The organism is Methanothrix sp. (assembly GCF_024518575.1).
In the GTDB taxonomy this organism is placed as follows: Archaea; Halobacteriota; Methanosarcinia; order Methanotrichales; family Methanotrichaceae; genus Methanothrix_B.
Map to the genome: position 1 here is coordinate 1 of NZ_JANIHG010000011.1, position 42,048 is coordinate 42,048.

At 54.5% G+C, this 42,048-nt stretch carries 38 protein-coding genes, 2 tRNA genes and 1 other RNA gene; 28 read left to right on the forward strand and 13 right to left on the reverse strand.

Annotated elements, in window-relative coordinates; translation table 11 throughout:
- Positions 1-593: 593 nt before the first annotated feature.
- Positions 594-1,013: a GIY-YIG nuclease family protein gene (locus tag NQU42_RS03755; RefSeq protein ID WP_296609166.1), complete on the reverse strand. Its 420-nt coding sequence runs from the start codon at positions 1,011-1,013 to the stop codon at positions 594-596.
- A gap of 14 nt (positions 1,014-1,027) precedes the next feature.
- Entirely contained in the window at positions 1,028-2,245 is a 1,218-nt protein-coding gene (gene mmp10 / locus NQU42_RS03760; protein WP_296609168.1) for a methyl coenzyme M reductase-arginine methyltransferase Mmp10, read from the reverse strand.
- A 314-nt stretch (positions 2,246-2,559) separates the two neighbouring features.
- Between mmp10 and NQU42_RS03765 the strand changes: the two genes are divergently transcribed.
- The 4 genes from NQU42_RS03765 to tsaA all read left to right on the forward strand — a co-directional run bounded on the left by NQU42_RS03765 (position 2,560) and on the right by tsaA (position 6,784).
- The gene (locus NQU42_RS03765) at positions 2,560-3,651 is read left to right on the forward strand and encodes an FmdE family protein (RefSeq protein WP_296609170.1); all 1,092 of its coding nucleotides are present in this window, start codon (positions 2,560-2,562) and stop codon (positions 3,649-3,651) included.
- Between the two features lie 300 nt (positions 3,652-3,951).
- A complete protein-coding gene (locus tag NQU42_RS03770) occupies positions 3,952-5,487 on the forward strand; it encodes an ABC transporter substrate-binding protein (RefSeq protein ID WP_296609171.1) in 1,536 nt (511 codons plus the stop codon).
- Positions 5,488-5,503: 16 nt separating this feature from the next.
- Complete coding sequence (locus tag NQU42_RS03775; protein WP_296609173.1) at positions 5,504-6,256, forward strand: P-loop NTPase; 753 nt, start codon at positions 5,504-5,506, stop codon at positions 6,254-6,256.
- Positions 6,257-6,334: 78 nt separating this feature from the next.
- Entirely contained in the window at positions 6,335-6,784 is a 450-nt protein-coding gene (gene tsaA, locus NQU42_RS03780) for a tRNA (N6-threonylcarbamoyladenosine(37)-N6)-methyltransferase TrmO (protein WP_296609174.1), read from the forward strand.
- Positions 6,785-6,804: 20 nt separating this feature from the next.
- On the opposite strand, the gene NQU42_RS03785 is transcribed toward tsaA, so the two are convergent.
- Complete coding sequence (locus tag NQU42_RS03785; protein WP_296609176.1) at positions 6,805-7,971, reverse strand: NAD(P)/FAD-dependent oxidoreductase; 1,167 nt, start codon at positions 7,969-7,971, stop codon at positions 6,805-6,807.
- Between the two features lie 277 nt (positions 7,972-8,248).
- Positions 8,249-8,321, reverse strand: a tRNA-Pro gene (locus tag NQU42_RS03790).
- 431 nt (positions 8,322-8,752) lie between these two features.
- On the opposite strand from NQU42_RS03790, the gene NQU42_RS03795 reads away from it, so the two are divergent.
- Positions 8,753-9,538 carry a hypothetical protein gene (locus tag NQU42_RS03795; protein WP_296609178.1) on the forward strand — a complete coding sequence of 262 codons (786 nt, stop codon included), beginning with the start codon at positions 8,753-8,755 and terminating at the stop codon, positions 9,536-9,538.
- A 364-nt stretch (positions 9,539-9,902) separates the two neighbouring features.
- The gene (locus NQU42_RS03800) at positions 9,903-11,186 is read left to right on the forward strand and encodes an OFA family MFS transporter (protein WP_296609180.1); all 1,284 of its coding nucleotides are present in this window, start codon (positions 9,903-9,905) and stop codon (positions 11,184-11,186) included.
- A gap of 81 nt (positions 11,187-11,267) precedes the next feature.
- Here NQU42_RS03800 and NQU42_RS03805 read toward each other — a convergent pair whose 3' ends face one another.
- On the reverse strand, positions 11,268-12,239 hold the full coding sequence (locus tag NQU42_RS03805; RefSeq protein ID WP_296609183.1) for a hypothetical protein: 972 nt from the start codon (positions 12,237-12,239) through the stop codon (positions 11,268-11,270).
- A gap of 383 nt (positions 12,240-12,622) precedes the next feature.
- Between NQU42_RS03805 and NQU42_RS03810 the strand changes: the two genes are divergently transcribed.
- A complete protein-coding gene (locus tag NQU42_RS03810) occupies positions 12,623-13,420 on the forward strand; it encodes an FAD/NAD(P)-binding protein (RefSeq protein ID WP_296609185.1) in 798 nt (265 codons plus the stop codon).
- 2 nt (positions 13,421-13,422) lie between these two features.
- Here NQU42_RS03810 and NQU42_RS03815 read toward each other — a convergent pair whose 3' ends face one another.
- Positions 13,423-14,997 carry a TrkH family potassium uptake protein gene (locus NQU42_RS03815; RefSeq protein WP_296609187.1) on the reverse strand — a complete coding sequence of 525 codons (1,575 nt, stop codon included), beginning with the start codon at positions 14,995-14,997 and terminating at the stop codon, positions 13,423-13,425.
- A 251-nt stretch (positions 14,998-15,248) separates the two neighbouring features.
- Between NQU42_RS03815 and NQU42_RS03820 the strand changes: the two genes are divergently transcribed.
- The 3 genes from NQU42_RS03820 to rnpB all read left to right on the forward strand — a co-directional run bounded on the left by NQU42_RS03820 (position 15,249) and on the right by rnpB (position 17,563).
- Positions 15,249-15,326: transfer RNA gene (locus tag NQU42_RS03820), tRNA-Glu, on the forward strand.
- Between the two features lie 452 nt (positions 15,327-15,778).
- Positions 15,779-17,059 (forward strand): isopropylmalate synthase, encoded by a 1,281-nt coding sequence (locus NQU42_RS03825; RefSeq protein WP_296609189.1) that lies wholly within the window; start codon positions 15,779-15,781, stop codon positions 17,057-17,059.
- A gap of 203 nt (positions 17,060-17,262) precedes the next feature.
- Positions 17,263-17,563: RNase P RNA component (rnpB, locus tag NQU42_RS03830), an RNA gene on the forward strand.
- Here the strand turns inward: rnpB and NQU42_RS03835 are convergent.
- Positions 17,549-18,151, reverse strand: coding sequence for a DUF99 family protein (locus NQU42_RS03835; RefSeq protein ID WP_296609191.1), 603 nt, complete (start codon positions 18,149-18,151; stop codon positions 17,549-17,551). The genes rnpB and NQU42_RS03835 overlap by 15 nt on opposite strands.
- A gap of 387 nt (positions 18,152-18,538) precedes the next feature.
- Here NQU42_RS03835 and NQU42_RS03840 point away from each other — a divergent pair, with 387 nt between their 5' ends.
- The 13 genes from NQU42_RS03840 (at position 18,539) to NQU42_RS03900 (ending at position 33,177) form a co-directional block, all read left to right on the forward strand.
- Positions 18,539-19,087, forward strand: coding sequence for an XRE family transcriptional regulator (locus NQU42_RS03840; protein ID WP_296609193.1), 549 nt, complete (start codon positions 18,539-18,541; stop codon positions 19,085-19,087).
- Positions 19,088-19,101: 14 nt separating this feature from the next.
- Positions 19,102-20,985, forward strand: coding sequence for an AMP-binding protein (locus NQU42_RS03845; protein WP_296609194.1), 1,884 nt, complete (start codon positions 19,102-19,104; stop codon positions 20,983-20,985).
- A gap of 4 nt (positions 20,986-20,989) precedes the next feature.
- Positions 20,990-22,033 (forward strand): 3-methyl-2-oxobutanoate dehydrogenase subunit VorB, encoded by a 1,044-nt coding sequence (locus NQU42_RS03850; RefSeq protein ID WP_296609197.1) that lies wholly within the window; start codon positions 20,990-20,992, stop codon positions 22,031-22,033.
- Entirely contained in the window at positions 22,030-23,442 is a 1,413-nt protein-coding gene (locus tag NQU42_RS03855; RefSeq protein ID WP_296609199.1) for a 2-oxoacid:acceptor oxidoreductase family protein, read from the forward strand. The genes NQU42_RS03850 and NQU42_RS03855 overlap by 4 nt, the downstream gene beginning before the upstream one ends.
- Positions 23,439-24,182, forward strand: coding sequence for a coenzyme F420-0:L-glutamate ligase (locus NQU42_RS03860; RefSeq protein ID WP_296609201.1), 744 nt, complete (start codon positions 23,439-23,441; stop codon positions 24,180-24,182). Before NQU42_RS03855 ends, NQU42_RS03860 begins: the two co-directional genes overlap by 4 nt.
- A 396-nt stretch (positions 24,183-24,578) precedes the next feature.
- On the forward strand, positions 24,579-25,511 hold the full coding sequence (locus tag NQU42_RS03865; protein WP_296609202.1) for an ABC transporter ATP-binding protein: 933 nt from the start codon (positions 24,579-24,581) through the stop codon (positions 25,509-25,511).
- Positions 25,486-26,280 (forward strand): ABC transporter permease, encoded by a 795-nt coding sequence (locus tag NQU42_RS03870; RefSeq protein WP_296609204.1) that lies wholly within the window; start codon positions 25,486-25,488, stop codon positions 26,278-26,280. The genes NQU42_RS03865 and NQU42_RS03870 overlap by 26 nt, the downstream gene beginning before the upstream one ends.
- Before the next feature lie 129 nt (positions 26,281-26,409).
- Entirely contained in the window at positions 26,410-27,630 is a 1,221-nt protein-coding gene (locus tag NQU42_RS03875) for an ArgE/DapE family deacylase (protein ID WP_296609206.1), read from the forward strand.
- 45 nt (positions 27,631-27,675) lie between these two features.
- Positions 27,676-28,071, forward strand: a complete 396-nt coding sequence (gene mobB / locus NQU42_RS03880) for a molybdopterin-guanine dinucleotide biosynthesis protein B (RefSeq protein ID WP_296609232.1) — start codon at positions 27,676-27,678, stop codon at positions 28,069-28,071.
- A 331-nt stretch (positions 28,072-28,402) separates the two neighbouring features.
- Positions 28,403-29,374 (forward strand): ABC transporter substrate-binding protein, encoded by a 972-nt coding sequence (locus NQU42_RS03885; protein WP_366070098.1) that lies wholly within the window; start codon positions 28,403-28,405, stop codon positions 29,372-29,374.
- A gap of 61 nt (positions 29,375-29,435) precedes the next feature.
- On the forward strand, positions 29,436-30,155 hold the full coding sequence (locus NQU42_RS03890; RefSeq protein ID WP_366070099.1) for an ABC transporter permease: 720 nt from the start codon (positions 29,436-29,438) through the stop codon (positions 30,153-30,155).
- Positions 30,156-30,348: 193 nt separating this feature from the next.
- The gene (ade, locus tag NQU42_RS03895; RefSeq protein WP_296609212.1) at positions 30,349-32,052 is read left to right on the forward strand and encodes an adenine deaminase; all 1,704 of its coding nucleotides are present in this window, start codon (positions 30,349-30,351) and stop codon (positions 32,050-32,052) included.
- 9 nt (positions 32,053-32,061) lie between these two features.
- A complete protein-coding gene (locus NQU42_RS03900; protein WP_296609214.1) occupies positions 32,062-33,177 on the forward strand; it encodes a TIGR04013 family B12-binding domain/radical SAM domain-containing protein in 1,116 nt (371 codons plus the stop codon).
- On the opposite strand, the gene NQU42_RS03905 is transcribed toward NQU42_RS03900, so the two are convergent.
- The 6 genes from NQU42_RS03905 to NQU42_RS03930 form a co-directional block, all read right to left on the reverse strand.
- On the reverse strand, positions 33,174-33,509 hold the full coding sequence (locus NQU42_RS03905) for a hypothetical protein (protein WP_296609215.1): 336 nt from the start codon (positions 33,507-33,509) through the stop codon (positions 33,174-33,176). The genes NQU42_RS03900 and NQU42_RS03905 overlap by 4 nt on opposite strands.
- Before the next feature lie 250 nt (positions 33,510-33,759).
- Positions 33,760-34,644 carry a tributyrin esterase gene (locus tag NQU42_RS03910; RefSeq protein WP_296609217.1) on the reverse strand — a complete coding sequence of 295 codons (885 nt, stop codon included), beginning with the start codon at positions 34,642-34,644 and terminating at the stop codon, positions 33,760-33,762.
- Positions 34,645-34,718: 74 nt separating this feature from the next.
- Positions 34,719-35,813 carry a glycosyltransferase family 4 protein gene (locus NQU42_RS03915; RefSeq protein ID WP_296609219.1) on the reverse strand — a complete coding sequence of 365 codons (1,095 nt, stop codon included), beginning with the start codon at positions 35,811-35,813 and terminating at the stop codon, positions 34,719-34,721.
- Positions 35,814-35,848: 35 nt separating this feature from the next.
- Positions 35,849-36,973, reverse strand: coding sequence for a glycosyltransferase family 2 protein (locus NQU42_RS03920; protein WP_296609221.1), 1,125 nt, complete (start codon positions 36,971-36,973; stop codon positions 35,849-35,851).
- A 256-nt stretch (positions 36,974-37,229) separates the two neighbouring features.
- On the reverse strand, positions 37,230-37,841 hold the full coding sequence (locus tag NQU42_RS03925) for an orotate phosphoribosyltransferase-like protein (RefSeq protein WP_296609223.1): 612 nt from the start codon (positions 37,839-37,841) through the stop codon (positions 37,230-37,232).
- Between the two features lie 2 nt (positions 37,842-37,843).
- Positions 37,844-38,293 (reverse strand): PIN domain-containing protein, encoded by a 450-nt coding sequence (locus NQU42_RS03930; protein ID WP_296609224.1) that lies wholly within the window; start codon positions 38,291-38,293, stop codon positions 37,844-37,846.
- Between the two features lie 287 nt (positions 38,294-38,580).
- On the opposite strand from NQU42_RS03930, the gene NQU42_RS03935 reads away from it, so the two are divergent.
- The 5 genes from NQU42_RS03935 to NQU42_RS03955 all read left to right on the forward strand — a co-directional run.
- On the forward strand, positions 38,581-39,591 hold the full coding sequence (locus tag NQU42_RS03935) for a hypothetical protein (RefSeq protein ID WP_296609226.1): 1,011 nt from the start codon (positions 38,581-38,583) through the stop codon (positions 39,589-39,591).
- Between the two features lies 1 nt (position 39,592).
- The gene (locus NQU42_RS03940) at positions 39,593-40,804 is read left to right on the forward strand and encodes a YcaO-related McrA-glycine thioamidation protein (RefSeq protein ID WP_296609227.1); all 1,212 of its coding nucleotides are present in this window, start codon (positions 39,593-39,595) and stop codon (positions 40,802-40,804) included.
- Positions 40,794-41,435 carry a TfuA-related McrA-glycine thioamidation protein gene (locus tag NQU42_RS03945; protein WP_296609229.1) on the forward strand — a complete coding sequence of 214 codons (642 nt, stop codon included), beginning with the start codon at positions 40,794-40,796 and terminating at the stop codon, positions 41,433-41,435. The genes NQU42_RS03940 and NQU42_RS03945 overlap by 11 nt, the downstream gene beginning before the upstream one ends.
- Before the next feature lie 97 nt (positions 41,436-41,532).
- Positions 41,533-41,943 (forward strand): IS200/IS605 family transposase, encoded by a 411-nt coding sequence (gene tnpA / locus NQU42_RS03950; RefSeq protein ID WP_296609230.1) that lies wholly within the window; start codon positions 41,533-41,535, stop codon positions 41,941-41,943.
- 1 nt (position 41,944) lies between these two features.
- Positions 41,945-42,048, forward strand: a 104-nt coding sequence (locus NQU42_RS03955; protein ID WP_296609235.1) for a helix-turn-helix domain-containing protein, incomplete at its 3' end; no start/stop codon positions are given.

Sequence of the window (42,048 nt, forward strand, 5' to 3'; positions counted from 1 at the left end):
TACATAAAGTGTCAAAAAGAACGTGCCCCGCAAAATTTTCTGTCAGCAGAGCAAATTTATCCATCTAATATGCTAAATATCTCTCCAAAAGCCATTTCAGTATTATGATTAAGAGAGGGGTAAAAGCTATAGAATGCTTCGGCGAGACTATCTCGAGACGCAATCCAAATTTTCCGGACCAATCTAAATCAATCCGGGGAGCGATCTCTGACGCACCGTATTTGTTCGAGAGTACGATGGATGATGCGTCCCAAATATCCGTGGGCCATCCGGTGAACTTGAGTCTGTGCCTCCACAGCAGCTCACCGTGCTGTGTTGAATAATGTTTGAGAATCCGATAGTAGAGGCTGGATTCATACGAATTGCAATTCTAGTAAAAATCGATAGCTTCCGACCTTAGAGCTCTTAATTATTCAACACAGCACGCTGAGATGAAGGTGAGCGTCTACAGGTCAAGCGTCTATGGATGCATTATGTGGCTCCGTCTACCAAATAGCTGCCATCTCAGCAAGGGCCGAATTCGATCAGCCTGTTGTAGCGATGCATAACGCATTGCGCAGGCTACGGTAATCAGACCGGATTCGGCTGACAATTCAGAGATCTTGAAGCAGATCTCTGTGAGCTTTCCTGCACGCAGAGAGCATCTCTGTGTAACTTGGGCTGTAATGCAGGTGGCTTGTGCATTTGCAATCGGTGCATCCGAAACGCGGCACAGGGATGCAATTCATGCTGATTCTCCTGGCGGCCTCACATTCGAGATCCATATCTGTTGATGTGGTGATCACATCCTTCAAAATGACATATGGAAGAAGATAATCGATATGCCAGCGGCGTGTGGCGTTCTCGCCGTTCATCACCGCAATATGGCGAGTTATCCGCCTGAAGCCGCCCGGGCCGCGGGCAGAGCCGGTGTACGCGTAGTATCCCTCAGGGAACAGGATCTCGCCGAGGGATCCCACCTTTATTCTGATCTCATCCTCCAGGCCCAGTATCAGGGTATAGATGCCTCGCATCACTCTTCTCCACATCACACGCCGAGCGCATTGATCTCATCGATCAGCTCAGCAAAGGCCTCTAGCTCGAGCTCTATGACCTCCTCCTCTGTCATCGAGATGCTCATCTCGCCATCGACCGTGAGCCTGTCCGGACCTCTCACTATCAGCCTGTCGATACCATCCCTCGAGAGCTCCTTTTTCACCTCTCTCTCGTGCGCAAGCATCCTCCCCGGAATGACAACAGTCCTTCTTACCCTGGAGAGATCCACGTCTCTGAGATCATCGATCGTCATGAGGCATGCGACGTCCTTCTTTGTGGAGACGACGTTCACATCTCCGCCCAGCGCGGAGAATATCCTCTCCAGCAGCGGAGCAGCTATCGATCCCGTGATGATCGTTGCAGATCTCCTCAGCTCCGGTAGAGCTCTGAGCCTCTCGGTATTGTGAGCCAGAGCGAAGGGAGCCTTCGTCTCCGGATCCCAGAGTGGAGTTCCGGTTATCCTGATCCTGTACCTCTGATTCATCTCAGTGACAATATTCCTGAACTCCTCGACGGTGTGGACCTCCTGCCCGGGGATTATGGGCGCGTTTCCCAGGATCAGTCCCTGCTCAGGATGGTTTGCAAACCTCATCAGGATCAGACCCTTTGCTCCCATATCCTCGAGATCCTGACATGTCTTCTCGAGGACCTCACCGTCGTTCACGCCCTTCAGCAGAACCGCAGCCGCATACACATCACATCTCTCGCAGAATATCCGTAGGTTTGAGAGCGCTGCCTCAGGATGCTTATCATGCATGTAGTTTCGTCTCAGCTCAGGATCTGTGGAGAAGACTGTGAATGAGACCTCTCTGACGCCTGCATTTACAAGCTCATCTGCCTCATCGCCCAGTTTGAATCCCTTGCCGCTGGTGTAGCCCAGATGTATCGGGACGTCCTTCTGGCCGAGAACTCTCACGAGCTTCAGAAGATCCGGGTAGCAGCTCAGGTCTCCACCACCGCTTATGGTCACCTTGTCCGGCTTGGCTCCATAAGATGCCTGGGCGACATCAAATACCACTGCCTCCAGAGGCTTGAATCCCGGATAGCCCTCGATTATGGCTCTTGTACAGTAATCACAGCCCTTCCTGAATGGAAGACAGTGCTTGCAGCCGAAGGGCGGAACTGGCTTCACGCCCCTGAAGTAGCAGTAGGCGCAGAAACCACCGCAATCAATGCCGGGCCTGCCGCCAACATCTGCGAGTATCTCCATGAGAACGAGTCTGTTCAGGAACATAAAAAGCTTTGGCGATCGACGCTGCTTGAAGATCCGGTCCTGCAAACATGTTTCTCCGGATGCAAGGTCTTGCCTCAAATGAATGAGGTGTCCGGAAGGCCATTCACTGGCACAGCACCTCTGATCTCACGTGGCCGCATGACGCTGGTCTCGGCGATACGATGGTACGGCAGATACGCCCCAGATGTGATTCATTTGTTTTAAAAGGCGACACAACGATCATTTATTGTTACAATTGTTAAGGTTAATCTTAAATAATAGTATGATGAATCCTTTAAATCGGTGTAAGTATGATTAGATATGTTTTAAGTGGCATTTGCATCACCCTTGTCCTGATATCGTGTGCGCTTGCAGACGATGCCGCGATTCAGGGGATTGGTGTCAAAGCCGCGGAGAAGGCGATGAGCGAGTTATCCTTTGAGAAAGGCGATGGGAACATACTTGTTCTGACCAATGCTGGTTATGCGATCGTCTCAGGCATGACCACGCAGAAAGCATTGAAGGGCATCAATGAGATGACAGGCTGCTCTCGCGGTGACGGAAACCTCTTTCAGGTTCTGAGGCCGCACTGGAAGCCTCTCTGGTTCTACTTCTTCAACAAAAACAGCAAAGAGGCGCTATATCTGCAGGTGAAGCCCGAGGCTTTCTCCATGAGCGCGGAGGAGCTTAAAGCTGCACCTGATGATGCAGTCTTCTCGAAAATCTCAAAGGCAAAGGTGGACCTTGATTACATGCTGAACAACAGCGATGAGGGCAACAGGACGTTCAACGAGAAGATATTCGACGGAAACGAGTTCTCGCTTGTGGGCATCTCAAACGTTTGGGCCCGGAACGCCAGCTTTGACTTCATTCAGGCTGCTTCATTCCACGATCACCTCTGTCCCGGGGTCACCAGCGGATACATGATCGCGAAGTACGTGGAGAGGGAGCTGCCGATAAACAGCAGCGCTGAGAGCTACAAGGTTATAGCAGTGCCTCCATGGTGCAAGGATGATGCGCTCCAGCTGCTCTGGGATGCGACGGTAGGGAAGAGTGGCATCTTCGTCATGGCTCTGACGGACACAGAGAAGAACGCGCTCAAGGCCAAGTACAATCAGAGCGATGTGGCGGGGATATTCATAAGATGGAACGATACCGCGAAGCAGGGAGATGCTCTGGTTCTCAGCTTCAACTGGACCAGGATGTATGAGCTCACAGAGACGAAGGACTGGAAGGGTCCCTCCTGGGCCCCAAAGCTCGTGATGGATGTCCGCATGATGGACTACTGGGATGAGCCCGAAGTTGCTGTGAGCGTTATAAAGAGATTCCAGGTCGACCAGAACAGGCTGGCTCAGCTCCAGAACGCTGGCATGCATCCGCTCAAGGTTGCGGGAGTGATGTGAGGGGCTAGACCTCACATCTCCATTTAACAACTTTGATGTGGAGGTATGATGATTACACATGTTTCATGCGCCAAAATGCGAATTATCTCTGATATAATTGCTATCGATTATCATCATATCATGCTGATCTGCACAGGATTACAACAAAATCGGAGCACTGCTCTCACTAAATCAAATAGCTGAGCCATACAGTCTATGACCATGCCGTCAAACAGAGGGGAGCCAGAAGGTTTAGGGGGAAAGATTTCATATATGCGGAGAAAATTTCATACCAATTGTGAAAAAAAGGAGATGCATAATATGAGCGAATTCATCAGAATCCTCTGCACTGCCGTGCTGATATCTCTTCTTCTGCCTGCAGTTGCGGATGATGTTCCTGTATATACGATAGCTGACACGACCGGGGACTGGGGGTATCCATCGCCGTATCTCCATTACTCCAGAGGACCCGGCTATGTGCGGATGAGCTTCATCTTCGATACCCTGGTCTGGAAGGACCAGAACGGCTTCGTGCCTGCGCTCGCAGATAGCTGGGAGTATCTGAGTGACGAGAACGCGTATATCTTCAATCTGAATTCGAGTGCGAAATGGCATGATGGCGAGGCGTTCACAGCAGATGATGTTGTCTTCACAATGAACTACATAAAGGAGCACCCGTACCAGTGGGTCGACAGCAGCACTGTGGATAGAGCCGAGAAGATCGATGACCATACAGTGAAGATCTACCTTGCGAAGCCCTACGCCCCGTTCCTTGACCAGGTGGCAGGCACGCTGCCGATACTTCCGGAGCACATCTACAGCGGCGTGACGAAGCCGGAGGATTTCCAGGATGCTATGGCGCTAACAGGCACAGGACCGTTCAAGCTTGTTGATTACAACAAGGCACAGGGCACCTATCTATACGAGGCGAACGAGGATTACTACCAGGGCGCTCCTAGGGTGAAGCAGCTGAAGTTCGTGAAGCTGAGCGCGGAGATGTCCGGTCCGGCTCTGAAGCGCGGTGAGGTGGACGCTGCGAGCGTCCCGCCAGAGGTTGCGGACGAACTTAAGAATAGTGGCTTCGTCGTCCTCGAGGGCGCCCACGACTGGCTCGCCAAGCTCATGATAAACCACAAGAAGGAGCCGTTCTCAGATGTGAGATTCAGACAGGCCCTCGCATACGCCATAGACAGGGAAAAGCTCGTAAAGATATCCCAGCGCGGGTATGGTGTTCCTGCAAGCCCAGGCCTCTTCGCTCCTGACAGCGAGTGGTACAATCCGGATGTGGAGCAGTACACCCATAATCCGGAGAAGGCGGGAGAGCTTCTGAAGGAGATGGGCTATGAGAAGAAGGGAGTCTTCTTCGAGAAGGACGGAAAAACACTGGAGGTAGAGCTTCTTGTGACATCTAGCAACGAGCGCGCTGGTGAGCTCATAAAGAACGACCTCGAGGAGGCGGGCATAAAGGTCAACATGCGCAGCGTCGACTCGAAGACTCTCGATAATGCGGTAAACGAGTGGAACTTCGATCTCGCGCTCAGTGGGCACGGCGGGATGGGCGGAGATCCGGCGATACTGAACAAGGTGATCACAGGGGCTGGCTTCAACAGCGCCAGATACGATAATCCGGAGCTGAGCGATCTTCTCAAGAGAGAGATCTCAGAGATGGATCCAGAGAAGAGAAAAGAGCTGGTGAACGAGATACAGGAGGTCTACGCGAGAGAACTTCCAGCGCTTCCGCTGTACTATCCGACAACATACTGGGCGCACGACGGGAAGGTCGATCTCTTCTACACCAAGAACGGTGTTGGGAGCGGAGTGCCGATCCCGCTGAACAAGATGGCCTTCCTGGCCTGATCTTTTTTGGAGGTGTATGATGAAGATACTGATATGCGGCAAGGGTGGGAGCGGGAAGAGCACGGTTGCGGCTCTTCTCGCCAGGGAGATTGCCAGAAGGGGCACCAACGTTCTTGTGGTCGATGCTGACGAGTCCAACTTCGGCATTTACAAGATGCTAGGCTTCGATCAACCGAGAGACTTCATGGAATCTCTCGGAGGCAAGAGGGCGCTCAGCGAGAGGCTGATGCGTTTCATCAGGTCTGAGAGGAGAGAGGCTTTGAGCATAATTCCAGAGGAGTTTCAGATAAAGGATATACCCCCGGAGGTCGTGGTCGGGGATGAGATGATTAAGCTCGTCGCCATAGGCAAGATCCACGACTTTGGGGAGGGGTGCGCGTGCCCGATGGGCGCTCTTGCACGGGAGTTTCTGGAGAAGCTCAGGACCAATGGAGAGCATGTGATCGTCGATACAGACGCTGGAATAGAGCATTTCGGCAGAGGTGTGGAGGCCGGCTGCGACAAGATCGTGGCGGTCATAGATCCATGCTACGAGTCTGTACAGCTCTCTGAGAAGATAGCTGAGATGGGGAAAAAGATTGGAAAAGATGTGTTTTTCATCGTGAACAGGATCGATGAGGACTCTGTGGATATCCTGGATATGATCGACAGGGAGAGAGTCATCGGCGTGATACCAAAACAGAAGGATCTCTTCAGGGCGAGCCTGACCGGCGGAGCCCTGCCAGAGGTCGGGGTCATGGGAGAGATTGCCGAGAGGCTGATAAAATAAACGCTACTGGTATCGTATTTCCTCAGTCACAATCTCCAGTCTTCAGGTCGCGAGCAGTTGAGATTATGGGATGAAAGAATGAGCGAGATGGTACTTAGACCCATTGGTGTGATTCGCACCCCCTTCACCAGCAGAGCCGAGGCGCCGCACCAGGGCAGGGTCTCCAGAGAGATCTGCGAGATTGAGGTCTTCCCCGAGTTTGAGGATGGGCTGATGGATATTGAGAAATGCACACATCTGATAGTGCTTTACTGGCTGGACAGGGCAGACAGAACGAAGCTCAGAGCTGTACCGCCTCATGACGGTCGTGTCCACGGGGTCTTCGCGACGCGATCCCCGGACCGGCCGAACCCGGTGGCGTTCAGCGTCGCAGAGCTGTTATCCGTGGATGGGAGGAGGCTGCAGGTGAGAGGCCTGGACGCACTCAATGGAACGCCACTGATCGATATAAAGCCGTACTCGCCAGGGATAGATTGCGTTCAGGATGCTAAGATCGGCTGGTGGGAGGAGAAGCAGAGCGGGAAATGAGCGTTTTGCCTTGTGTAGACTCAGAAGCGCAGCATGTTCAGAAGAAAGCGCGGAATAATGGCTGGCATGGCTCTTGTCAGCTGAAAGGCTGCATTTGCGCTCTTTTTCCAGAGGCCTCCAGGTACCAGCAGATTACGGCCAGACAGGGAGAGAAAGAGCCTGTCGATCTCCTCATCGCTCATCGATCTGAGCGTCTCAAGCGATGCTCTCCCGAGAATGTACTCCGGACCTAACTCCAGCCACCACCTTCTGCTGTACTCTGAGAGGCGTTTCCTGGACGCATCCCCGGCGAGCCCAGCTCTGCCCGCAACCTCGCCGCATATCGCGCCTGCGCGCATTGAGTACGCGAGCCCACTCTGGGCTGCAGCCCCGCCTGTGACCATAATGCCCTCATCAACAATCCTCCCAGGGAGCGCTGCGATCGGGTCTCCCCCCCGCCTGGTCTCCAGGATCTTCATTCGCTCCATGCCGTGATATGAGTCAACTCTTCGTTTGATGAACCTCTTCAGGAAGGCATCCAGAAACCCCTGGACATCTCTCCCATGGCGTCTCACAAAGACGCCCAGCGTTGCTGTGTCATCGCCAGCGGGTGAGAATGTTGCCTTCCACCCAGGGGCTATGCTCCCCACACAGTACTCGAAGCGATCCTCCTCCCCGATGCCCGGATGGCGCACATCGACCTCTACAGCCCAGGCAACATCCTCTGGATGACGCATGGGTTTGAATCCCAGTGATGATGCAAGCCGTGAATCCACACCACCAGCGTCTATGACTATCCTGGCACCGATCACATCTCCTCTGGATAGAGAAAGCTCCATGCCATCCGAGGATCTCGATAAAGACCTGACCTCTGATTCGATGATCTCGGCTCCGCAATCGGCTGCGAAATTCAGATGATGAGCGTAAAACCTCTTCCTGTCCAGGAAGTGGCCCCTCGCATCGATCTCGAGGATGTGGCCTGCGGGGGATACGAGCCGCATGCCTCTGACCTGATGAAGGGAGAACTGATCCACATTCAAACATGCAGCAGATGCCATCCCATCGAATACCGTATTGGCATTTGGCAGTGAGGCGAGCTCCCTCTCAATAAGCACGGTCCTGGCGCCGGTGCGAGCAGAGCTCGCAGCAGCTGAGAGGCCTGCGGGCGAGGCGCCAACAACAGCAACGTCGAACTTCATAACTCTCATGGATCCCCCAGGAGCATCTCTTCGAGGCAGATCGTCCCTGAGCATCATCTGATCAGCATGATAGAACAAACATCATGCAGATCGCAGCAGTCAGAAGAGATCCGCGTTACGATATCTCTGGCCACCATGCTTCATACATTCATCGGTTGTTCTGCGGTGCTCTCAGCTCTCGATCATACGATTGTGGAGCCCTTCCAAAAACCGTTATGCTTGGGCGATCGTATCGGTGATCCAAAACCCCATCATGATAAAACCCGTACAGGAGCAGTCCCCCTTATGGGGCCATCGCGATTTGAACGCGAGTCACAGGACCCCCAGTCCTGTAGGATACCAGGCTACCCTATGGCCCCAAGACTCAGGCTGGCTTGAGTTTGCCCAGCTGCAATATAAGGGTTTCCCAAGATCATGCGGCCGGCTTGAAGAACAGTTATGGGGCTTTCAGCCCATCCGTGAAGGGGGCTCACCGCGCTCCGATTGGCTTAGACTTCGTCGGGATCTCGAAGAAAGGTCGATGGATCCTCCCTGTCACTAATGCAAGTTAAATCTAAATAGAGATACCATCATATTTTAATATTGAAGATTGGACTGGGGTGGGAGCATATTCGTATTAAAAATAGGTAATTTAATTCGAGCGCTGATGCCGGCATTGCTGCTGATTTTCATGGCAGCTACGTCCGGCGCAATCACGGGATTGCAGAAGGATCAGCCCGCCTTAACGCCAGTACAGGCCCTTCATACCGGCACGGCAACAGGTACTGCGGCGACAGTTACGGAGCCTGTAATGGATAACAGAACTGTGTACTACGCAGACGCGAGGGAGTCGCCGGGCTCCGTCTACTACGCGGAGCTCGGGGGCGCAGGAGGGATGCCTCACTACACAAGGAGGAGCGGAAACATATACAGCTTCGCGTTCCATCCAGGGGTACCTGAGAAGCTTTACTTCGTCAATGCTAACGAGAACAGGATATACCTGACTGCCCTGACCGGCACTGGCTATTCAGCAGAGCAGACGGTGTACACGCACAGCACCTACGTAAGGGACATAGCTTTCGCACTCGATGACGCAGGTGATCTGCATCTCTACTTCAGCGAGGCCACAGGTGCGGGAGCCAACGGAATGATTTACAGGCTTGAAGGCGATGGAACCGCGACCCCCTTCTACGAGGTCAGGCTCTCAGATGTGGGCGGTTCCTGGGCAGGCGACTTCGCGTTCGATACTGAGGGAAACCTGTACCTGAGTTCTGGAAACCGCATCCCCGCAAGCATATATCGGGTGAGATCAGGAAGCGGTGCTGTTGAGACCGTCTATACCGATAATGCGGAGCCGATAAAAGGGCTGATCGTGCAGGATGGGCAGATCTACTACGCAAATTGGAGAAAAACAATCTATTTGCTCACAAACGGGACGAAAAACGACTTCTACACCGACCCGAACAGGACCTGGCTCTCGGACGTGGGATTCAGGCGCGCTCTGAGTGCTGATGAGGTGCCAAGAGCTGGGACATATAGCAGAGTGCGGCCAGGGGATTTAACGACAAGAAGGACCATGAGTGCTGCCCCAAGCTAGCTGTATCCTGAGCTTTCCCTATATTTTCTTCTTCTGCTGTTTCTGCTCGTGGACTTATTCGCTGAAAATACATCGGATCTTCTGAGGCGGCATACGAATAAAAATTCCAAAGTATATGGCCGCTTTAGCGATGCATGTTGAGCCGCCAAAAGGCACCATTCATTGGAGCACCTTATGCGCTAATTTTAAATAGAGTTACCTACATTATCAATTAAAACAGACCTGATATATCTATCAGGCTTGCGGAAGTGGTAAAGGAGGGTCTTGAAGAGAGTAGTGATTAGCATTTTATAATATTCAATAACTGTATGACAAATCAGTACAACTTGTATAGCATGTAGAGCATCTTGAAGAGGTGTTATTCATGGCTGATGATGTGAAAATTATGGGCATGAAGGCCGAGTCCGGGCGCTGGATCCTCGTGATAGCTGGCCTTCTGATAGAGCTGTGTCTTGGTGCCATTTATGCCTACAGTATCATCAACCCGCCGCTGAAGAAGCTGTTCACAGAGACCTACGGGCTGACCGTCAGCGCGACAGCTATGCAGATTCCGTACATCGTTTTCCTGCTGATCTTCGCCCTGACTATGCCGTTGGTCGGGAAGTACATAGAGAAGCTAGGTCCGAGGAAGGTCGGAATCGGAGGCGGCGTTCTTGTGGGGCTTGGATGGATCCTGGCGTCCTTCTCCACATCTCCAACGACGCTTGCGATATTCTACGGCGTTATCGGCGGTCTCGGTGTGGGAATAGCATACAACTGCCCGATCACGACATCTGCGAGATGGTTCCCGGATAAGAGAGGTCTCGCCGTAGGCCTGACAGTTCTTGGTTTCGGCTTCTCTGCAGCCGTCACCGGCCCGATAGCGGATTATCTAACCGCAAACTTCGGCGTGCTGAACATGTTCCGCTTCCTCGGGATAGCCTTCCTGATAATAACAGTGGCTCTTTCGACAGTGCTGGTATTCCCACCAGCCGGCTGGACTCCAGCGGGCTGGAAGCCGCCTGAGCCGAAGGCCGGAGCAGCTCCGAAAGCAGAATTCATGAGGGGCGAGATGACCAAGACCACGACGTTCTACGGACTCTGGATATGCTACACGATAGGCACACTTGCAGGGCTGATGGCCATAGGAGTCTCCAAGCCAGTTGGCCTTGAGGTTGCAGCCAACGCTGGCATGGACCAGGCGAGGGCCTCTGCACTCATGACCAGCCTTATAATTCCGTTCGCATTCTTTAATGGCGGTGGAAGGCCGCTATTCGGGTGGCTCACGGATAAGCTCACCCCACCAAGGGCTGCGATGCTGTCGTTCATACTGATACTGCTGGCGTCGCTGCTGATATACATGAGCCCGGCGTCCGTCTCTGCTTACACAGTAAGCTTCGCCATCCTGTGGATGTGTCTGGGTGGTTGGCTGGCGATCGCCCCGACAGCAACTGCGAGCTTCTTCGGCACAAAGGACTACGCTCGCAACTACGGGCTGGTCTTCACAGCGTACGGCGCAGGCGCGGTCATCGGCAACATCATGGCAGGCCAGGCCAAGGACATCTTCGGCGCGTACATCCAGGTCTTCCCGTATGTGGCTGTGCTGGCCGTCATCGGCTTCATTGTGGCCATGACAATGCTCAAGCCGCCAAAGCCGAAGACAGCATGATTTAAAAACGTGCGCCCGGAAGATGCTCTGATAGCACCCCCGGGCGCGTTATTTTTATGATCACCTTTTCAGACGTTTGCTTCAGATGTAGAGTGCATATCCAGGCTCGACCCATAGCGTGGTGGTCACGCCCCTCGGATAATACTTGGGCTTCCCGTAGAAGAACTGACCGTCCCAGACCTTTATGAAGTGCTCCATGTTGCCCACGACCTTGAGGGTGAACGAGCCGTCAAGGGGATCTCCTCCCCTCCCGTCTGTTCCAACATATACATCATCCAGGTATACATCATAGCCTCTCATGCCCGTGGATTTAATGATCACAACAGTATCGCCAGCCTGTGATGGCGCTACCGGCACAGACGGCGGGGTGGAGATCTGGACCGCGCTAACAGCGGTGACCTGAGGGGCTGTTTGCTGCGGTGCAGTTTGAACTGCCGGAACGACATCTATGACGACGATATTGCTCGGGATGCTGTTCGCTATGAAGAACACTATGTTTCTACCAACAGAATCTGCCCTGAAGTTCATCTCGTTGAGACCGGGGAAGATCGGGTACTGTCTGCGGTTGATCGTGTTGTTCGGGTATATCTCGTAGATGTCGGCCACACCATCACCTGTGGAATCTGCGATTAGCCTGAGGAGTGTGTTCACTGGGCATACAACGTACTGCGTCCATTTGTCAGGTCCGGCGATCCAGAGCTGGTTTGTTCCCAGAAGGGAGGCGCGCGATACAAACTCCCTGTAGGGTATCGGCTCAGCTCCGAACAGATAGACGAGCTGCGGCTCATGTCCTCTGATCTCAATCCTCCGTGGCTGGCTCAGGCCGGATGTCATGGATACAGAGGAAGATACAGAAGAGCTGCTGAAGTAGAACTGGCTGAAGAAGGACCTGCTGGCGTTGTCGAAGTTATCCATCATCGAGAATGTCATGTTCGAGCTGAATCCGGGGACTGTCACATCCAGATAGCTGTAATTCGCATCACCAAATAGATCCTCCGGCGTTATCGAGGCTGCTGTGCCTGCGATCGCGCCCGCAATCAGCAACAACATCATGAGAGTTCTCAAATCAAACACCTCAGGAGACCATTGATTAACGCATTATATATCACTGAGCATCCTGTGGGACTCACATGAGCCCAACAGGATGCTGATATTTCCACATGTAGATACACGCCTCAAATATCCCTTGGCGCATCTCCACAGGAGGTGTTGAGACAGATCTCTCGTGCGCAGTATGCCCCAATCCCATCACCTATATGCTGAGATCAGCTGATGAGCCATTGAGGATTATGAGCGGCAATTGCTTCTTAGAGGCCATGGAGTATCGAGGGATGTTTGCATAACAGGGTTCTTCATCACAAGGTTCTTCTTCGGGATCTGTAATACTCTGACTCAAACATCAAGCCCCGGGGCTGTGCGTCTCATGAGGGATCAGGTTGAGTGAATACATACCTTTGCAGGCAGAGATCGTGGATATCGATCGCGTAACACATGATTCGTATCTCATATCTCTCCAGATACTGGACAGGGATGTGAGCTTCACATACAGACCGGGACAGTTTGTCATGGTCTCGCTTTTTGGAATGGGCGAGTGCCCCATATCGATAGCATCGAGCCCGACGAGAAATGTCCTGCAGCTATGCATCCGGAGGGCAGGGCGAATAACAAACGGGATAATGGACTCCATGATAGGTGATGTTCTAGGCATCCGCGGGCCGCTGGGAAACGGGTTTCCGGTCGATAAAATGCATAAAAGGATTATCATAGCAGGGGGCGGTTCCGGCTTCGCGACCCTGAGGTCTCTGATAAACTATATCGTGGATAGAAGGGATGAGTTCGATGAGGTCTTTGTGGCATACGGAGCCAGAACCCGTCAGGATCTTTACTTCATGCAGGAGTACAAGTCCTGGAAGATGGATGGCATCGAGATCGAGCTGACTGTGGACGTCGGCGATGAATCCTGGAGGGGTAACGTCGGGATGGTCCCTGAGCTGCTTGATAGAATGGAGATATCGCCACCTGCATCCGCTGCGATCTGCGGCCCGATGCCCATGATCCACGCAGTCACGAAAAAGCTCTTGGAGAATGGCTTCAGTGAATCAGACATATTTGTATCGATGGAGAGGCACATGAAATGCGGGATCGGGAAGTGCGAGCACTGCACCATCGGGCCCTACCGTGTATGCAAAGAGGGGCCGGTCTTCCCGTACAATATGATCAGAGACCTGCTCTGATCTCACTTTTTCCAGAAATCCGGGAGAAGGAGCACAAGAACCGTCATGATCTCGAGCCTGCCCATCCACATGCAGAGAATAAGTATCAACTTGCCCACCGGATGTATGGCGGAATAATTCATGTATGGGCCCACCGGGCCGAAACCAGGCCCGACGTTTCCAAGACATGAGGCAACCGCGGATACGATGGCCTCCAGATTCATCGCCTGATCGGAGTACGAGACCGCGGCGAGCATTACAGATGCCAGGGCGAAGGTCAGCATGTAAATCCCGAAGAAGCTTAGCGTGGAGCGAACGATCTCCTCCCTGATAGCGGTATCATGAAGCTTTACCTGTATCACTGCCTTCGGATGTATTGCAAACATGAGCTCTCTCTGAACGTATTTCAGCATCAGCAGGAGCCTGACGACCTTTATGGCACCACCGGTCGATCCGGCACATGCGCCCACGAACATCAGCAGCAGCAGCACGATCTTCGCTGCTGGAGACCACGTGTCGAAGTTTGTTGTCGAGAAGCCGGTCGTGGTCATGATGGAGACGACCTGAAAGAGCGCGTATCTTATGCGATCTTGAACAGGGATCAACATGCCGGCAGTGGCGGCGATGAAAAGTGTGGAGATTATCACGATAAAAGAGTAGAGCCTGAACTCCGGATCCCTGATCAGGCTCATCCTGTCCTGGTATATTGTCTTGTAATGGAGCGCGAAGTTTGCTCCTGCCAGGAACATGAACAAAACTACTATGTATTCGATCAAAGCGCTCCCGTAAGCCTCTATGCTTATCGACTGGGGAGAGAATCCGCCTGTGGCCATCGTGGTGAATGTGGTGCATATGGCGTCGTAAAGCGGCATTCCGGCCACTTTGAGAAGAACGACCTCGATGATTGAGAGTGAGAGGTAGATCCCCCAGAGCAGCTCTGCGGTCTGTCTTATCCTGGGCGTCAACGACTCCTTATCAGGCCCGGGGACCTCTGCTCTGTAAAGCTGCCTGCCTGCAACCCCAAGCCTAGGGAGTATTGCAACGAACAGGAGGATTATGCCCATTCCGCCCAGCCACTGGGAGAATGACCTCCAGAAGAGGAGGCCGTAGTAAGTGGGCTGTTCGGGTAGCATAGCAGATACAGTTGTATTCGTTGTTGTCCAGAGGAGGTACTCGACAGATCCAGCAACTACGAACGCAATGCTCCGGTTCGCCAGCTCGCCATCTATGATCCAGTATCCATCGCTGTTGCTCTCAGTGAGCACCGATGCGCCGGTTGTGGTGAATCCGGACATCGATTCGAAGAGCGAGTCTGTGGGCCCCATCCCCAGCAGTATGTAGGGCATCGCGCCTATCATCGCAGCTATCAGCCAGCCGAAGGCCACAAGCGCGAACCCATTCTTTATGCTGAGATCCCCCATCTCGCCGTGCCTTCTGAGAAGAGAGCTGAGTCCCAGCGCGATTATCGATGTGAACGCGAAGGCCACGACGCCCTCGGGCTCTCTGTAGTATGCCGCGACCATGCCAGGAAAGAGCATCAGTATGCCGATTATCCTGAGCAGATCACCGAATGAGTACAGGAGGATTTTTACGTTCATGCAGATGCCACTTGGGTCCAGAGCTTACCGGAGCCCTTTCTGAGGCTCCACATCCTATCAGGTCCTGCGACATATCATGTTCATGATCATAAAGCTTAGCATCGCCGGTACCAGGGTGGAAGGGGATCGTGGCTCAAGCACAGCTCCTCAGCTGGAACCTGCGGCCGCCATCCAGCGTGGATGTCGGCGGTATCCTGAAGCAGAGATCCGGCCAAAAAGGTTAAATGATTGAAGGACTACCATTGCTCCGCGCTCCGGTAGTGTAGCTCGGCCAATCATGAAGGACTCTCACTCCTTCGACTAGGGTTCAAATCCCTACCGGAGCACCATTCTTCCGGCAAAACTGCAGTCATGCAGGTTGATTTCGGACTGCAATTATCGCTTTTGTGCTCAGAATTGCATTCTGCGGATCCAGCGATATTGATTGTGTGCTGAGTTGAAGTCCGTTTCTGTGTTCCAGGTAGCGTCTCGAATATCTGAACACGCATTCGGGGTGATGGCTGCTTAAATTCCATGAATTCGATGGATGCTGTGCAACTCGAAGAGTCAAGCACATGCAAGCAGTGCTCCTGAAGCAACCTGGAGTCCAGGCCAATAATATTAATAAAGATCTATATTTGAGATCGAGCAGAATTTATAAATATTATCGTCAACTCCATCATTTGGCTCAGGGCCAGCATCTTCGTGCATGTGCGGATCTCAGCTTTGATGCCTGCTTTTAGAGTCTGTCCTTTCAACCACAGCACGTAGAGCACAGAGCCCTGGATGGAGGTTGATGTGCATGCGGTTCATGTCCTATGAGGATCTCCCGAAGATAAGATTGCCGAATGGAAATGATGTATTCATAAGCGACTCCACTCTTCGCGACGGGGCCCAGATGCCAGGGATCGTCATAACTCTGAGGGACAGGTTGAGGATATACGAGTACCTTCACAGGATAGGCATAGAGAAGCTGGAGGTATTCCTCTTCAGCACTACCGATAAGATGGCCGCAAGGGAGATGCTGGACAGGGGATACAATCCAGAGGTCACCGGCTGGAGCAGGGCGAACAAGAATGACATAGATCTTGTGTTGGAGATGGACGGGATCAGAGAGACAGGCATACTGATGTCGGTCTCGGATCCTCACATACTGATAAAGATGGGGCTTACAGGGCGCGAGGCGGCGCGGGAGATGTACCTGAGCGCGCTTCAGTATGCAGTCGACCACGGTCTCAGAACCAGAGCGCATCTTGAGGACATCACACGCTCGGATCTGGAGGGCTTTGTCTACCCTCTTGTGAGGGATATAATCGACATAGACAGGGATTGCACCATCCGCATCTGCGATACCCTCGGATACGGACTGCCATTCGATGGCCTGAACGATCCGTACTCGGTACCCAGCATGATCCGGAGGCTTCGCGAGCTGGGAGTCAGGAACATAGAGACGCACATACACGACGATTTCGGATTTGGCACAGCGAACTCCATCGTCGGATACTGGTACGGAGCAAACTGGTCGAACCTCACATTTCTGGGAATAGGGGAGAGGGCTGGAAACGCGGAGCTTGAGAAGGTTCTGCTGTTTCTGAAGACCAGGGTCGAGGGGTTCGAGAAGTATGATCTCTCATGTTTAACGGAGTTCGCGCAGTTCATGGAGGAGCGGGTGGGCATAAGGGTGCCGAGGAATAAAGCCGTTGTCGGCAAAAACATATTCTCGCACGAGAGCGGCATACACACAGCTGGCGTGATCAAGAACCCATTCACCTACGAGCCGTACCCGCCGGAGATCGTGGGGGCCACCAGGAGCCTCATGATAGGTCCGACATCCGGCAGAGAGGTCCTGAAGCTCAAGGTAGAGGAGGCGCTGAGAGAGCTCATGGACGTGGATGTCAGCATAAACAAGGACGACTGGCGGCTCAATCTCATGCACTCTGAGATAAAGAGGCTGTATGATGAGGAGAAGAGAAGGTCATGCATATCTGACGAGGAGCTGAAGGCGTACGTTGAGAAGTACTTCCTCTTCGAGTCGATATTCGAGAACGAGAGCCATACAAGTGGAGATCCCATGCCGGACTGAGCGAATGGCCAGGAGCGTTCAGCGTCTTGTAGGGAGTGGAGATCGAAAAACTATATCTAGATTGGAATGGAGTGTGTGTATTCTGGATCTCATGCCCGAAGGGGCATGGAGATCCGCTGTCCTGGAATGAGTGGCAGCCTGCACAGATGCTGGGTTTATCCATGAAGCAGGAGGGCACTCATTCTAGGATGAAAAATGGGCGCGAGAGAGGAAGGGCGGCTGCCGCTGGCCGGCATCGGCCGGTGTGGAAAGTCCCCCCACCTCTGGACACACAGGCATCGCGATGATGCGGGGCGAGAGCTCCGGCTCTGGCACAGAAACGGGACTGCGCCGTGATAATGCGATGATGCCGAAAGGCGGAGGTCTCACGGAATGCAGATGAAACGGCGAAACCCTGTGGGTGCAAGCCAAAATAGGGCAGCTCTGGGGGTGTCCAGCCCCTTGCCCGGGTATGGCGCTAAGCTGAATGCCGCCGGAACAGAAGGGGGCTTACTCTCCTGACTCGCGCCCGATCCTCATTGCAGCTCTTGCGATGAGCCTTGCAACCCTTACAGGCTCGGGTATTCTCCCCTCAAGTGTGAACCTGTTCAGCACAGCCCTGGCCTCTTTCAGAGAGATGCCATGTGCTCTGACAAACAGATCATATCCTGTTTTCAGCCTGAGAGCGCTCCGCTCGCCCAGCGCCCTGTATCTCCTGAGACGCTCAGCATCACCGGGGAAGTACTCCTCTATGTATTTCTCAAGTCCATCCGACTCCTCGTAGGTGACGCTGATCACCGGCAGCCCGGTCTCTCTGTGTACCATCTCCGGATCTATTATGTTGAACCAGCTGATCACATTTCCGCTCAGCATTAAAATATTGATGTCGTCTCTATTGAGCTTTCTGTATATCGACAGCACCCCACCGGTCGCGTCCATCCCTCCCACTGTGATCTCCGCGAGCGCGACGCCGTCGATGCGCAGATCCCCGCGCATCACAATGCCTGCCAGCGTGGAGACAGGGTCAGAGCGCACGAAGCTCTCTGCGATCCCCAGCGCCCTTATCCCGGGCTTGTTGACGCGTATGGCCTTCTCGACATGAAAGCATGACATGGAGGTTTGACCTCCTTTGGCGGATCGTTTTCTGGACGAAGCTGAGAGCAGATCAAAGCTTTCAGCCTTTTTGCACGTCTCTCTGTCGCATGCGGGGTTTTCGTGTGGCTTTCTCACGACCTTGAATGGCGTGCTCCATGCACATCGACTGCACGTCGAATTTCATGCATCGACTTCATCGAGGGCATCCGATGGCATCTTAATTTCGGTTCATGCGATATGCTTCTACTAGCGTAGAAGCAGTGGCTACTATAAGTAGCCACTTGTACCTGGCATCGACCAGCTCAAAGATTATGGGCTTAAATATTGGAGTTTGCGCCCCGAAATTCTCTATCATGCGCTCTCAGGCGACAGGTTCTATATACATGCAGATATTGCTTGAGCACCATGAACGAGAAGCTTGAGGAGATCGGATCGCGGATACGTGAGCTTCGAGAGCTCTCAAAGATATCACCTGAGGAGATGGCCGGCCACCTCAAAGTGCCTCTTGAGACATACTGCGGGTACGAGTCAGGCCATCTGGACATACCGGCAAGCCTGCTTTTCAAGATCGCGCAGCGTCTCGATGTCGACATGAGCCTTCTGCTCACAGGCCAGGAGCCAAAGATGAGCATCTTCACCGTGACCAGAAAGGGGGAGGGTGTTGAGGTCGAGAGGAGGAAGCAGTACAGGTATCAAAGCCTTGCTGGGAGGTTCGCCCACAAGAAGGCAGAGCCGTTTATAGTCACCGTCGAGCCGAGATCTGAAAAGCCAGCGGTATACAGCCATCCCGGCCAGGAGTTCGATTACATCCTGGAAGGGACCATAAAGATATACATCCACAACAACGAGATCGTCCTCAACGAGGGCGATTCGATATTCTTCGATTCGTCATACGATCATGCCATGGAGGCTCTCAACAACAGACCTGCCAGGATGCTTGTCATTGTCATGTGAGGGAGGGGCTTTATTTGGCATCGCTTCTGCATAAGTTTGTATCAAGGGTCGAGTTCGACTCGTATGAGGATTTCAGGGACAACTTCAGAATAATAGTTCCAGAGAACTTCAACTTCGCCTATGATGTCGTCGATGTTTACGCTCAGGAACAGCCTGATAAGATCGCTCTGGTCTGGTGCAACGATCACGGAGAGGAGAGGATATTCACATTCGGGGACATGAAGCACTGGAGCGACAGGGCGGCCAATCTCTTCAGGAGCTACGGGATCAGAAAAGGCGACACCGTGATGCTCACGCTGAAGAGCCGCTACGACTTCTGGATCTGCATGGTAGGGCTCAACAAGATAGGGGCTGTGGCCATCCCGTCGACCCACATGCTCAAGGCGAAGGACATCATCTACAGAATAAAAAAGGCGAACCTGAAGATGGTTGTGTGTATCATCGAAGATGGTGTGCCTGATGAGGTTGATCTCGCTCACAAAGAGCTTGGCGAAATCCCTCTGATAAAAGCATTTGTGGGCAAAGAGGATCAGGAGAGGGAGGGATGGATAAACTTCAGGCGCGCGCTTGCTGGCGCATCTCCTGATTTCACGAGACCTGTTGGGGAAGAGGCCACCAGGAACGAGGATGTCCTCATAGCCTACTTCACCTCCGGGACCACTGGATACCCAAAGATGGTGAAGCACGATCAGACATATCCGCTGGGACACATACTCACAGCGAAGTACTGGCAGAACGTCATGGATGATGGACTGCACTACACGGTCGCAGATACGGGCTGGGCTAAGTGCGCCTGGGGCAAGATATACGGCCAGTGGATAGCCGGCTCAGCGGTTTTCGTCTACGACTACGACAGGTTTGACGCGGGAAGGATGATGGAGAAGCTCGCGAAATATAAAGTAACAACATTCTGCGCCCCTCCGACGATCTACAGGTTCATGATCAAGGGGGACATGTCCAAGTACGATTTCTCCACATTAAAATACGCGGTCACCGCAGGCGAACCACTTAACCCATCGGTGTATGAGAAGTTTCTGGAGGTCACAGGCCTCAGGCTGATGGAGGGCTACGGACAGACCGAGACTGTTGTGACGATAGCGAACTTCCCGTGGATGGAGCCGAAGCCTGGGTCGATGGGAAAGCCGGCTCCGGGCTTCGATGTAGTTCTCTTGAAGGACAGCAGGCCGTGCGAGGTTGGCGAGGAGGGCGAGATAGTAATCCGCACAGACAAAGGAAAGCCGGTCGGGCTCTTCATCGACTATCACCTCGACCCAGACAGGGTGAGAAACACCTGGCATGACGGATATTATCACACAGGAGATACCGCGTGGGTTGATGAGGACGGGTACATCTGGTTTGTTGGAAGAACAGACGACATGATAAAGACATCAGGATACAGGGTCGGGCCGTTTGAGGTCGAGAGCGCTCTGATGACGCATCCAGCGGTCCTGGAGTGTGCGATCACAGGGGTCCCAGATCCGATCAGAGGGCAGGTGATCAAGGCGACTGTGGTTCTAACGAAGGGCTACACCCCCTCAGAGGAGCTGAAGAGAGAGCTGCAGGAGCATGTCAAGAGGATCACAGCCCCCTACAAGTACCCGAGGATCGTGGAGTTTGTGGAGGAGCTCCCGAAGACGATAAGCGGTAAGATAAGAAGAGTGGAGATCAGGGAGAAGGACAAGCCGTATCCGATTATAAACATAACGGAATGCAAGGGCTGTGAGCGGTGCGTTCTCGCATGCCCTGTGAACGTGCTCAGGATGAGCGAGGATCTGAACAGCAGGGGCTACAGGTACTCGACGTACTTGGGCGACGGATGCATCGGATGCGGCGCGTGCTACTACACATGCCCTGAGCCGAACGCGCTTGCTGTTCACATACCATCGAAGGGCGAGTGAGACGATGCCATCGAAGATGGTAGCTGGGAATACCGCTGTTGTTATCGGGGCGATGTACGCTGGCTGCGACTGCTTCTTCGGCTACCCAATAACCCCTGCAAGTGAGATTCTCCAGGAAGCGTCCCGGTACTTCCCGATGGTGGGGAGGAAGTTCGTCCAGGCCGAGTCTGAGGAGGCGGCGATAAACATGGTTTACGGGGCGGCTGCTGCCGGCCACAGGGTGCTGGCCGCCTCCTCCGGCCCAGGCATGAGCCTCAAGCAGGAGGGGGTGAGCTACCTGGCAGGAGCCGAGCTCCCGTGCGTCATAGTTGATATCAACAGAGCAGGCCCAGGCCTGGGCAACATAGGGCCTGAGCAGTCGGATTACAACCAGGCTACAAAAGGCGGAGGACATGGCTGCTACAGGAACATCGTGCTAGCGCCGAACTCGGTGCAGGAGATGTGCGATCACACCATCAAAGCCTTCGATCTGGCGTTCAAATACAGGAATCCGGCGGTAGTGCTTGCAGATGGTGTTCTGGGTCACATGGTCGAGCCGCTGAGGTTCCCCGAGAGCGCGACTGTTCCGGTGATAGACACATCATGGGCTGTCTGCGGCACACGGGAGACAAGAGGGAATGTGATAACATCGATCTTTCTCAACTTCGATGAGCTTGAGAGGCACAACATCAGGCTCCAGGAAAAATACAGGCGCATAAGGGAGAACGAGGTCTCCTATGAGACCTACAGGGTGGACGATGCGGATGTGGTTCTTGTATCGTATGGCATAAGCAGCAGGATCGCCAGGTCTGCGGTCGATGCTGCCAGGCGGGAGGGCATCAAGGCTGGATTATTCCGACCAATCTCCCTCTTCCCGTTCCCGGATAAGGCATTAAAAAAGATCGCTGAGAGGGGCTGCAGGCTCATATCTGTGGAGATGAGCGACGGCCAGATGAGAGAGGACATAATTCTCGCCACAGGCGCTGATGTCGAGCTTGTCTCGAGGTACGGAGGCAATCTCATCACGCGCGAGGAGATCGTGAGAAAGATCAGGGAGGTGAGTCGATGAGAAAAGATCTCGGCGGGCATCCTGGCCTTTACAGTGAGTATCCAAGAAAGGGAGGGAGCGCACCGGGAGCGACGCACTACTGTCCGGGCTGCGGCCATGGTATCCTGCACAAGCTCATAGGCGAGGCGATGGCAGATCTCGGCATACAGGACAGATGTGTCCTCCTGAGCCCTGTGGGATGTGCTGTCTTCGCCTACTACTACCTTGACTGCGGCCATGTCCAGGCGGCCCATGGCAGAGCTCCTGCAATAGGCACAGGAATATCGAGGGCCGAGGACGATGCGATAGTTATCTCATACCAGGGGGATGGGGATCTCGCGTCCATAGGGCTCAACGAGACGATACAGGCCGCGAACCGCGGGGAGAAGATGGCAGTCTTCTTCGTCAACAACACGGTCTACGGGATGACGGGCGGCCAGATGGCCCCTACCACATTGGTTGGAGAGGTCACATCCACAACGCCAACCGGAAGAGACCCGAGGGAGGCCGGTTACCCATTGCATATCTGCGAGATTCTGGACACGCTCAAGGCGCCTGTTTACATAGAGCGCGTCTCTCTCTCTGATATCGAGCATATCAGGAAGGCAAGAAGGGCGGTGAGAAAGGCGCTGGAGATACAGAGGGATAAGAAGGGATATGCTTTTGTGGAGCTCCTCTCGCCCTGCCCGACGATACTCAGGATGGACGCTAAGGGGGTTGAGCGCTTCATAAACGAGGAGATGGAGAGGGAGTTCCCGCTGAAGCGCTTCAGGGACAGATCTGCAGAGGCTGAGCCGATTGTGAGGAGCAGGAGCGATTTCTCCAAGGAATCACTGGATCGCATATTCGGGGTGGCTGGAGAGGAGTCGATAGAGCCGATGCATGATCCAGCGTTTGGCATGAGAAGCGTCAGGATCTCCGGTTTCGGAGGGCAGGGTGTTCTCAGCATGGGGCTCGCGCTCGCCCAGGCAGCATATCTCTCGCGCAGGTTCGTCTCGTGGTATCCGGACTATGGGCCGGAGCAGAGGGGCGGCACATCGAACTGCACTGTGGTCATATCAGGAGAGCCGATAGCATCGCCTGTTGTGGACGAGATCGATATTCTGGTGGCGTTCAACCGCCCGTCGCTGGAGAAGTTCTCGTCCAGCGTCAAAGAGCTCATACTCTACGATATGCTTGCAGGTGAGTTTCAGGGAAGCGTGAGATCTGTACCGGTGCCTGCGACGGAGATAGCCACGCAGAAGGGAGCTCAGCAGGCTGCGAACACCGCGATGCTCGGCGCTCTCATGGCCTCCGGCCGTCTGGGGCTGCCTGAGGAATCATTTGTGGGCGCGATAAAGGACGCGTTCTCGAAGAAGCCAAAGCTGTTGCCGCTGAACCTGGAGATATTCAGGGCAGGGGCAGAATGGGTAAGGAAGATGGTCCGATGATCGAATCTGTATGCCTGCATCTCGTCAGGGGTCTTCCTGTCATCGAGGAGGGCGACAGCCTCGCAGATCTGATCCAGTCGAGGTTCGAGCTTCTAGATGGCGATCTGGTCTGCATCGCAAGCACCGTGGTATCAAAATCCGAGGGCAGGGTCAGGGAGCTGAGCTCTTACACTCCGGGAGAGAGGGCGTTAAAGATTGCAAAAGATCTCGGAAAGGATCCCAGGTTCGTTCAGGCGGTTCTGGAGGAGTCCGCTGAGATACTCCTTGACCGCCCGTTTCTCCTGGTCGTCACGAGGTTCGGCCACGTCTGCGTAAACGCTGGCATAGACCAGTCGAACGTGCCCGCAGGGAGGATACTGCTCCTGCCCGAGAACCCATCGCTGAGCGCCGATCGGATACGGAGCGAGCTGAGCAGGGATTGTCCGGTCATAATAACAGATACGTGTGGGAGGCCATTCAGGTTTGGCGTCGCGGGCGTGGCGATCGGCTGGTCCGGCCTCTCCCCCATCAGGGACTGGAGAGGTGCCTCTGATATCCACGGCAGGAAGCTCGAGATAACCCTCGAGGCTGTGGCAGATGAGATCGCGGGAATGGCGAACCTGCTGATGGGCGAGGCCGGGGACTCAACGCCTGTGGTTGTTGTTCGAGGGCTGCCGCGCTTCGATGGCGACGGCAGCGTCTTCATGCCTGAGAAGCAGGATGTGATAAGAGCCATACTGTCAAAATGCAATGAAGCATAACTGCTGACAAGAAACCTCATGCGCTTCTGTCTTTTGGGGCAGAGGAGAGCATCGGTGTGATGGCATCTCTGGGCCAGAGGTATTCAATGCCGCGTCCCATGTTGTTCTGCAGGCAGCTTCGATTCGCGCTCTTGAATCGAAAGCTCCGGCCGGAAAGTGCCCCCAGCGCCTCCGGATCGCACGTGCTGGATCGTGATGCGCACCCCGGAGTTCCGAGAGCTGAGACAAACTCAGCGAAGGCAGGCCGCCTCCTCTGAGCACAAATGATTTAGGCATGCCTGCTCAGAGATCGGATGCTAGGGAACAATCGTCTCTGTGAGGCTGGCATGTGATCCTATAGCGAACGGTCGAATCCGCAGCAATAGCCACAGCGTCTGCACTGCTTTAGATGGTGAGATGATGAATTATGCGGTCCGTGCATCGGGGATATGCAAGGGCTTCAACACGCTCTTCCGTGGGAAAAAAGAGGTTCTAAAAGATATAAATCTCCTGATCGATGGAGAGGAGATATTCGGCATACTCGGCCCGAACGGCTCCGGGAAGACCACCCTTCTCTCGATATTCTCCACGCTTATCTACCCTGACAGGGGCGAGCTCACGATTCTGGGCATAGACGCGCGGAGGAAGACACATGAGGTCAGGAAGCTCATAAACATAAGCACTGGCAAGCCGAACTTTCCCTGGAGCCTGACCGTCAGGGAGAACCTGCGCCACTCAGGCATGCTCTACGGCCTCCATGGGAGAGAGCTCGAGAGAGCTGTTGACTGGTCGATGGAGAGCTTCGATCTCCACCAGTATCAGGACACCCGCTTCGAGAACCTCTCGACGGGTGTGAAGCAGAGGTTATCGCTTGCGAAGGCGATGCTGAACGGTCCGAAGCTTTTATTTTTGGATGAGCCGACGACCGGCCTGGATCCGCAGATGGCCCAGAGAACGAGAGCACTTGTGAAGCGTATTCACAGAGATATGGGCGTCTCTGTTGTCATGACCACCCACTACATGCCGGAGGCCGAGGAGCTCTGCGGGATGATCGCGTTCCTGAAGGAGGGGCGCATCGTCGCCCAGGACACGCCTGCGAGGCTTAAGAGGTGTCTTAAGATTGGGGAGAGGATGCGGATAAGGTACAGGGGAGATATAGATGCGAACGCCCTGAGAGCGATACCGGGATTGATATCGGCAGATCTTTCAGCGGGCAGAGCGGATCTGGTCATCGATAAAAACGAGGTGACCTTCAGCAGGGTCATGCGCACATTACAAAGCGCTGAGATACTCGAGCTGGAGCTTGAAGAGCCGGATCTGGAGGATGTGTTCATTGAGCTTGCAGGGTGAGATCAACAAGTGCCTCTCTGCGGCATACAAGAACTGGATAATCTCCAAGAGGAACGTGTTCACGGTCTTCGAGCTGGTCTTCTGGCCGTTGATCAGCCTTCTCTCCATTGGTCTGATGACCAGGTTCCTGAATATTGGAGGGGAGACGGTCGCATTTCTCCTCGTGGGGGCGATCGGGCTGACGATCCTTCAGATATGCCAGATAGATGTCGCCTACGTTCTGCTGTTCGATATGTGGTCGAAGAGCATAAAGAACACGTTCGTCTCTCCTGTGCGCGGCTACCACCTCGTGCTCGGCGCCCTCCTCTTCGGGATGGTGCGCGGAACGTTTGCATTCACGATACTTGTTGTTATAAGCAGAATCCTCTTCGGCTTCGATTTCCTCGCAGGAGGGGTCCACACAGTTTTGATATTTTTGGCGGGGGTCTTCGCCGTCTCAGCCCTCATAGGAATGATCGTCTGCATCTCGATACTTCTCTTTGGGCAGAAGGCAGACGTCGCGGCTTGGAGCCTGAGCGGGGTGATAATGCTCATAAGCGGGATCTACTATCCGATCAGCATCCTTCCGGATCCGCTCCAGCTCATGGCACGGGCTGTGCCGCTGACGTACTTTCTTGAGTACTACAGATCAGCATACGGATTTGGAGATCACAATATCATGACAGGAGCGGTGATGGTGGCTGCTTACATGATCGTGGGCCTGATCGCACTGGAGATAACGATCGAGAGGGCTAGGAGCACAGGCATACTCCTGCGCCTCTCGGAGTGAGCTGATTGGGATCAGTGACATCATCCCCTTGAGGGGAGAATGTCACTGTTGAATATCCAGGGGCGCCAGCCCATATCGGATAGACCACCTCGGGTTAAAACTTTAAACTGCGTTCGCATAGGGAGACACATGAGCGCAGCTGACGAGATGTTCGACTCTGGATACATGCTGGATCTCCTCAGAGATCTCATAGCCTTCAGGACGGTTGCACCACCTGGAAGCTTCTACCATGAGATAGTGGATTACCTTCTTCCAGTGCTCGGCGAGATGGGGTTTGCGACGAAAAAGCTTGTTATGCCTTCAGACGTCTTCGAGTCGAGGTGCTCTGATCCGCGGCTCTCAGGAGACAGGGTCAATCTGATCGCGGATATGGATCTCGGCAGGCCCGAGTGGCTTGTGATATACACGCACCTCGATGTAGTGCCTCCAGGTGAGGGATGGTCCACAGATCCTTTCTCGCTCACGATCAGAAACGGCAGAGCATACGGAAGGGGCGTCTCAGACTCGAAGGGGGCTGTAGCAGCCCTGATCGCTGCCCTCAGAGGCATTCTGGTCGAGAGAAAGCCGAAGTACAACCTTCGCCTGCTTCTGACGACAGATGAGGAGGTCGGGGGCTACTCCGGGCTCTGCTATCTTGCGGATTCCGGATTGGTCAAAGGAGACAAGATGCTCTGCATGGACGGATTCTCCGATGATGTGGTTATCGGCTCGAACGGCATAATCACATGGGAGGTCATGGTGACGGGAAGAGCAGTGCACAGCGGATCCAGCTTTCTCGGAGATAACGCGATCGAGAAGTCGCTTCCTGTGATCGATGCGATACTCAGGCAGAAGCGCGAGATCGAAAAGAAGAGATCCTCGCTTCCCGCAAGCTCTGTGCTGAGGGATAAGGGTATAGATCGCCTGATGCCGATCCTGAACATAAATGTGATACATGGGGGCATAAAGGAGAACATCGTGCCTGACAGGTGCGTCTTCCGCGGTGACAGAAGGGTGATTCCGGAGGAGAGGATGGAGGATGCGATGGAAGAGCTCGAGGAGATCGTCCAACGCTTCGGCCCGGATGTCAGCTTGAGGATGTGGCCAGGGTATCCTCCCATGAGGATCGATCCGGAGCACCCTTGGGTTCTTGAGGTGAAGGAGGCGGTGAGAAGAGCCTCTGGATCAGAGCCTCACCTGTCCGGAGCACAGGGGAGCCTGGACCAGGCGTATGCGACAGAGGTCACGAAGATCCCCGCAGCAGTATACGGTGTCGGGAGGCAGCTCGAGAGCAATGCGCACGGCATCGATGAGAACGTCAGTCTCGAGGATCTTGTGAGCTACATGCGGTTCATCGGGGAGCTGCTCTAGATCAGAGAGCGAAATTTGCGTGCTGCAGGTGATGGCTTGAAGGTAGTGGCTGTTGTGGGTCACCACAAGTCTGGGAAGACCACACTGATCGAGGCTCTGGTAAAAGCACTCAAGAGGCATGGCCGCGTGGGGACGGTGAAGCACATGCCAGGGCATCATGTCGACCATGGCGACACGCACAGGCATCTAATGGCAGGTGCAGATGTCGTCATCGGCATCGGTCTGGGCCAGATCGTGGTGACCCCTGAGGGGAGCCTCGAGTCTGCCCTCCAGGAGATGCAAAATCGAGGTATTGATTTTGTCATCCTCGAGGGGTTCAAGAGCAGCCAGTATCCGAAGATAGCCATCGGCGGTATAGATGTGCCAAACAAGATGTGTGATGTGGAGGCTGTAAACGATTCCACTGTTGATCATCTGGTGAGCATGATCCTCTCGCTCTGATCAGAGCCGGCTCGATATCCTCAGCGCTTCCTGATGCTGTGTTGAATAATGTTTGAGAATCCGATAGCAGAGGCTGGATTCATACGAATTGCAATTTAGTAAAAATCAATAGCTCTCGACCTTAGAGCTCTTAATTATTCAACACAGCGCTTCCTGAAGATTCTTTTTACGCAATCGCTGATTTGCATTTATGGGGCGCTCTGCCGACCCACGCGGCATTTTTGTATAAATATACCGGTGTTTTCTCCTACATGGGAAATGTTTCTCTAATTTATGGAAAACACTTTATAGCGAGCTGTCCCCTGAGAAAGCGGTGAGGATATTGAGGCACATGCTTGTCTTCCTGATCGTCGGACTGGTGGTTGTGGCCTCACTGGGCTGCATAACAAAAACGCCATCCGAGAACATAACACTCAGAATCGGCTACCAGCCGAGCACCCATCAGATAGCGGAGATGGTCGCGATGGAGAAGGGCTGGTGGCTCGAGGATCTCAGGCCTTTTGGAGTTACAGCAGTCGAGGAGTACGAGTTCCCATCCGGGCCTCCTGAGATGCAGGCGATGCTGGCCGGCAGCCTGGATGTCGCCTATGTTGGGACTGCGCCGCCGATATCTGCGATCGCGGGGGGTCTCGATGCTAAGATCGTTGCCGGAGTCAACACCAACGGCTCTGCTCTTGCGCTTGCTCCTGATAAGGAATACAAAGGCCCCGCGTCGCTGAGAGGCATGAGCATAGCGACGTTCCCGCCCGGCTCGATCCAGGATACTGTTCTCAAAAAGTGGCTGAAGGAGAACGGTGTCGATCCGTCAGAGGTGAAGATACTTCCAATGGGGCCGGGCGACGCTGTGACTGCGATGTTCGCAGGCCAGGTCGACGGCTCATTCCTGCCTGAGCCATCGCCATCGGTGATAGAGATGGCCAACAGGGGACGGGCCGTTGTCTACTCTGGGGAGATGTGGCCGAACCACGCCTGCTGCAGCCTGGTCGTTAGCGGTAAGCTCATCAGGGAGCACCCTGAGCTTGTTGAGCAGATCGTGAAGACGCACATCAAGGCCACAGAGTATGTGTATGCTCATCCCGATGAGGCAGCAAGGATCTATGCCAACCGGACGAAGCAGGATCTCAGCGTTGTGGAGTATTCGATGAAGAACTGGGATGGGAGATGGATAAGCGATCCCCATGTGCAGATCCCATCCACCATGGAGTACGCCAGGGTCAACTACGAGCTGAAGTATATAAGCAGAATGCCATCCGAGGAGGAGCTCTTCGATGTGAGCTTCTACGATAAGGCGAGGGGTGAGTGAGATAAGCAGAGAATCCGGTAAACTCAGAAGGGAGTGGGCTCAGCCCCTCCCACTCATCGGAATGCTGGCTGTATGGCAGATCTCTGCCATGCTCGTGAACGACTCGCTTGTGCTTCCGAGCTTTATCGATGTGGTGGGCGCCTTCGGCTCTAGCTGGGGGGACATATTCTTCCTGGACCTGCCAGTGAGCCTCCTGCACTTCTTCCTCGGGGTATTCGCCGGCATGATCATAGCAATGCCTATTGGGATGAGCATGGGCTGGTCCAGGTCTGTGGACAGGATCGTTGATCCCATAGTAGAGGCGGTCAGGCCGATACCACCCCTGGCCTGGATACCATTTGCGATCGTCTGGTTCGGGCTCACACATGAGTCGGCAGGATTCATAGTCTTCATAGGCGCCGTCTTCCCGATACTGATAAACACATATGTTGGGTTCAGAAACCTGCCCAGGGTTTATGTGGAATCGGCGATGGTCCTGGGAGCGACAAGGGACAGGGATCTGATACGGTATGTGGCGCTTCCATATGCTCTTCCATCCATAGCTGCAGGAATAAGAATCGCGATGGGAATAGCCTGGATGTGCCTTGTTGCAGCTGAGATGTTCGGCGTCAGCACGAGCGGTCTCGGATACAGGATATGGTCTTACTATTATCTTCACAAGATGGATCACGTCCTGCTATACATGATCGTTTTGGGCCTGCTCGGACTATTCATCGACAAGGCGTTCAGGGCCATAATCGAGGACAGGCTTCTCAGATGGCGGGTCGGGCTCACACAGTGAGCACGCCCGGCAATTTTTAAGGTTTGTGTCCGGAGGTTGTCGTATACCATTGTCATGACTGGCTTTTCGCAGACATCGGTCCTTTTTCAATAAACTGGGATATGTCAAACTCATAAGGTTATGAGGGTATGATCCGCAGCTTCTGCAGAGCAGAGCTATATTGCTGGCTGCATGATGTTATGTAGGTGGTTCTTTGAGGATCGGGGATCTGATAGCTGCAGCGAGGGGCGAGCTTGAGGCGGATCTCCTTCTGGAGGGCGGGGAGCTGGTAAATGTCTTCTCGGGGGAGATACACAGGGCTGACGTCTCAATTTACGGCGGATACGTGGCTGGTTTCGACTGCTCGAGCGCCAGAATGGCGATCTCGGTCGAGGACCATCTGATAGCGCCAGGATTCATAGATGCTCATGTGCACATCGAGAGCTCCATGGTGATGCCATCAGAGTATGCGCGGGCCGTCGTCCCGCGCGGGACGCTCGCTGTGATAGCGGATCCGCATGAGATCGCGAACGTCCTGGGCGTGGATGGGATATCTTATCTGCTCAGAAGCGCCGAGAACATACCGATGAGGTTTCTCGTGACAGCGCCATCGTGTGTCCCTGCAACTCCATTAGAGACATCAGGCGCTGCTCTTGGCGTGAGCGAGATCGCCAGCCTCCTCGAAGATCCCCGTGTCGTGGGTCTGGGGGAGATGATGAACTATCCCGGAGTGATACACGGGGATGGGTCTGTGCTCGCGAAGCTGGAGATCGCAGCCACGAAGAACAAAACGATCTGCGGCCATGCGCCAGGGCTGAGAGGGAGAGATCTCCACGCGTATGCTGCCGCGCTGATAGAGGATGACCACGAGTGCACCAGAGCAGAGGAGGCGATGGAGCAGCTCCGCTCAGGCGTACGCATAATGATCAGGGAGGGCAGCGCGGCGAGAAATCTCGATGATCTTGTGGGGATCATCAGGGATCACAACACGCCGAACATCATGCTCTGCACAGACGATCTGGCTCCGAGAGATATCATGCAGAGGCACATCGATCACATGATAAGAAGAATCATAGGTGCCGGCATAGATCCGGTCGCTGCGATACAGATGGCCACGATCAACCCCGCACGCCACTTCGGCCTTCGCAGGACAGGAGCTGTGGCTCCAGGATACAGGGCTGACATCGTTGTTATGAATCATGATTTTCAAGTACGCCGTGTTATCTTCGAGGGCAGAGAGGTGGCCAGGGACGGAAGGCTCACAGAGAGAATTGAATCGAGGAGTGTGCAGCTCAGCAGCAGCATGAATGTGCGGATGCCCATCACACGCGAGTCATTCAAAATCCCAGCATCGGGCAGAATTGCCAGGGTCATCGGCATTGTGCCGAACCAGATTCTGACAGAGATGATCGCTGCGCGCCCCGCTGTGAGGGAGGGAGAGGTCGTCTCAGATACCAGGAACGACATTCTCAAGATCGCTGTGATTGAGCGGCACAGGTCCACAGGCAATGTGGGGCTTGGCCTTGTGAGCGGGTTCGGATTGAAGAGAGGTGCGATCGCGAGCTCTGTCTCACACGACTCCCACAACATCACTGTCGTTGGAGTTGAAGATAAAAGCATGCTCAGAGCTGTTGAATCCCTGATATCCATGGGGGGTGGCTGGGTTGCTGTCAATGGGAAGATGATAGCTTCTCTGCCTTTACCGATCGCGGGCCTGCTCTCTGAGCGATGCATGGAGGATGTGGTTGAGGGCGCGGAGGATGTGATATCTGCGTCTCACTCTCTTGGATCTGAGCTCGAGGATCCATTCATGACTCTCTCATTCCTCGCCCTGCCGGTCATACCCGAGCTCAGGATCACAGACAGAGGCCTTGTTGATGTGAGGGAGTTCAGGCACGTTCCTCTATTTCTGGAGTGACTGGATGCGATGTCCGGGCCGGATATATGGTTCAGGTGGAGCAGGAAGAACAGGTACACGATAGCAGCTCTGCTCCCGCTCGTGAACGGCGCCAGGCTTGCGGATGGTCCAAGGCCTGGAATAATGCTCTACAGCATTGCGACTCCGCAGGCGGAAGAGGTCTACAGAGAGGTCGATGCAGCCCGCAGTTCAGGCATGAGATCCGTATTCATCGCTGGCGGGCCTCACCCATCTGCAAGGCCTGAAGAGGTCCTCAGGCACTTTGATTACGTGGTGATCGGAGAGGGGGAGGAGACGCTGCCAGAGCTCATCGATGCTCTCCGATCGGGCCGCGATCCAGGATCTGTAAAGGGCATAGCATATATGAAAGAGGGAGAGACTGTCGTGACAGAGCGCAGGGGTTTTGTTGATCTAGATCGATACCCCTCTTTCTCACGCCCACTTCTCGCGCCGATCGAGATAAGCAGGGGATGCCCATGGGGATGTGCATACTGTCAGACTCCCAGGCTCTGCGGGAGCGTCATGCGCCACCGCTCCATCCCATCCATTCTCAGCCATGCGCGGATGCATATGGATATGAGGTTCACGTCTCCGAACGCGCTCGCATACGGCTCAGACGGTCTCAGACCGAGACTGGAGAAGGTCGAGCTGCTTCTCAAAACACTATCAGAGCTCAGGAGGCCGATATACTTCGGCACGTTCCCATCAGAGGTGAGGCCGGATTTCGTCTCAGAGAGAGCGCTCGAGATCATAACCATGTACTGCAAGAACCGGACGCTCAGCATAGGAGGGCAGTCCGGAAGCGACCGGATTCTGAGATCGATCAACAGAGGTCATGGTGTGCATGATATCGAGATCGCATGTGAGCTCTGCATGGATCATGGGATCGTGCCGAATGTAGACCTGATACTCTGCCTTCCCGGGGAGAGCGAGGAGGACCAGATGCTCACGGTCGAGCTTGCGGAGCAGATAGTTGGGATGGGGGGCAGGGTCAGGGCCCACAGGTTCATGCCTCTGCCGGGAACACCGCTGGAATCTCAGGAGCCATCGCCGCTCCTGAGGGAGGCAGAGCTCAGGCTTGGCCGGCTGGCGCTGGCCGGAAAACTGAAGGGAAGGCTGCACTAGAGGTAGAACTGCCTGAACGGGAGCATGTAGCTGTCCTGGAGCTCGTATCTGATCAGTATCTCCTTTGGACGCACCTCTATCTCCCTGACGGCCTGCGAGAACATGTACCAGACGTATCCTCTCTGCGGTATCTTGTACTTGTCGGGAAGCGTTGAGGCAAAACCTGACGCGTTCAGTATGTATGTGCGCAGGAGCTCGCTGCCCGACGCGAACAGGAACGGCAGGCTCAGCTTATCAAGCGCCTCAGCGCTCTTTCCCTCAAGCCTGAGCCGCTCCAGAAGAAAGTCACGGATCTCCTCCTCGTTTATGACAAGCTCTCGCATCTCGCTCATGGTATCACCCTTAGAGAGTGAGAGGTGGATTATAAAATTAGCTGCTTTGCATCAGAACGCCTCATGTGAGCGGACATGAGATTATGTGCTCGAGGGCGACTTCCTACCCTGAAGAGCGGTCTTCTCGCTTCGCACCCCCCCAAAGATCATGTGGCATCGTCTAGGTGCAGGCAGACTCCTCAGGGAGCTCGGTGATTCGAGCACACGACCGAACGGGGCTTCAAACTCATGTCTCAGCCGGAAGAGCATGCTACACTGTGATCTTCCTGTACATCATCGCGTGAATGCTGCTGATTCCGAAGATCTTTGATATCCTCCGGAGGTCCTCTGGAGATGGTGAGGCGGACCTGGCTGGAGGCACCGGCCTGCACTCCCTCGCAAACACACATCCACCACGCATCCTCGCACACGCAAAACCGCCTGCGTTTCCATTCACGAAGATCTCCCCGGATCTCATCTCTGTCGCCGTGAAATCATCCGTGTCACCATGGACAACCACAGTCCCGCCAGAGAGGAGAACCCCTGTGTTTCTGCCCGAGCTGCCGTGGATCTCGAGAAAACCCGCGCGCATGAGAATTCCGGCGCTCATTCCGGCATTCCCGAAGACCTCGATCCTCCCCGGAGATCCGTTTCTCGCCCCTATCGTCTCTCTCGATATACCATCGGATATCCTGAGAACGCGATCAGAGAGCTCATTTGGACGGAGCGGAGAATACCCCTTCTCCACGAGCTCTGTTATGGAGACAAACCTCCTGTATCCAGAGAGATCGCTCTCCACCTCTATGACATTTCCCAGCGGCTCCTCGACCCTGCCGCTGACGTAGATCGCGCCTCTGATCATTGAGATCCCCATTCTCGGGCCCACGTCACCATCTACAATTACATTCCCTACATCCACAGCGCCACCGCCCCCGCCCAGCCTCATCAGATCCACGCCCATGCTTGAGCAGAGCCTGCTCCCGGCGTCCCCTACGAGCTTCACGGTCTCGCCGCGCCTGAGCGCATCCACCAGGGACCTGTAGCTCCATCCATCGATCCTGGCATCAGGATCGAAACGCGAGCCCCTGTGCTGCCAGTAGAAATCGAAGGTGAAATCACAGAGACATTTCTCGCCTGATGTCCGGATGGTGATCATCGAATCGATCTCCTGGGATGAATTCAGATGGCATCCCGGCGTTTTCAACATTCCATGATCCATTATGCCGTATCTCATGCACGCTCAGCATACACACTCTCGATCTCTCCGCATATAACATCCCAGTCGTACCGCCTGGCGATCTCCCTGCACCTTGCGCCCGCTGCTTTAGAGAGATCGAGCGCAGCCCGGATCGCATCCGCAAGCGAACCCGGCGAAGGCTCTGCGATCACACCTGTCTCAGGGGTGAGAAGGTCGCATGCAGCGTTCATCCTGTGGCGGACCGTGACCACAGGAACCCCGCATGCCATCGCCTCCAGCGCGGCCATACCGAACCCCTCCCTTGTTGATGGGAGCACAAACGCCCTTGAGGACTTTATCAGGGAGATCGCATCCTCGTATCTGAGAAAGCCGCTGAAACTCACCCTCTCATCCAAGCCCAGCGATCTGGCGAGGGCATGAAGCCGTGGCGCCTCCGGCCCCTCACCGATTATCAGGAGCTTCACGTCTGAATCCAGCAGGGCGATGGCCTCCAGAAGCATGTGCAGATTCTTGTGAGAGATCAGCCTTCCTGCGAATACAATATCGTGCTCCGAATCCGCGGGCCTGATCGATTGTATGTGCTTGAAGTCTATTCCGTTCGGAACCACAATGCTCTCAGCCCCCAGTCTCATCAGCTCTCTCCCTGTCATCTCAGAGACCGCTATGTTGTTGCTGGTCAGCATCGCAGCAGCTCTCTCAACGGCCATTCCAAGATATCCTGACCTGCCCAGGTAATCAATCCAGTACTCGCCCCAGATCTCGTGCCATGTTATGAAGAACGATGCGCCTCCGGAGCGAGCTCTCGCTGAGAAGCATGAGAGGTAGGGAAACTCCTGGCAGTCGATCACATCGTATCCACCTTCAAGATTTCTCAGAAGACCAAGAGAGAAGAGAATGGCCTGTTTCACCGACCTTTTATTTTTGGTGTATAAAGGATGTGGGGGGCAGACGCCGTGATGCCACACATCGCCGAGCTTTATGTGTTTATCACCCTCCCACCATCTGGCTCCGTAGCAGTGGACCTCATGCCCCCTCAGGGCGAGCCTCTGCGAGAGCTCGTAAACCCTCCGCTCGGCGCCTCCCTTGATCCAGGGATAAACTGCGTCATAAACATATGCGATTCTCATCGCGACCTGCCCCGCTCTTCAAAATGCACGCTCTGTCACTCCCTGCCATCCGTGAGCAGGAAGAGGCTTATGAGCATGCCTGAGAATATCGTCTGGATCCCGATCATTGAGAGAACCATCGCGATCATCGCGCTCTGAACCTCCGCAAGAGATCCGAAGCCTGCGCTGAGCCAGCTCATAAGCACCTTACCACCAATGGCAATGCCTGCGATTATGAATACCATTCCCAGAAGAATCTCCTTCTCCAGGGAATGATAGCTCAGCAGCCTCTCCGCCAGCCAGCTGCTCGCGATTCCGTGCATGGCGCCGAATATGCTGAAGTGAACGCCAGCCAGAAACGTCTGGTAGCCGATGAAGAGCATCATGATCCCCAGGATGAGAGAGTGCATCCGGAGCTCGGAGGAGCGGGATACAAGAAGAACTCCGGCAGTGAGCATCATGCCCAGAGCCATGACCAGAGCGCCGGGCGCTATCAGAAACGGGATCGGCTGGTAGAGCATCATGAATCTCAGGTGGCGCCAGCCGTCTGAGAACGAGCGGAGCTTCGATCCACCCCTTCGCCTCGGGTAGTAATCGATCGGCGCCTCGGCGATCCTGAGCCCCCGCCGGGATGCCTCGACAAGCATCTCCGAGGCGAACTCCATGCCAGCGGTTCTCAGCTGCATCTTCTCCAGAGCATCCCGCCTTATCGCTCGTAGCCCGCAGTGCGCGTCCGATACCCTGATCGAGTAGAGGTGGTTGAGGATCCAGGTGAGAAGCGGATTCCCGATGTATCTGTGAAGCGCCGGCATCGCCCCTGGGTGTATCCTGCCGCGAAGCCTGCTGCCCATCGCCAGGTCCGCGCCGTCGTCGAGCAGCTCCAAAAGCCTGGGGATATCCTCAGGGGCGTATGTCAGATCACCATCCATGAGGACTATGTAATCTCCGGATGCCGACTCGAAGCCCTTTAGGTACGCCCTTCCGTAGCCTAGGGCCTCAGATCTCACAACCCTTGCCCCCTGGCTCTCCGCTATCCTGGGGGTTTCATCATCAGAGCTGTCTACCACGATTATCTCCCACTCAGAGGCAGCTCTTTCAAGAACAGCGCGCGACCTCCTTATGCATTCGCCGATCGTGTCCGCCTCGTTCAGGGTGGGTATGATGAGACTGACTGAGCGCACATACGGCAATGGCATGAGGGAGTTATAAGATTTTGTGAGTACCGGAGCGCGGCTGGGTCACAGCATGCGAATCATGCCACCAGCATCTGAATCTCATTGCTGTTCTGCTCCCACGGCCGGCCTCGCACAGAGGGAACGTGCAGGCTGACGGCATCACAGAACTCTGAGGATCCAGATCACCCATATTCATTTTGGCAGAAAATCGCCTGCTCTGCCTCGCACGCCCTCAGCACGAGAAAAAAAATATTTTTATTTTTTAGTTTACCCTGATGACCTTGAGCAGGGAGCAGACCGGCACGCCTGCGATGCTGTCCACGCCCCTCTTGTCGATCAGCACCGCTATGACATTCGTCTTGGCGCCGTGGTCATCCAGGTATGCGACCGCCTCCTCCAGGGTCCTGCCTGATGTTATCACATCATCCACGATGACGCACTCCCTGCCATTGACGTCGGCAAAGTTCGTGCTCAGGTTCCCATGGGGTTTGACGTCCTGCGATGCCATCTGCTTTGTGGGCATGTAGACTGCAAGCCCAACGCCCATGTGGTTCGCGACCATGCTCGCCAGGGGCACACCGCTAAGCGCCACGCCCACGACCATATCGATGTCAAGCTCCTTTTCGTCCAGGAGATCGAATATCATCTCTGAGAGCGCCTGGGCTATGTGGCTCAGCCTGTAAGCGCTCCTCCCTATCATCGACCAGTCCACCGAGATGTCCTTCGGCCCGGGGACTGTGGCGCGCTCGGCATGCGTGAGAAGCCAGGTTACGGTCTCCCTGGAGACGTTCAGCTCCTCGGATATCTGGCCCTCTGAAAGGCCCTCAGACTTGAGCTCTGTGGCCTTCTTTATTAGATCCTCTATATTCTTCATGATCATCCCTTCTTTCTTCTTTTAGGAGGTGTTCCGCATACAGGGCAGAGATCACCCTCAAATGCTCTGCCGCAGCCGGGGCATCTCTGTGTGCGCTTTATGAACCGCCTTATTCCACGCTGGACGACCGGCTCAACCTTGAGACCCAGATGGACAGCGACGTTCTGGAGCGCATAGTCGTCTGTGGCAAGCGCTGCATCATACTCAATTGCCTTCGCAAGGACCTCCAGATCTGTCTGTGAGAGTCTACAGAGATCACCCGTCTCTCTTGCTGCCTCTGTCGCCCTTTTCAGGGTCTCCTTTGTGGGTGGTTCGATCCTCACATCCGAGATCTGCAGCTTGATCTTAGATCGGATGTCCTTGAGCTCCTGCTCCACCGAGGGAACCGTGATCACCTCTCCCTTCAGCGGCTTTCCAAGTATGAACACAGAGGCGTCTGCAACTATATACACACTGATGCCATTGAGCTAATAGTACTTGGACTTTTTCAGTACCGATGCAGAACTTTCAGAACAAATCCAGATCTCATGCATTAAAAGAATGCCGAAGACCTGTGAGGTGAAGAAAGGTTTCTCTCTACAAGGACTGCGGTAAGGGGCTCTCTGATCTGTGGAGCTGTAGACCGCTGGAACAACCTGTGTGAGATGTTCGCGCTCGCTGCAACGCCGGAGGATGTTGTTAGGACAGCCCTCAAAGACTCCCACAAAGTTAATAGGAGCATTCCGCCCATTTTTAATATATGTACAGGGACGAGCTTGCAGAGCGTGTTGCGAGGAGGATCAACCCCAGGGAGGGCGCTTGCGGCACCTGCCACGCCATAGCTGAGGAGGTGTGTGCCACAGGGGGTTCCATCCTCGCATACGAGCGTCCTTCAGGAATACTCGCCAGGATAACAGATGACAGGGGTGAGGTGATCGGGGAGGGTTTCGGCATCGTCTGGTCACCCGCAGTCCTCGCAGCAGAGCTGGATGCGGGCATAGTCCCCGCTGAGCTTGAGGATCGTCTTAGAAGAGATGGAACGAGCTCCCAGGATATTGTGGAGAGGGTTGCAGCGCTATTCGGCTACGGCAGGGTTGTGACTCCGGCAGTCCTGGCGCTGAACATGGTGAAGGAGATGGGCGGAAGGACACTGATCAGGCGCGAGGGGCTGGGCGTCGTGGCAACCTTCTTCGACTCAAAGGGAGATGTGATCGCATCATCCCCTCCCTCTTACTGCCCGACATGCGCGGTCACTATAGCCGCCGCGATCACTCCGGAGATCGCAGATCGCATTAAAAAAGCGCTTGATGGAAAGCCGAACACAGGCAAGAAGAAGCTTGATCTCGGTCTAGAGAACAGGTACGAGATAGAGCACGGCCACGTCCGTGTCACCCTGGCAAAGGGCGATGAGGTTCTGGCCAACAGAGTTCTGGGGTGCTGCATGGCATACGCCACTGTGAAGGCCGAGATCGTCGCAGGGCTTGTGCCGCAGGCGAGCGCAGAGCAGTTCAAGCTCTACTGCAACCTCTGCCCGTTCAAGCACTGCTGGATGGACAAGTCGATGGGCGCCACAGGGAACATCATTCTACAGAGACTCACAGAGATCGGCGCTGAGATCGAGGTGTCCGCGGAGGGCTACATAGTCGCAAGGCTCGCAGGAGAGGAGATCGAGGGGCGCGGCACCCTCTGCTCTCTGAGCGCCCTGACCAACATGCTTCTAAAGGGGGACGCGGAGAGGATCCTGAAGCCGTCAGCGGCCAGGAGATGGTGAGTTGCGACTGAGATCCTGCCTGAAGAGGTACAAGAAGGACACACACCGTGCTCTGCCTCCAGAGGAGACGCTCGAGATCGTGGAGAGGAAGATGCCTGCAGCCGGAATAACAAGGGTTGCGGATATCACCAATCTCGACCGGATAGGCATACCTGTATTCACCTCGATAAGACCAACAGCAGAGAAGGGCGCAATATCCGTTTACAATGGAAAGGGCGCAACCCCGACCGAGGCGAAGGTCTCTGCCATAATGGAGGGCATCGAGAGGTACTCTGCCGAGCTCCGCAATTCTGATCTCAGGATTGCCAGGTTCTCAGAGCTCAGGGATAACGCGCTGGATCCAGCAGAGCTCATACTGCCGAGAGGCGTTGATCCAGATGCAGAGATCCCCTGGGTGATGGGATACGATCTCATAGGTGACGAGGAGATTCTGGTTCCGGCGAATGCTGTATTCCATCCACTGCCATCAAGCTACACGCGTCTCTTCAGGACAAACACCACAGGCCTCGCATCGGGGAACCAGCTGGAGGAGGCGATCTTCCACGGGCTCGCAGAGGTCGTCGAGAGGGATGCATGGTCGATAGCGGAGCATGCCAGGAGAATGGGGCCGCTGCTTCGATACAACGGCGACGGCCTGGCAGGGGAGCTTCTCGAGATGTTCCAGCGCGCAGAGGTACAGGTTTACGTGAGGGATATAACAAGCGATGTTGACGTTCCAACATTTGCCGCGGTCTCAGATGACCTGAAGCTGAAAGATCCCGCGCTCCTGACCGCAGGGATGGGCACTCATACCGACCCTGAGGTGGCGCTGCTGAGAGCGCTCACAGAGGTCGCGCAGAGCCGGCTCACACAGATACATGGCGCCCGGGAGGATACTGTGAGCGCAGACTTCAGGCGAATGATGGGATACGACAGGCTGAAGCGCCTGAACAGACACTGGTTCGAGCACGAGCACGAGGAGGACTTCAGCTCCATAAAGTCTTATGATACCGATGATTTTCTGGATGATATAAGACACATGCTCGATCGGCTTCAGGCAGCCGGATTTGAGAGGGCGATAGTTGTGGATCTCACAGCTCCTGAGATAATGGTGCCAGTGGTCAGGGTGATAGTGCCGGGGCTGGAGATATCGGCTGTGGATCCGGAGAGGGTTGGCAAGCGGTGCAGGAATGCCAAGGATCGTCGTGTTTCTGGGCCCAAGCATGCCTCATGACGAGGCGCGCTCCGTACTCGATGCGGATTACAGGCCGCCGGCCAGGCGTGGCGACGTTCTCGCAGCTGCAAGAGATGGTGCGGACATAATATGCCTGATAGATGGAGTCTTCTTCCAGGACTCCTCTGTGGCGCACAAGGAGATCCTCGAGGCGCTGCAGATGGGCGTTAGGGTCATCGGCGCCTCCAGCATGGGAGCTCTGAGGGCAGCTGAGATGGATGTCTACGGCATGGAGGGCGTCGGCGAGATCTACAGGGCATACAGGAGCGGAGAGATAGTCGCTGATGATGAGGTCGCCCTGGTATTCGATCCGGTGACGCTTGAGCCGCTCTCCGAGCCTTTGGTCAACATCCGCCACAACCTCAGGCTTGCTGTTAATGAGGGCTTCATAGATGAACAGACCGCCGCAGATCTGCTTGAGATTGCGAGGGCAAGGTACTTTCCGTCCAGGAGCTATGAGAATATGATGAAAGATGCCACCGGCAGGATTCCGGGGGAGAAGCTTATTCAATTCAGGAGATTCCTTGAGAGCAGACGGGCGGATCTCAAGAGGGAGGATGCCATAAGAGCGCTGACAAGGGCTGCAGAGGCGGCCAGAGAGCTCACCGCCAGCTCTTGTTCCAGCAGTTAGGACGATAGCAGGGCTAATCCCCGCCTTTGAAAAGGCGGGATACAGCCCGTGCCTGCCGATAAATATATACGCATGGTGACCATATGTATAGCACAGGATGACTAAGCAAGAGCATTGGATAAGCGCGAGAGGATGCGTCTATAACATATATTACCATTTTGTATGGTCAACAAAATACCGAAGGAAGGTTCTTGTCGGATCAATAGCCGAGGAGCTTCATTTGTTACACGAATCGATCGCAAAGCAGAAGGGGATTACATTAATCAATCAGGAGATTATGCCTGATCATGTTCATCTATTCGTGACGGCTCATCCGATATTTGCTCCAGCTAATATTGCTAAGATCTTCAAAGGCATCACAGCGAAGAAACTCTTTGAAAAGTATCCTGAACTGAGAACCCGGCTTTGGAATGGTCATCTATGGAACCCGTCATACTATGTCGGCACTTGTGGCGATGCCACCAAAGAGGTCATTGAACGCTATGTAGAAATGCAAAAGGTGAAGTGATTTGCTAAAAGTGTTTCGATATAGGATCTATCCTACAAAATCTCAGAGAACTAAGCTGGCTAAGACCTTGGAGCTTTGTCGATGGACCTATAACGAAATACTTGC

What these genes read in the sequence shown, in the direction of transcription:
- NQU42_RS03755 (WP_296609166.1), bottom strand. Translation starts at nt 1,013, where the DNA reads ATGCGAGGCATCTATACCCTGATACTGGGCCTGGAGGATGAGATCAGA.
- mmp10 (WP_296609168.1), bottom strand. Translation starts at nt 2,245, where the DNA reads ATGGAGATACTCGCAGATGTTGGCGGCAGGCCCGGCATTGATTGCGGT.
- NQU42_RS03765 (WP_296609170.1), top strand. Translation starts at nt 2,560, where the DNA reads ATGATTAGATATGTTTTAAGTGGCATTTGCATCACCCTTGTCCTGATA.
- NQU42_RS03770 (WP_296609171.1), top strand. Translation starts at nt 3,952, where the DNA reads ATGAGCGAATTCATCAGAATCCTCTGCACTGCCGTGCTGATATCTCTT.
- NQU42_RS03775 (WP_296609173.1), top strand. Translation starts at nt 5,504, where the DNA reads ATGATGAAGATACTGATATGCGGCAAGGGTGGGAGCGGGAAGAGCACG.
- tsaA (WP_296609174.1), top strand. Translation starts at nt 6,335, where the DNA reads ATGAGCGAGATGGTACTTAGACCCATTGGTGTGATTCGCACCCCCTTC.
- NQU42_RS03785 (WP_296609176.1), bottom strand. Translation starts at nt 7,971, where the DNA reads ATGAGAGTTATGAAGTTCGACGTTGCTGTTGTTGGCGCCTCGCCCGCA.
- NQU42_RS03795 (WP_296609178.1), top strand. Translation starts at nt 8,753, where the DNA reads ATGGATAACAGAACTGTGTACTACGCAGACGCGAGGGAGTCGCCGGGC.
- NQU42_RS03800 (WP_296609180.1), top strand. Translation starts at nt 9,903, where the DNA reads ATGGCTGATGATGTGAAAATTATGGGCATGAAGGCCGAGTCCGGGCGC.
- NQU42_RS03805 (WP_296609183.1), bottom strand. Translation starts at nt 12,239, where the DNA reads ATGATGTTGTTGCTGATTGCGGGCGCGATCGCAGGCACAGCAGCCTCG.
- NQU42_RS03815 (WP_296609187.1), bottom strand. Translation starts at nt 14,997, where the DNA reads ATGAACGTAAAAATCCTCCTGTACTCATTCGGTGATCTGCTCAGGATA.
- NQU42_RS03825 (WP_296609189.1), top strand. Translation starts at nt 15,779, where the DNA reads ATGCGGTTCATGTCCTATGAGGATCTCCCGAAGATAAGATTGCCGAAT.
- NQU42_RS03835 (WP_296609191.1), bottom strand. Translation starts at nt 18,151, where the DNA reads ATGTCATGCTTTCATGTCGAGAAGGCCATACGCGTCAACAAGCCCGGG.
- NQU42_RS03840 (WP_296609193.1), top strand. Translation starts at nt 18,539, where the DNA reads ATGAACGAGAAGCTTGAGGAGATCGGATCGCGGATACGTGAGCTTCGA.
- NQU42_RS03850 (WP_296609197.1), top strand. Translation starts at nt 20,990, where the DNA reads ATGCCATCGAAGATGGTAGCTGGGAATACCGCTGTTGTTATCGGGGCG.
- NQU42_RS03855 (WP_296609199.1), top strand. Translation starts at nt 22,030, where the DNA reads ATGAGAAAAGATCTCGGCGGGCATCCTGGCCTTTACAGTGAGTATCCA.
- NQU42_RS03860 (WP_296609201.1), top strand. Translation starts at nt 23,439, where the DNA reads ATGATCGAATCTGTATGCCTGCATCTCGTCAGGGGTCTTCCTGTCATC.
- NQU42_RS03865 (WP_296609202.1), top strand. Translation starts at nt 24,579, where the DNA reads ATGATGAATTATGCGGTCCGTGCATCGGGGATATGCAAGGGCTTCAAC.
- NQU42_RS03870 (WP_296609204.1), top strand. Translation starts at nt 25,486, where the DNA reads ATGTGTTCATTGAGCTTGCAGGGTGAGATCAACAAGTGCCTCTCTGCG.
- NQU42_RS03875 (WP_296609206.1), top strand. Translation starts at nt 26,410, where the DNA reads ATGAGCGCAGCTGACGAGATGTTCGACTCTGGATACATGCTGGATCTC.
- NQU42_RS03885 (WP_366070098.1), top strand. Translation starts at nt 28,403, where the DNA reads ATGCTTGTCTTCCTGATCGTCGGACTGGTGGTTGTGGCCTCACTGGGC.
- NQU42_RS03890 (WP_366070099.1), top strand. Translation starts at nt 29,436, where the DNA reads ATGCTGGCTGTATGGCAGATCTCTGCCATGCTCGTGAACGACTCGCTT.
- NQU42_RS03900 (WP_296609214.1), top strand. Translation starts at nt 32,062, where the DNA reads ATGTCCGGGCCGGATATATGGTTCAGGTGGAGCAGGAAGAACAGGTAC.
- NQU42_RS03905 (WP_296609215.1), bottom strand. Translation starts at nt 33,509, where the DNA reads ATGAGCGAGATGCGAGAGCTTGTCATAAACGAGGAGGAGATCCGTGAC.
- NQU42_RS03910 (WP_296609217.1), bottom strand. Translation starts at nt 34,644, where the DNA reads ATGATCACCATCCGGACATCAGGCGAGAAATGTCTCTGTGATTTCACC.
- NQU42_RS03915 (WP_296609219.1), bottom strand. Translation starts at nt 35,813, where the DNA reads ATGAGAATCGCATATGTTTATGACGCAGTTTATCCCTGGATCAAGGGA.
- NQU42_RS03925 (WP_296609223.1), bottom strand. Translation starts at nt 37,841, where the DNA reads ATGAAGAATATAGAGGATCTAATAAAGAAGGCCACAGAGCTCAAGTCT.
- NQU42_RS03935 (WP_296609226.1), top strand. Translation starts at nt 38,581, where the DNA reads ATGTACAGGGACGAGCTTGCAGAGCGTGTTGCGAGGAGGATCAACCCC.
- NQU42_RS03945 (WP_296609229.1), top strand. Translation starts at nt 40,794, where the DNA reads ATGCCTCATGACGAGGCGCGCTCCGTACTCGATGCGGATTACAGGCCG.
- tnpA (WP_296609230.1), top strand. Translation starts at nt 41,533, where the DNA reads ATGACTAAGCAAGAGCATTGGATAAGCGCGAGAGGATGCGTCTATAAC.